Below are 56,124 nucleotides of genomic sequence, written 5' to 3' on the forward strand. Positions count from 1 at the left end.
ATCGTCTGTGTAGCGACGACGGGTAATGCGTTGCATGGGAACCTCCAGGGTGCGATCAAAGTATCGCTTCCTGGCCTCCGCTCTGGCGGGGCAGGTTCAGGTTGACCCCTCCCCAACCCTCCCCTGCAAGCAGGGGAGGGAGCTAAAAGCAGGGCCCTGTGCGCAGGAGGAGGCATGTCGCGGGCCTTGCCCCTCCCCCTGCTTGCAGGGGGAGGCTGGGAGGGGGTAAGCCCTACAGCCAACGCGCCCGTTTCAATCCCATGTAGATCCCACCCACCACGCAGCCCACCACCACGATGATCGCGGGGTACGCCCACGGCCGGCTCAGTTCCGGCATGTGGGTGAAGTTCATGCCGTACCAGCTGGTGATCAGGGTGGGGGCGGCGAGCATGGCGGCCCAGCCGGCGAGCTTCTTCATCACCTCGTTCTGGCCGAAGGTGACCAGCGACAGGTTCACGTTGATCGCGGCGGTGAGCATCTCGCGCATCGCGCTGATCGACTCGTTGACGCGGAACACGTGGTCGTACACGTCGCGGAAATACGCGCGCAGTTCTTCCGGGATCAGCTGCGGGTGCAGGCGTACCAGCTGGTTGATGATGTCCTGCATCGGCGCCACCGCCAGGCGCAGGGTCATCAGGTCGCGCTGCATGTCGTACAGGCGGCGCACGGTGCTGCGGTTGAAGGTGGCGGCGAAGATGTCCTGCTCCAGCTCCTGCAGCTCCTCGCGGTAGTCGCGCACGATCGGCAGCAGGTTGTCCACCACGAAGTCGAGCACGCCGTACAGGCCATAGCTGGGGCCGAGCGCCAGCAGCTCGGGGGCGTGCTCGCAGGTGCGCCGCGCCGGCGAATAGGACAGCGAGGCGCCGTGGCGCACCGTTACCAGGTAGCGCGGGCCGAGGAAGATGTGCGTCTCGCCGAAGGCGATGTGGCCGTCGGTGAGCTGGGCGGTCTGCACCACGATGAACAGCGAATCGCCGTAGGCCTCGATCTTGGTGCGCTGGTGCGCGCTCTGCGCGTCCTCGATGGCCAGGTCGTGCAGGTCGAACTCCTCCTGCAGCTTCAGCAGCAGCGGCTCGTCCGGTTCGTGCAGGCCTACCCACACGAAGGTGCCCGGCTCCTTCAGCACCTCGCTGATCGCGTCGATGTCGATGTTGCCGATGCGCGTGCCGTCGCTGCGATAGGCGACGCAGTTGACGACCATCGCGTCGGCGGCTTTCGGTGCGGGCGGGGCGGGCGTGTCCATGCGCGCATGATGCCGCGCGGGCAGTAGGTGGGCAATGCGACAACCTTCTCCTTCCTGCGTGGAGGAGGGCTGGCGGATTCGTCGCGAGGTTGGTGATCTTCTCCCGGCCTCCGTGCATGCAGGGGAGGGAATCAGGTGACGGGCTGGCGGAGAGTCCACGCCAGCGCCAGCCACACCGGCATGGCGAACAGGATCCACGGCTGGTTCTGCTGCACGGTGCCGGGCAGCAGGTGCAGCAGCACGGCGGCGAGCAGGGCCAGCAACTGCAGCGCGAGCAGCGTGTCGGCGACGCGGCCGGGTCGGGCGCGTCGTCGCCACAGGGCCGGCAGCAGCGCGAAGGCGAGCGGGTTGAACAGCAGCAGGTTGGCGTTGGCCCAGGCCGAGTGGTGGGTGGTGAGGGTCCACAGCGCCAGCAGCAGCAGGCCGACCAGGCCGGCGGCGACCAGGTAGAGCGAGCCGAGCAGGGCGAAGCCGACGCGCAGGCGGCGGCCGGCGGCCAGCAGCACGGTGGCCAGCAGCAGGCCGGCGATCGCCAGCGGCAGGCGCAGGTCCGGCGCCCGCGTGGGCGGCGCGTCGAGGCGGCTGGGTGACAGTTCGCGCTCGTCCAGCACCAGCGGGCGGGTGCCGCCGCGGCCGTCGTCCACGCGGATGCCGCGCAGGCTGGCCTGGAGTTCGGCGGGCAGGAAGCTTTCGTGCCAGGCGTCCAGCGGCTGGTCGGCGTAGGGCCCCAGGCCCAGGTCAAGCACCAGCATCAGCCAGGGCTGCGCGCTCATCAGGCGATCGGTCTGCTGGCGGTAGGTCATGCCGCCCGGGCGGTTGGCCAGCGCGGCGTGGATCGCGCCGCCCAGCGCCTTGTCCAGGGCGTCGCGCACCCGGGTGGTGCAGTTGTCGACGTAGTAGTCGTAGTCGTAGCCGGCGTTTTCCGGGCGCAGGTTCCAGAACAGGAAGTCGCGCAGCGCGGCGGCCTGCTCTGGGGTGAGGTCGAGGCGCTGGCGCGCGATCGAGCGGCCTTCCTGCACGTAGAACGCTTCCTCCGGAGCGGACGGCTCGGCGTCCATCAGGTAGTGCATGTGGCCGCGCGCGAAGTTGAGGAAGAAGTTCGCTTCGTTGAAGTCGAACACGCCGTAGTTGAAGTTGATCGACTCGCCGCTGGCGATGTCGCGCAACTGCAGCGCGTCGTGGCCGAAGCGTTCCCAGTAGGTGGCGCCGGGGCTGTAGGTGACCAGCGAGACTTCCAGGTTCGCGCCCGGCGCGTTGGCCACGTCGGCGCGGGCTGGGGCGATGGCCAGCAGGAGCAGGGCGAACAGGGGGAGCAACAGTTTGGCGTTGAGCGACATGGCTTTGGGTTTTGGCTCCTCCCCCTGCTTGCAGGGGGAGGCTGGGAGGGGGTGAAGGCTTGCCGCGAGTTTGCCGACCCCTCCCAACCCTCCCCTGCAAGCAGGGGAGGGTGCGTGGAGTCAGTCGCCGGCGCGGCGGGTCACGCGGAACTGCTGCACGCGGCGGTCGTCGGCCTCGGTGACGAGGAACAGGAAGTCGCCCGCGACCGTTTCCTCGCCTGCTTCGGGCAGGTGGCCGAAGCAGGCGGTGATCAGGCCGCCGATGGTGTCGAATTCCTCGTCGGAGAAGGCGGCGCCCACGTCCTCGTTGAAGTCCTCGATCGGGGTGAGCGCGCTGACCAGCCACGAGCCGTCGGCCTGGGCATGGATCAGCGCGGGCTCTTCCTCGTCGTCGTGCTCGTCGTCGATCTCGCCGACGATCTGCTCCAGCACGTCCTCGATGGTGATGAGGCCGGCCACGCCGCCGTATTCGTCCACCACCAGCGCCATGTGGTTGCGGCTGCGGCGGAACTCGGCCAGCAGCACGTTGAGGCGCATCGATTCGGGGATCAGCACCGCCGGACGCAGGATCGAGCGGATGTCGAACGGCTCGTCGTTGCCGAAGAACTTGAGCAGGTCCTTGGCCAGCAGGATGCCGACGACGTCGTCCTTGTCCTCGCCGTGCACGGGGAAGCGGGAATGGCCGGATTCGACCACGGCGGCGAGGATGTCGGGCAGCGGCGCGTCGGCGGCGATCATCACGATCTGCACGCGCGGCACCATCACGTCGTCCACGGAAAGCTCGGTGACCTTGAGCGCGCCCTCCAGCATGGGCAGGGTGTCGGCGCCGAGCAGGCCGTTGGCGTGCGCCGCGCGCAACTCCTCGATCAGCTCCTCGCGGTTGCGCGGCTCGCCGGAAAACAGGTGGCCCAGTCGATCCCACCAAGTGCGGTGGGCCGGGCCGCTGGTACTGCCAGGGTCGTCGTTCATCAATCCGTTTGCGTTCGGCCCAGGAAGGGCGGAAGCCTGAGTCTAGCGGAAATGATGGGGCGGTTCAGGACGCAAGAACACCCCTCCCCGGCCTTCCCCTGCAAGCAGGGGAGGGGGAAGAGCATGGCTGATGCGGGATTTGGCTCCTCCCCTGCCTGCAGGGGGAGGTCGGGAGGGGGTCAGTCGGCGGCGTAGGGATCGGCGATGCCCAGGCCGGCCAGGATGCGCGCCTCCAGCGCCTCCATCGCCTCGGCCTCGGCCTCTTCGATGTGGTCGTAGCCGAGCAGGTGCAGGGTGCCGTGCACGGTGAGGTGGGCCCAGTGGTCACGCGGGCGCTTGTGCTGTTCGGCCGCCTCGCGGACCACCACCGGGGCGCAGATCGCCAGGTCGCCGATCAACGGCAGGTTCACGCCGGGCGGCAGTTCGGCGGGGAAGGAGAGCACGTTGGTGGCGTAGTCCCTGCCGCGGTAGTCGCGGTTGAGCGCGCGGCCTTCATCGGCGTCGACGATGCGGATGGCGACTTCGGCCGGCTTGCGGCGCCGGGCTCCGCGCAGCGCCGCCGACACCCACAGGCGGAAGCTGGCGGGCGCGGGCACGCCAGCGCGCGGCACGGCGTAGTTCACGCAAAGCCGGGGAACGGGGAAGGGGGAACGGGGAACGTGCAGGCCTGCAGAGGCCCGGGGCCAGCCCGCCGAACCGGGACGCCGGGGCGTGGGCCGAGCGCTCACGTCGCGCCGCCCTTCGCGTTCCCCGTTCCCCCTTCCCCGTTCCCCGCCTCCTCGAATGCCTCGTAGGCGCGCACGATCTTCGCCACCAGCGGGTGGCGCACCACGTCGCGCGAGGTGAAGAAGGTGAAGCTGATGCCATCCACGCCGCGCAGCACTTCCACCGCGTGGCGCAGGCCGGAGCGGACGTGGCGTGGCAGGTCGACCTGGCTGACGTCGCCGGTGATCACCGCCACCGAACCGAAACCGATGCGGGTGAGGAACATCTTCATCTGCTCGACGGTGGTGTTCTGCGCCTCGTCGAGGATCACGTAGGAATCGTTGAGCGTGCGCCCGCGCATGTAGGCCAGCGGCGCGATCTCGATCACGTTGCGCTCGATCAGCTTGGCCACCTTCTCGAAGCCGAGCATCTCGTACAGCGCGTCGTACAGCGGGCGCAGGTAGGGATCGACCTTCTGGGTGAGGTCACCGGGCAGGAAGCCCAGCTTCTCGCCGGCCTCCACCGCGGGGCGCACCAGCAGCACGCGCTGCACCCGGTTGGCCTCCAGCGCCTCCACCGCGCTGGCCACGGCGAGGTAGGTCTTGCCGGTGCCGGCGGGGCCGACGCCGAAGTTGATGTCGTGGCGCGAGATGGCGTGCAGGTAGCGCGCCTGGTTGGGGCCGCGGCCCTTGATCACGCCGCGCTTCACCTTGATCACGACTTCCTGCGCGCCCTCGGCCGCGTCCGCGGCGATGCCGTCGAGGCCGGACTCGGCCAGGTGCAGGTTGATCTTCGCCCCGGTCAGCGATTCCTCGCCGGTCGCCTGGTACAGCGCGCGCAGCACCTTCTCGGCGGCGCGCGCGGGGGCTTCCTCGCCGATCACCTTGAACAGGTTGCCGCGGTGGTCGATCTCCACGCCCAGGCGCAGCTCGACCTGGCGCAGGTGCTCGTCGAACGGACCGCACAGGTTGGCCAGCCGGGCGTTGTCTTCCGGGTCGAGGGCAAAATCGCGTTCGTTGAGGCCTGGGGTCATGCTTCTTGGCTTCCTCTCCCCTCCGGGGAGAGGATTGAGGTGAGGGGGACAGTCTTGCGAAAAGCTGTGGAGTGCGCGGCCAGATTGGCCTCTCACCCCGGCCCTCTCCCCGGAGGGGAGAGGGAGTAAAGCTCAGGCCGCTTCCTCGGCCAAATGCACGCGCCCGCGCAGCGAGTTGGTCATGGCCTCGGTGACGAGCACGTCGACGAAGCGGCCGATCATGCGCGCGTCGCCGGGGAAGTTCACGAAGCGCATGTTCTCGGTGCGGCCGGTGAGCTCGTTCGGGCTCTTGCGGCTGGGCTTCTCCACCAGCACGCGCTGCACGGTGCCCACCATCGCCTCGTTGATGCGCCGCGCGTTGTCGTTGATCTTCGCCTGCAGCCGCGACAGCCGCGCGTGCTTGACCTCCGCGGGCGTGTCGTCGGCCAGGTTCGCCGCCGGCGTGCCGGGGCGGGCGGAGAAGATGAAGCTGAAGCTCTGGTCGAAGCCGACGTCCTCGATCAGCTTCATGGTCTTCTCGAAATCCTCGTCGGTCTCGCCGGGGAAGCCGACGATGAAGTCGGAGCTGATGCTGATGTCGGGGCGCACCGCGCGCAGCTTGCGGATCTTCTGCTTGAACTCCAGCGTGGTGTAGCCGCGCTTCATCGCCGCCAGGATGCGGTCGGAGCCGGCCTGCACCGGCAGGTGCAGGAAATTGGCGAGCTTGGGGCAGTTGGCGTAGGCCTCGATCAGCGAGTCGGAGAACTCCAGCGGATGCGAGGTGGTGAAGCGGATGCGGCCGATCGACTCGATCTGCGCGATGGCGTGGATCAGCACGGCCAGGTCCGCAGTGCCGCCGTCGTGCATCGGGCCCTGGTAGGCGTTGACGTTCTGGCCCAGCAGGGTGACCTCGCGCACGCCCTGCACGGCGAGCTGCGCCACTTCCACCAGCACGTCGTCGAACGGCCGGCTGATCTCGGTGCCGCGGGTGTAGGGCACCACACAGTAGCTGCAGTACTTCGAGCAGCCTTCCATGATCGAGACGAAGGCCGTCGGGCCTTCGGCGCGCGGCTCGGGCAGCTTGTCGAACTTCTCGATCTCCGGGAAGGACACGTCGACCTGGGCCTTGCCGGTCTCGCGCTTGGCCTCGATCAGCTCGGGCAGGCGATGCAGCGTCTGCGGGCCGAACACCAGGTCCACGAACGGCGCGCGCTTGATGATCGCCTCGCCTTCCTGCGAGGCCACGCAGCCGCCCACGCCGATCAGCACCGGCCTGTCGCCCTGCTTGAATGCCTTCCAGCGGCCGAGCTGGCTGAACACCTTCTCCTGCGCCTTCTCTCGAATCGAGCAGGTATTGATCAGGATCACGTCCGCCTCGGACTCGTCCTGGGTCAGTTCCAGGCCGTGCGAGGCCTCGAGCACGTCGGCCATCTTGGCCGAGTCGTACTCGTTCATCTGGCAGCCGTGGGTCTTGATGAAAAGCTTTTTGAGAGCTGGCTTGCCGCTCATGGCGTGGGTACCGTGGTCGCATCGAACCGGCCGCAGGGCCGAACCAAGCAGTTTACTCGTGCAGGGCGAGGCCCGCCAGCGAAGCGTCTGGCGGATCAAGCACTTGCGACGCCGGGCCCGGCGGGGCCTGCGCGGGCGCAGGCATACGCGTGGCCTGGCGCACGAATCCGGCGTCGCGGGCTTGGCGCCGCGGGGCGCCGGGGGCACACTGCGCCGCATGTCGCCAGCCGCACGCCACCGGGGGAGCGTGGGCCCGTCCGCCGAAGCCTTCCCGTCCTGCAGCACGACCCTTGCCCGGGTCGCGGGCGGCTGCGCGCTGCTGGCCGCGGCCTGGCTGGCCTGGACGCCGGCGCGCGCCGGCACGCTCTACCGCTGCATCGGCACGCACGGCGAGACAGTGTTCAGCAGCAGCCAGGCGGGCTACCGCGCATGCCGCCGGGTGGGCGGCTATGCCGCGCCCGTGCGCCGCGCCGCGCCGGCGGCGAAGGCGTCGCTGGCCGGCGTGCGCGGTTCGGTCCATGCCGGCGTGGCACGGGCGGAGGCGCCGGTGATCTCGCTGGCCTGGGTGAAGGGCTCGGTGGCCACCACGGCGCAGGCCCTGCCGCCGCTGCCGCCGCCGGGCCCCGCGGGGCAATGGGCCTACCGCGATTCGCGCGACGCCGGCGCCCCGGCGATGGCCGCGGCCGACGCCGCAGCCTCGGCGCCCGACAGCCGGGTGCTGCGCGGCGCGGTGTACCGCGTGGTGCACGCCGACGGCAGCGTGGAATACACCAACATCCGTCCCGCCGGCCGCAACGCGCATGCGGCGACCATGCTGTTCACGTACATCGCCACCTGCGTGGCGTGCAACCTGCGTTCCACCATCGACTGGATGCGCGTGCCGCTGCACCTGCGCGACTACGCCGACGCGATCCGCGTGGCCAGCGCGCGCTACGGCGTGGACGAGGCGTTCCTGCGCGCGATCATCCACGCCGAGAGCGCGTTCAACCCGCATGCGCTCTCGGCCAAGGGGGCGGAAGGCCTGATGCAGCTGATGCCCGGCACCGCCAGCGACATGGGCGTGGCCGATGCCTTCGACGCCGACGACAACATCCTCGGCGGCGCGCGCTACCTCGCCCTGCTGCTGCGGACCTTCAACGGCGATGAGCGCCTGGCGGCGGCGGCGTACAACGCCGGGCCGGGCGCGGTGCAGCGCTACCGCGGCGTGCCGCCGTACGCGGAGACCGAGGTGTACGTGAAGCGGGTGGGCGAGCTGCGCCAGCGCTACGGTCGGGTACTGCACGCCACGCTGGCCGAGCGCGCCACGCCTGGCGCCTGACGCCACGTCACCCGGTTCATTGCTGTTCCTGCAGGATGTCCGACGCCGTGTCCGGGGCCTGTTGCGGGCGCGCGGCCAGTGTCACCTCGACGTGGAACGGGCTGCCGTTGCGCAGGCCGGAAACCTCCGTCTGCGTGCCGGGCTTGAGCGCGGCCTCGTGGCGGCGCAGGTCGGCCGGGTCGAGGATGTCGTGGTCGCCGATCTTCAGCAGGATGTCGTGCGGCTGGAGGCCGGCGCGCGCGGCCGGTCCGCCGGGGTAGACGTCGGTGACCTGGACTCCGCGCGCGGCCGCCGGCAGGCCGCCGTTGGCGGCCACGGTCACGATGGCGTAGTCGGCGCCGAGCCAGCCGCGCACCACGTGGCCGGTGGCGATCAGCTGGCGCAGCACCTCGGTGGCGGTGTTCACCGGGATGGCGAAGCCGATGCCCTCGGCGTTGGCGGCCTTGCCGATCAGCAGGGTATTGATGCCCACCAGCTCGCCGCGGGTATTCACCAGCGCGCCGCCGGAGTTGCCGAGGTTGATCGCCGCGTCGGTCTGGATGAAGTCCTCCGGGCTGCCGCTGATCAGCTGGCGGCCGATCGCGCTGACGATGCCCATCGTCACGGTCTGACCGATACCCAGCGGGTTGCCGATCGCCAGCACCACGTCACCCACGCGCAGCTTCTTCGAATCGGCCATGCGGATCACCGGCAGGTTGCCGGCGTCGATCTTCAGCACCGCCAGGTCGGTCTCCGGGTCGGCGCCGACCAGGTGTGCCTTGGCCACGCGGCCGTCGTAGAGCAGCACCTGGATGTCGTCGGCGCCGGCGATGACGTGGTTGTTGGTCAGCACGTAGCCCTGCGCGCTGACGATCACGCCCGAACCGAGGCTGCGCTCGCGGCGCTGGTAGGTGCCCACCGGCACGCCGCCGAAGATGCGCTGCAGGATCGGATCGGCGTACATGCGCACCGCCTGCTCGGTCACTGTCTTGTTGACGTAGATGTTGACCACCGACGGCACCGCCCGGTCCGCCGCGTCGGCGTACGAGGCCGGCGCGGGCGGGGCGGCTGCGGGCACCGCGGCGCCGGCGGCAGAGGCGGCGGGCGCCGGCGCGCCGGCGAGCCCGAAGCGGTCGCGCAGCCGATGCCCCACGCCGGGCCAGAACAGGCCGATCACGAACGCCAGCGCCAACCCCAGCACCACGAAGCGGGCGATGAAGGCGAGCAGGCCGGCGGCATGTTTCATGTCGGGGGACGGTCCGTGACAAAGGCGGGCAGACTAGGGTAGCGTCGACAGCGGGGGCGCTGGTGACCGCCGGGGGGTTCGATTGTACGTGTCAACCCCTGAGGCTACACTAACGCGATTTTTGCAGGTGCCGAAAAAACCTGCGTCTCAATGGCGTGCAAGTATCCGGAGAGCCTGATGGCGAACGAAGTCGTCGATCATGGTCGCCGCCGTTTCCTTACCGCGACCACGGCTGTGGTCGGCGGCGTGGGAGTGGTTGCGGCAGCCGTACCTTTCATCAAGTCATGGGAACCCAGCGCACGCGCCAAGGCCGCCGGCGCTCCGGTAACGCAGTCATTGAAGAAGATCGAGGCCGGCCAGCAGCTCATCGTCGCCTGGCGCAGCCTGCCGGTATTCATCGTCCATCGCTCCCCCGAACAACTCGCCGCGCTGCCCAAGCAGGACCCGCGCCTGGTCGACCCCAAGTCCAACGGCAGCTCCGCCGGCCAGCAGCCCGCCTACGCACAGAACGAAACCCGCTCGATCAAGCCGGAATGGCTGGTGATGGTCGGCATCTGCACCCACCTGGGCTGCGTGCCCAACTACGTCGGCGAGATGAAGCCCGAGCCGTTCGATCCGAACTGGCAGGGCGGCTACTACTGCCCCTGCCACCATTCGCGCTACGACATGGCCGGCCGCGTGTACCAGGGCGTGCCCGCGCCGATGAACATGCAGATCCCGCCGTACCACTTCGTCGACGAGAACACCGTCCAGATTGGCGTTGATCCGAAGGGGGCTGCGTAATGGCCAATGCATTCACTCGCTGGTTCGACGAGCGCGCGCCCGGCCTGGCGCCGACGTACCGCAAGCACATGACGGAGTACTACGCGCCGAAGAACTTCAACCTCTGGTACTACTTCGGCTCGCTCGCCCTGCTGGTGCTGGTCAACCAGATCCTCACCGGCATCTTCCTCACGATGAACTACGACCCGAGCGCGACCGGCGCGTTCGATTCGGTGCAGTACATCATGCGCGACGTGGAGTGGGGCTGGCTGATCCGCTACATGCACACCACCGGCGCCTCGCTGTTCTTCGTGGTGGTGTTCCTGCACATGTTCCGCGGCTTGCTGTACGGCTCGTACAAGAAGCCGCGCGAGCTGGTGTGGGTGCTGGGCATGCTGATCTTCCTGGTGCTGATGGCCGAGGCCTTCATGGGCTACGTGCTGCCGTGGGGCAACATGTCGTTCTGGGGCGCCAAGGTGATCACCAGCCTGTTCGGCACCATCCCGGTGATCGGCAAGGACCTGGTGGAGTGGATCGTGGGCGACTACCTGCCCGCCGACGCCACCCTCAACCGCTTCTTCGCGCTGCACGTGATCGCGCTGCCACTGGTGCTGCTGCTGCTGGTGGTGCTGCACCTGGCGGCGCTGCACGAGGTGGGCTCGAACAACCCCGACGGCGTGGACGTCAAGCACGGCCCGAAGGGCAACCGCTGGGACGCGCTGAAGCCCGCCGACGCCATCCCGTTCCACCCGTACTACACGGTGAAGGACCTGGTCGGCGTGGGCGTGTTCCTGATCGTTGCCGCCTTCATCATCTTCTTCGCGCCCACCTTCGGCGGCTGGTTCCTCGAGCACGACAACGCGATCCCGGCCAACAACCTGGTGACGCCCGCGCAGATCAAGCCGGTGTGGTACTTCACCGCGTTCTACGCCATCGTGCGCATGGTGCCTTCATTCGCCGGCACCGCCGTGTGGGGCGTGATCGCCATGTTCGGCTCCATCGCGCTGCTGTTCGCGCTGCCGTGGATCGACGCCGGCAAGGTCAAGTCGGTCCGCTACCGCGGCACCGGCTACAAGGTGGCGCTGGCGGTCTTCGTGGTCTCGTTCCTGTGCCTGGCGATCATCGGCATGGACCTCACCGACGAGTACCTGCCCCGGATCTTCGGCAGCGATATCGACCTCACCACCTGGGACAACGTGATCGGCCGCATCATGACGCTGGCCTACTTCGGGTTCTTCGTGTTCCTGTGGCTGTACACGCATCTCGGCTGGGAGAAGACCAAGCCGGTTCCGGAACGGGTGACGACGCATGACTAAGCGGCTTATCTCCACCATCCTGCTGTCGCTGGGCCTGCTGCTGGGCAGCGCGTCGTCCTGGGCCGAAGAGGGGCCCGAACTGCCGGCCGCCGGCAACAACCTGCGCGACCAGGCCTCGCTGCAGCGCGGCGCCCACCTGTTCTTCAACTACTGCGTGGGCTGCCACTCGCTGAAGTACCTGCGCTACTCGCGCATGGCCGAGGACCTGCACCTGTCCGAGCAGGACGTGATGCAGAACCTCAACTTCACCGGCGCCAAGTTCGACGATCCCGTCGTGTCGCACATGCCGGCGGAGCTGGCCACCAAGGCCTTCGGCAAGGACCCGCCGGACCTCTCGCTGGAAGTGAGCGCGAAGGGCGCCGACTGGGTCTACGGCTACCTCAACGCCTTCTACCTCGACCCGAAGAGCCCGATCGGCTGGAACAACACCGTGCTGCCGAACGCCGCCATGCCGTTCCCGCTGTGGAAGCTGCAGGGCGAGCAGACCGCCGTGATGAGCAAGGACGGCAAGCAGGTGGAGAAGCTGGAACTGTCGCACCCGGGCGAGCTGACCCCGGCGCAGTACCAGCAGGCCACGCGCGACCTGGTCAATTTCCTGGACTACGCCTCCGAGCCGGCCGCGTTGCAGCGGCACGCGTACGGCGTCTGGGTGGTGCTGTTCCTGGTCCTGTTCACCTTCCTGGCCTTCCTGCTCAAGAAGGAATACTGGAAGGACGTCCACTGAAGGCATCGGCGGCCCGGCGGCGCGGCGTGAACCGTGCCGCCGGAAGCGCCGGCAGGGGAGACCACGCATGGTCCAGAGCGCCCGTACACGCACCATCCTTACCCTCTACACCACGGCGGACGACATCCAGTGCCACCGCGTCAGGCTGGTCCTGGCCGCCAAGGGCGTGAGCTACGACCGGGTGCTGGTGGACCCGGCCAAGCCGCCGGAGGACCTGCTCGACCTCAACCCCTACGGCACCACGCCTACCCTGGTCGACCGCGACCTCACCCTGTACGACACCTCGGTGGTGTGCGAATACCTCGACGAACGCTATCCGCATCCGCCGCTGATGCCGATCGATCCGCTTTCCCGGGCGCGGCTGCGCCTGGCCGCGGTGCGCATCGAGCGCGACTGGCTGCCGGAGGTGGACACCATCCGCGCGGGCGGCCGCGCCGCGGACGGCGCGCGCAAGCGCCTGCGCGAGCACCTGCTGGCGTCGCTGCCGCTGTTCAAGGCGGCCAAGTTCTTCCTCAACCCGGAGATGAGCCTGGCCGACTGCCTGGTGGCTCCGGTGGTGTGGCGCCTGCCGTGGCTGGGCGTGGAGCTGGGCCGCGAGGGCAAGTCCATCGTCGACTACGGCGAACGCCTGTTCCACAGCCAGGGCTACACGCGCAGCCTCACCTCCGAAGAAAAGGCGATGCGGTGAGCGAATCCACGCCCGTGCCGATGACTTCGAACCGTCCGTACCTGCTGCGGGCGGTCTACGATTGGATCACCGACAACGACCTCACCCCCTACGTGCTGATCGACGCCACCCGCGAGGGCGTCAAGGTGCCGCCGCAGGTGGTGAAGAACGGCCAGGTGGTGCTGAACCTGGCCATGCGCGCGGTGGCCAACCTGGACCTGGGCAACGACTGGATCAGCTTCCAGGCGCGCTTCTCCGGCGTCAGCCATCACATCCACATCCCGGTGCAGGCCGTGCTGGCGCTGTACGCGCAGGAGAACGGCCAGGGCATGATGTTCCCCGCCGACGAGAACGGCGGCGACACGCCGCCGCCGGATGCCCCACCGCCCGGTTCGCCGTCCGAGCCCACCGACGAGGACAAGCCGCGCCGCGGCGGCGCGCACCTGCGCGTGGTGAAGTAGGCCGTCGAGCGGTTGGCCGGCGCATGTGCCGGCCGCGTCCCGGCGTGCCCGCGACACAGGCGGCCGGCTCAGTGCAGTCGACGCTGGTCGTCGCGTGGTCGCAGCGGAACCACATTGCTCCGGTCGCCGCGCGTCGCCGGGGGCGAGGCGGGGGCCGGAACCGGCGACGCCTCGGGCAGGCGCGTCTCGATGGTAGGCAGGCTGAGCCCGGTGAAGGCGTCGCCCACCATCCACAGCCGGCCCGGCTCGCGATCGTTGCCGTCGATGCTCACCTCGAAGCCGTAGCACCGCTCGATCCGCCGCTGCCCGTGCAGGCGGCGCAGGCGCAGGCCGCTCAGGCCCACCGTCTCGTCCAGCAGCTGCAGGCCGTGGCGCTCGCACTGCCGGCGCGCCTCGGCCACCGCCAGCTCGCGGGCACGGCTCAGCTTCAGCCACGCCCCGACCAGGGCGAGCAGGACCAGCAGCGGCAGCAGTTCGAAGAGGGTGTCCATGACCGGAGGGTGGGGGCGGCCGTGGCCGGCGCAAGCCGGCGGGGGAGGTGATAGTGCGCGACGCGGGGAGGGCGGACAAGCCTCCCGGTACGGCCGGCTCTCAGTCCAGCTGCAGGCGCAGCGACAGGTCCACTGCCCGCACGTGCTTGGTCAGCGCGCCTACCGAGATGAAATCCACGCCGGTGCGCGCGTACTCGCCGATGGTGGCGAGGTCCACGTTGCCGGAGACTTCCAGCGGGACGCGGCCGCCGGCCAGCGCCACCGCCTCGCGCATCAGCGGCACGGTGAAGTTGTCCAGCATGATGCGGTCCACGCCCGCGGCCAGCGCCTCGGCCAGCTCGTCGAGGTTTTCCACCTCCACCTCCAGCAGCAGGCCGGGATGGCGGCGGCGGGCCGCCGCCACCGCGGCGCCGAGGCCGCCGGCGGCGATGATGTGGTTTTCCTTGATCAGGATGGCGTCGTACAGGCCGATGCGATGGTTGTGACCACCGCCGCAGCGCACCGCGTACTTCTGCGCGAGGCGCAGGCCGGGCAGGGTCTTGCGCGTGTCCAGCACGCGCACGCCGGTGCCGGCCACGGCCTCGACGTAGTACGCGGTGGCGGTGGCGGTGGCGGAGAGCAGCTGCAGGAAGTTCAGCGCCGAGCGTTCGGCGCTGACCAGGGCGCGCGCGTTGCCGCGCAGGTGGCAGATCACCGCGCCGGGCGCGGCGCGCTGGCCGTCGTGCAGCTGCCAGTGGATCCCCACGGCAGGATCGAGCCGGCGGAAGCAGGCGTCGAACCAGGGAGTGCCGGCGATCACCGCGCTCTCGCGGCAGGTGAGCCGGGCGCTGGCGGTGGCGTCGGCGGGCAGCAGGTCCGCAGTGGCGTCGCCCGCGCCGAGGTCCTCGGCGAAGGCGCGTTCGATGTCGGCGGCGATCAGGGTGGCGTCGGGTGGCGCGGGAAGGGCGTCGGGCGTCATTCGGTATCCGTGGGTCGGCCGTCGGCGGGCTGGCTGAGGCGGTCGACGATGGCGTCCATCGCGCGGTCGAACAGCGCGTTGGAGTCGAGCACGCGCACGCGCTTTTCGGCCAGCGCGCGGGCCAGCTCGTGTGGCGAGTGGTCGGCGACCTTCAGGCCGCGCCGGTTGACGAACAGGTAGCGCCCGCTCATCGGGCTGATCCAGGACAGCTTGGCGCGCTCGGGCGTGGCGTCGTCGCGCCCGGCGAATTCCAGCCAGGTGCCGGGCTTGAGCTCGCGTACCTGCTGCAGCTCGGCGCTGGCCTCGGGCGTCATCCCGGCCGTGGCCTCGTCCTCGTCGTCCTGCTCCAGTTCCTCGGCGCTCTCGGCCAGCGGCTGGATGCTGTCGGGAATCGGCAGGCTGGCGGTCTCGACGGCGGGCTCCGGCGCGGCGGCCGCGGGCGCGGCCTCGCCGAGCTGCTGGCGGTAGTAGGCGTGCAGCTGGGCCAGCAGGCGCTCCACGTCGCTGTCCTGGAAGGCCACGCTGGTCAGCCCGCGGCGCAGCGCGCGCTCGATGCCCGGCAGGATCTGCTTCAGCTGCTGGCGGGCGGCGGCGTCGCGCGCGGGACGGGTGCTGGCGATGAAGTCATTGACGAAGCGCAGCGCATCGCGGTACTCGGGCGATGCCTCGCCCTGGCGCAGCAGGGTCAGCACGAGGTAGTTCGCCCACGCGCGGGTCAGCACGCCGTGCACCAGCGGGGGCAGGGTGTGGCCGTCGATGCGGGAGAGGATCTCGCGCGCGGCGCGGCGGCGCGCCTGCTCCAGCTTCTCGCGCCCGCGGGTGGATTCGGCCACGCGCTGCTCGGCCAGCTCGGCGCGGCGGCTGGCGGTTTCCTGGAAGCTCTGCAGCTCGGCGGACAGGCGCTCGAAGATGCCGAGGTCGTCGTCGAACTCCTGCAGCAGCCGGTCGACGATGGACCTGACCATGTCGAGCAGGCGGCCGTCGCGGTCGGCCTCGGCCGACCAGCCCTTGGCGGCGTCGGCCAGTCCGTCCAGCAGGCGCCGCGCCGGGTGCTGGCGGTGCGCGAACAGCTTGCGGTCGAGGATCGCCGCCTTGAGGTAGGGAATCTGCAGCCGGGCCAGCAGCACCTGCATCTGCGCGGGCAGGTTGCGGTCCTCGAGGATGAACTCGAACAGCATGCCGACCAGGTCGATGGTGTCCTCGTCGATGGTGGACACCTGGCCGGGACGCTCGCCGCGCAGCGCGCCGAGCTGGGACAGCAGCTGTTCCTTGAGCTGCAGCACCTCCTGGGTGAGGTCGAGCGTGCCCTGACCGGCCACGACCGGGACCAGCGGCAGCGCCGCGGCCTGGTTCTGCAGCACGCTCAGCGCGCCGATCAGCTCGTTGGCGGTGGGCAGCGGTCCCTGGCTCATCGCCGACAGCGGCACGGTGGGATGGGCGCGGCGGGCCTGGAACAGGCTGCGCAGGGTGTTCAGCAACTCGGCCGCGGTCTCGCCGTCGGCCGCCTCGGCTTCCGTCCCGGCCGCGGGTGGTGCCCCGGCGGCGGTGGCCGGCGCGCCCTGGGCGCCACCGCGCTGCACCTCGTGGCGCAGCTGCGGCAGCACGCCGGCGCGCACCAGTTCGGCGTTGACCTCCTGGTACAGCTCGTCCAGCGTGGCCAGCACGTAGCGGTCGAACAGCTTGTAGATGATCAGCTTGACGCGCATGTCCGCGCTCAGCTCGCGCACCGACTGGCGGAACGCCTGGGCCAGCGCGGCCGGGCCGAGCGGATTGCCGGCGTCGTCGATCTTCATGCCGCCGCAGATCACCGACAGGCGCTGGTTCACCGCGAACAGCTCGCGCGACAGCCGGGCCTCGTTCTTGCCGATCATGCTGGTGATCGCCAGCGATTCCTCCAGCTCGTTGTCGGCCACCAGCGACAGCTCGAGCGCGCCGCCGGACGCGGGCGCCGCCGCGGGGGCGGCCTGCGCGTGCCCCTTGCCGGCGACCTCGTCGATGTTGCGCGCGACCTGGGCCAGGAAGCTGCGTTCCACCATCGGGCGACGCTTGCGCACCTCGCGCATGCCGTCGAAGTAGTGCATCTGGGCGGCGTTGTTCTCGGCCTTCTCGGCCAGGTCGAACAGGGCGTCGTCGACCTGCTCGAACAGGTTGCCCAGGCTCAGCTGCAGGCGCCGCCCGGCGATGCCGCGAACCGCGTTCAGCAACTCGCCGCCGCGCGGGCTGGACGGGTCCAGGCGCTGGCTCAGGTTGACGACGTTGGATGGCTCACTGGCGTTCTGCATCGCCACACCCCTGTGTGTTGCCGGCATGCCGCGGCATCAAGGCAAGTACGCAAAGGTGGACGATACGGCATAAGCGCCGCACTTGTCATGCGCGGCCGGCCAGGGCCTTGAACGGGCCTTCAGGCCGCGGCGGGGAAATCCGCCAGCTGGGCCGTGCCGATGCCTTCCTCGGGCAGCATCACCGGGATGCCGTCGTCGACCCGGTAGACCACCTTGCGGTCGACCGTGACCAGGCCTTCGTCCAGCCGCGTCTTCACCGCGACACCGGCCACGGTATCGACCCGGCCCGCCTCGATGGCGCGGTTGAGGGCATCCAGCTCGGCCGCGGCCAGCGGGCGCACCGGGGTCTTGCTGACCGGGCAGCACAGAATGTCGAGCAGGCGCTTGTCCATGGCGTTTCGATGCGGGGCGCGAAAGCCCGTACAATAACCCCTTTTGGACGGCCGGACCATGACTGGAACTGCTGCAGCGCCGAAGGTCGGCGTGGTGATGGGCTCGCGTTCGGACTGGGAGACCATGACGCACGCGGCGGAGGTGCTCGTCGAGCTGGGCGTGCCGCACGAGGTGCGCGTGGTGTCCGCCCACCGCACGCCGGACCTGCTGTTCCGCTACGCGGAGGAGGCCGCCACGCGCGGCATCCAGGTGATCGTGGCCGGCGCTGGCGGCGCCGCCCACCTGCCGGGCATGCTGGCGGCCAAGACGCGGTTGCCGGTGTTCGGCGTGCCGGTGCAGTCGAAGGCGCTGAACGGCATGGATTCACTGCTCTCCATCGCGCAGATGCCGGCCGGGATCCCGGTGGGCACGCTGGCGATCGGCCGCGCCGGCGCGGTCAACGCGGGCCTGCTGGCCGCCGCCGTGCTGGCGTTGCACGATCCCGCGCTGGCCGCGGCGCTGGAGGCCTGGCGCGCGAAGCAGACCCAGGCCGTGCTCGACCAGCCGGACCCGCGCGCATGAACGGCTACCGCCAGCCCGTGCTGGGCATCCTCGGCGGCGGCCAGCTGGCCCGCATGCTGGCGCTGGCCGCGGCGCCGCTGGGCGTGAAGACGCTGGTGGTCGACAGCGCCGCCGACGCCTGCGCCGGCCAAGTGGCGCCGCTGCTGCGCGCGGACTGGAACGACCACGCCGCGCTGGCCGGGTTCGCCGCCCAGGTGGACGTGGTCACCTTCGACTTCGAGAACGTACCGGCCGAGACGGCTCGCCGGCTGGCCGCGCAGGTGCCGGTGTTCCCCAACCCGGACGCGCTGGCGGTGGCGCAGGACCGGCTCGCCGAGAAGACCCTGTTCAACGACTGCGGCCTGGCCACGCCGTCCTTCATGGCGGTGGACACCCGCGCCGACCTCGACCGCGCCCTGGCCGGCATCGGCGCGCCGGCGATCCTGAAGACGCGCCGGCTGGGCTACGACGGCAAGGGCCAGTTCCGCCTGAAGTCGGCGGCCGACGCCGACGCCGCCTGGGCCGCGCTGGGCGCGCAGGCGGCGGCGCACGGGCTGATCCTGGAAGCCTTCGTGCCGTTCGAGCGCGAGCTGTCGGTGCTGGCCGTGCGCGGCCGCGATGGCGAGCTGCGCACCTGGCCGCTGACCGGCAACTGGCATACCGACGGCGTGCTCTCGCTGAGCCTGGCGCCGGCGCCGGGCATCGACACCCTGCAGGCGCGCGCCACCGCGCTGGCGCGAACCCTGGCCGAGCGGCTGGACTACGTGGGCGTGTTCGCGCTGGAACTGTTCGTGAAGGACGGCGAGCTGCTCGGCAACGAGATGGCGCCGCGCGTGCACAACTCCGGCCACTGGACCATCGAGGGCGCGCTGACCAGCCAGTTCGAGAACCACGTGCGCGCGGTGCTGGGCCTGCCGCTGGGCGATACCGCGGCGCGCGGCGCCTCGGCCATGTTCAACTGGATCGGCGAGCTGCCCGACGCGGCGCCGGTGCTCGGCGCCAGCGACGCGCACTGGCACGACTACGGCAAGCAGCCGCGGCCGGGCCGCAAGGTGGGCCACGCCACGCTGTGCGCGCCGGACGCCGCGGCGCTGGCCACGCGGCTGCGCACGGTGGCCCGGGCGCTGGGACGCGACGAGCAGGCCTTGCCCGCCCTGCGCGCGCTGGGCGCGGCGTAACCCGTCCGGGTGCCCACGAAAAAGCCCGGGTCGATGCCCGGGCTTTTTCGTGGGCGGAACGCGGGATTCAGGCGAGGTTCTTCGCCGCGAAGTCCCAGTTCACCAGGCTCCAGAACGCCTCCAGGTACTTCGGGCGGGCGTTGCGGTAGTCGATGTAGTAGGCGTGTTCCCACACGTCGCAGGTGAACAGCGGCTTGTCGCTGCCGGTGATCGGCGTGGCCGCGTTGGAGGTGTTGACGATGCCCAGCGCGCCGTCCGGGCGCTGCACCAGCCAGGTCCAGCCCGAGCCGAAGTTGCCGGCGGCGGACTTGGCGAACTCCTCCTTGAATTTCTCGAACGAGCCGAACGCCTTGTTGATCGCGTCGGCCAGCTTGCCGGAGGGCTCGCCGCCGCCGTTGGGCTTCATCGAGTTCCAGTAGAAGGTGTGGTTCCAGGTCTGCGCGGCGTTGTTGAACATGCCGCCGGAGGACTTCCTGACGATCTCCTCGAGCGGGGCGTTCTCGAACTCCGTGCCCTTGATCAGGTTGTTGAGGTTGGTCACGTACGCCTGGTGGTGCTTGCCGTAGTGGTACTCCAGCGTCTCGGCGGAGATGTGCGGCTCGAGGGCGTTCTTCTCGTAGGGCAGCGGGGGCAGTTCGATCGCCATGAGGGACTCCTGGGCGTTGGCTGAGGAAGGGGCATCGCACCGGCGGCGGCCAGGGCGCGACTGATACACTAGTGTTCTCCGTGCATTGTAATGATGAAACTCCGAGCTATGGACGTTAACGAGCGAATCAAGGCGGTGCTGTCCGGGCACCCCATCGTGCTCTTCATGAAAGGCACGCCGCAGTTCCCGATGTGCGGATTCTCCAGCCGCGCGGCGCAGGCGCTGAAGGACGTCGGCGCCACGTTCCACGCGGTGAACGTGCTGGCCGACCCGGAAGTGCGCGCGGCGCTGCCGCATTTCGCCAACTGGCCCACCTTCCCGCAGCTGTTCATCCAGGGCGAGCTGATCGGCGGCTGCGACATCGTGGAGGACCTGAAGGCCTCCGGCGAGCTGGCGCGGATGGCGCGCGACGTCGACGGGACCGATCCGGCATGAGCCTGCCCACGCAGCGGCTGCCCGCCGGCTGGGCCGGCCCCGCCGCCGACGCGCTGGCCGGGCGCGTGGTGCTGGTGGCGGGCGCCTGCGGCGGCCTCGGCGCCGCCACCGCGCGCGCCGCCGCGCGCGCCGGCGCCACCGTGGTCGTCTGCGGCAAGCGCAAGCGCCAGCTGGAGCAGCTCTACGACGCGATGCTGGCCGAGGACCTGCCCGAGCCGGTGATCCACCCGCTGGACCTGGAGGCGGCCACGCCGCGCGACTACGAGGCGCTGGCCGACGGCCTGCAGCGCGACCTCGGCCGGCTCGACGGCATCGTGCACGCCGCGGCCAGCTTCGCCGGGCTCACGCCGCTGTCGATGCACAAGCCGGACGCGTGGCTGCGCACGCTGCACGTCAACGTGTCCGCCCCGTTCGCGCTGACCCAGGCCTGCCTGCCGCTGCTCGCCGCCGCGCCGGACAGCGCCGTGGTGTTCGTGCTGGACGACCCGGCGCGGGTGAGCCGCGCGCACTGGGGCGCCTACGGCGTGTCGAAGGCGGCGCTGGAGCGCTTCGCGGAGATCCTGCACGAGGAACACGACGAAGGCGCGCTGCGCGTGCACGCGTTGCTGCCTGCGCCGATGCGCACCGCGCTGCGCCGCATGGCCTACTTCGGCGAGGACACCATGCAGCTGCCCGTGCCCGACGCCACGGCGGCGGCGGCGGTGTGGCTGCTCGGCGCGCAGGGCGCGGCCGCGCGCGGCGCCGTGCTCGACCTGCGCGCGGCATGACCGCCGCGCGCGCCACACCGGCAGGGGACTGAGATGGAAACGCAGATGACCACGCTGTCGGCGGCGATCCTGCTGTTCCTGATCATGGACCCGCTCGGCAACATCCCGCTGTTCCTCAGCCTGCTCAAGGACGTGCCGCCGAAGCGCCGGCGCAAGGTGATGGTGCGCGAGCTGCTGATCGCGCTCGGCGTGCTGCTGGCGTTCCTCGTCGGCGGCCGGCACATCCTCGGCCTGCTGCAGCTGAAGACGGACTCGATCAGCATCGCCGGCGGCATCGTGCTGTTCCTGATCGGCATCCGCATGGTGTTCCCGCCGGCCGACGGCGGCGGCATCTTCGGCAAGAGCGGCGAGGGCGAGCCCTTCATCGTACCGATGGCGATCCCCGGCGTGGCCGGGCCGTCGGCGATGGCGGCGCTGCTGCTGCTCACCAACAGCCAGCCCGGGCGCACCGCGGACTGGGCGATCGCGCTGTTCGGCGCCTGGTTCGCCACCGCGGTGATCCTGCTGTGCTCCACCTACCTGTTCCGCTGGCTGGGCGAGAGCGTGCTGACCGCGCTGGAACGGGTGATGGGCATGCTGCTGATCGCGCTGTCGGTGCAGATGTTCCTGGGCGGCGTGGCCGCCTACCTGCATCTGGCCGTATGAGCTTGTCGGGTCGATGCCCGGGCGTACGGGAAACGTGAAGTTGTTAGCAAACTGTCATACAATGCCGTTAAAGTTCGTTTAACAAATGATTGGCAGGCGGGGCGGCCCCGCCGCTACATCGCAGCACGAACCAAGACAGCACACCGGGGAAGTTTCCGAGGCAGCGCACCTGGCCCAAAGCCGGGCAGCGTCGCATTCGGCTTTCCGCCGCAAGAATTTCCGTTGCGAAATCCATAGGGCCCAAAAGAATGAACAGCCGAATTCGAGCCAAGCTTCTTCCGTTCGCGATCGCCTCGCTGCTGACCGCAGCCACCCTTCCCGCGATGGCGCAGGACACCTCGTCCTCGATCAGCGGCCGCGTGCTGGACGCCAGCGGCCAGCCGGTGGCCGGCGCCACCGTGACCATCGTGCACGAGCCTTCGGGCACCACCAAGACCACCGTCACCGATGCCAACGGCCGCTACGTGGCGCAAGGCCTGCGCGTGGGCGGTCCGTTCGACGTCACCGTGTCCAAGGATGGGATGACCTCCGCGGCGAAGCACGACGTGTACCTGCAGCTGGCGCAGGAGTCCTCGGTCAACCTGAGCATGTCCGGCGCCCAGGCCGAGAACGCCAAGAACCTGGCCGCGGTCACCGTGTCGGCCAACGCGCTGTCGCAGACCTTCAGCCCCGACAACAAGGGCATGTCCACCAACGTGTCCCAGCGCGAGCTGGAGGCGGCGCCCTCGCCGGGCCGCTCGATCGCCGACATCGCCCGCCTCGACCCGCGCGTGACCATCTCCGACCGCGGCGAAGGCGCGATCTCCACGATGGGCATGAACAACCGCTACAACTCGATCACCGTGGACGGCGTCGGCGTGGGCGACCCGTTCGGCCTGAACTCCAACGGCATGCCCTACATCGGCTCGCCGATCTCGGCCGACACGATCGAGGAGTACAACATCTCCACGGCGAACTATGACGTCACTTCCGACACCGTCGGCGCCAACATCAACGCCGTCACCAAGAGCGGCACCAACGACTTCCACGGCTCGGTCTACTACGCCTACCGCAACGCCAGCAAGCTCGTCGGCAACGCCGGCTGGGTGAACAAGGACGACCCGGGCTACAAGTACAACGGCTACAACCACGACTGGACCGCGGGCGCCACCCTGGGCGGCCCGATCGTCAAGGACAAGCTGTTCTTCTTCGTCAACTACGAGAAGGAGAAGACCGTGGGCCTGGGCGCCGACTCGGCGAACGGCCTCGATTCCAGCCTGGGCAACGGCCCCTCCACCTCCGGCAAGGTGTCGCCGGGCGACCTGCAGCGCATCATCAACGCAGCCAACGCGCTCGGCCTGAAGCCGGGCACCTTCAGCGGCGGCAACGTCGACCTGGAAGACAAGCGCTACCTGGCCAAGCTGGACTGGAACATCAGCAACAACCACCGCGCCAGCTTCAGCTACCAGCGCACCAAGGAAACCCAGCCCATCGTCCAGGGCAACAAGAGCAACTCGATCGGCCTGACCAGCTACTGGTACACCAAGAACAGCGACACCAAGAACTCCGTGCTGCAGCTGTTCGACGACTGGACCGACAGCTTCTCCACCGAGACCAAGCTCGGCTACCGCCAGTTCAAGCAGGTGCGCACCGTGGCCGACCAGCAGCCGCAGGTGTTCGTGGACGTGGGCGTCAGCACCGATTCCAAGGGCAAGCAGCACGGCGCCGCGCCGTACGTGGACCTGGGCGAGGACCAGTACAGCCACTACAACGTGCTGAACATCAAGACCTGGAACCTGTTCGAGGCGGCCACCTGGTACCTGGGCGACCACACCCTGAAGGGCGGCATCGACTTCCAGCAGAACAAGATCTACAACCTGTTCGGCCGCACCCAGTTCGGCGCCTATACCTTCTTCGGCATCGACAACTTCGAGAAGGGCATCTACGACTCGTACAACATCTACCAGCCGTCGCAGGGCTATAACCTCGACGACGTGGCCGCGCAGTGGACGCTGCGCCAGTACGGCCTGTTCCTGCAGGACACCTGGCAGGTGAACAACAACCTGTCGGTGCAGTACGGCGTGCGCGTGGACCTGGCCAAGACCGGCGACCGCCCGGTGTACAACCCGGCGGTGGACCAGACCTTCGGCATCGACGCCAACAACCAGGTCGTCGTCAACTACAAGCCGGGCTCGAACGTCACGCCGCTGCGCAACGACAACACCATCGACGGCCTGCGCATCGTCGAGCCGCGCCTGTCGTTCAACTATGCCTTCGATACCGAGCGCATGACCCAGCTGCGCGGCGGCTTCGGCCTGTTCCAGTCGAACCCGCCGACGGTGTGGATGACCAACCCGTTCCAGAACAACGGCATCACCACCACCGTGTACCAGGTGTACAACGACTACGGCGACCAGCCGGGCCAGGGCAACGACCTGCCGGTGTTCAGCCCCGACCCGCACGGCCAGAATCTGCCGCCGCCGGCGAGCAGCCAGATGGGCGTGGACACCATCGACCCGAACTTCAAGCTGCCTTCCGTGTGGAAGTACAGCCTGGCGTTCGACCGCGAGCTGCCGTGGTGGGGCACCGTGTTCTCGGCCGAGTACCAGTACATCAAGGTGCGTGACGGCATCTGGTACCAGATGCTGAACCTGGGCGCGCCCACTGGCGTGATGCCGGACGGTCGCTACCAGTACTGGAAGCACCCGAATGAAGCCGGCTCCAGCAGCGACGCGCGCGGCAACGCGGATAAGGACTTCACGGGCAGCTCCACCTACCTCACCAATACCCACAAGGGCCATGCGGACGCCCTGACCCTGTCGCTGAAGAAGCCGTTCTCCGACAGCTGGTTCGGCAGCGTGGGCGTGACCTTCGGCAATTCCACCGAGGTCAACCCGGGCACCTCCAGCCAGGCCAGCTCGAACCTGTCCAACAGCGCGTGGGTGAATCCGAACGACGAGCTGGAAGCGCGTTCCAACCGTGCGGTGCGTCGCCGCATCAGCGCGTCCATCACCTGGCAGCACCACTTCTTCGGCGACTACGTCACCAGCGTCAGCGCGTTCTACGACGGCCACACCGGCCAGCCCTACAGCTGGACCTTCGGCAACGACGCCAACGGCGACAGCTTCGGCCAGGGCACCGACCTGGTCTACATCCCGCGCCAGGGCGACGTGACCCTGGTGCAGCCGAACGGCCAGCCGGCGACCGCCCAGCAGATCCAGCAGTTCTACAGCTTCATCCAGCACGACCCCTACCTGAGCAAGCACCAGGGCCAGATCGCCAACCGCAACGCGGCGCATGCCGCGTGGGTCAACGACCTGGACCTGAGCTTCCGCCAGGAGATCCCGGGCATCTTCAAGGGCAACAAGGGCGAGATCCGGCTGGACGTCTACAACGTGCTGAACCTGGTCAACAAGCGCTGGGGCCAGGAGCACGACATGGGCTTCTACCAGACGCGCAACCTCGCCGACTACGGCGGCGTGGGCGCCGACGGCAAGTACATCTACAAGCTCTACACGGACAAGAGCGGCAACTACCAGCCGGAGCAGATGACGGTGTACGACGCCGGCACCTACACCAAGACCAACGTGGTCTCGCGCTGGTCGGCGATGCTCACCGTCCGCTACACGTTCTGATCGGGCGCGCCCCGGCGCGTCTCCCGAGGCCGGCGCCCGCGAGGGCGCCGGTTTTTTTTCGGCTTGACCATGCGCCGCGCCAGGCGGGAAGCTAGGCAGTCCGCCACGACCCTGCATGAGGCAGCGGCCCGTCAGCGGCAGGAGATCCACCCGAATGAACGCCATTCCCGCCGGTGCGTCCGGCAAGCCAGCCACCGTCAGCGCGCGCATCTCGCCCGCCGGTGGGCTGGACATCCTTTCCCGCAACGAGGTGGCGCGGCTGCGCGACGCCAGCGGCGCGGGCCTGCACGGCCTGCTGCGACGCTGCGCGCTGGCGGTGCTCACCTCGGGCAGCATGAGCGACGACCCGGGCTCGATGTTCGAGCAGTTCCCCGACTTCGACATCCAGGTGCTGCAGCAGGACCGCGGCATCAAGGTCGAGCTGACCCACGCGCCCGCCCAGGCCTTCGTGGACGGCCAGATCATCCGCGGCATCAACGAGCTGCTGATGGCGGTGATGCGCGACATCGTCTACATATCGACCCAGCTCGAGCAGGGCGGTTTCGACCTCGACGACTCGGTGGGCATCACCCACGCGGTGTTCGAGATCCTGCGCAACGCGCGCACGCTCAAGCCGCACGTGGACCCGAACCTGGTGGTGTGCTGGGGCGGCCACTCGATCTCGCGCGAGGAGTACGACTACACCAAGGCGGTGGGCTACCAGCTCGGCCTGCGCGGCATGGACATCTGCACCGGCTGCGGCCCCGGCGCGATGAAGGGGCCGATGAAGGGCGCCACCATCGCCCACGCCAAGCAGCGCCGTCGCAACAACCGCTACATCGGCATCACCGAGCCGGGCATCATCGCGGCCGAGTCGCCGAACCCGATCGTCAACCAGCTGGTCATCATGCCGGACATCGAGAAGCGCCTGGAGGCCTTCGTGCGCATGGGCCACGGCATCATCGTGTTCCCCGGCGGCGTGGGCACGGCAGAGGAGATCCTCTACCTGCTCGGCATCCTGCTGCACCCGGACAACGCGGGCATCCCGTTCCCGCTGATCTTCACCGGGCCACGGCAGTCAGCGGCCTACTTCGAGCAGATCGACCGCTTCCTCCGGCTCACCCTGGGCGACGGGGTGGCGCAGCACTACCAGATCGTGATCGACGACCCGGCGACCGTGGCGCGCGCGATGGTGCGCGGCATCGACAAGGTGCGCAACCACCGCCTGGACAACAAGGACGCGTTCTTCTTCAACTGGGCGCTGAACATTCCGCTGCCGTTCCAGCAACCGTTCCGCCCCACCCACGAGGCGATGCGCGGCCTGGCGATCCGCCACGGCCGCCCGCGCCACGAGCTCGCCGCCGACCTGCGCCGGGCCTTCTCCGGCATCGTGGCCGGCAACGTGAAGGAGGAGGGCGTGCGCGCCATCCAGCAGGGCGGCCCGTTCGACATCGACGGCGACGCCGACATCATGCAGGCGCTGGACGCCCTGCTGCAGGCCTTCGTGGTCCAGCACCGCATGAAGTTGCCCGGCGGCAGCGCCTACGTGCCGTGCTATCGCGTGCGCGCCGGCTGAGCGCCACCGCCGCATCGCGGCATGAAAAAGGCCTGGCATCGCTGCCAGGCCTTTTTCGCAGATGGCGCCCGAAGTTGGACTCGAACCAACGACCCCCTGATTAACAGTCAAGTGCTCTAACCAGCTGAGCTATTCGGGCGGGGTGAGCTGCGTAGTTTGCTCAATACGCTGGGGGCTGTCAAGCAAGGACGCGGCCATGAAAAAGGGCGGGCCTTGCGGCCCGCCCTCCCTGAAGTCCGGCCCGGAGAGGCTTAGAACTTCTGGTTGTACGACACGTAGAAGTAACGGTCGATGTCGAACGTCGACAGGTACGGGGCGCTGCCCGAGCCATAGGACGTGACGTCGTAGTAGAACGGACCCTTCTTGTTGAAGATGTTGTTCACGCCGACGCTGAACGACGCATTCCACGGCAGCTTGTAGCGGAACTGCGCGTCGTTGAACGCCACCGAGCCCTTGCTGCTGGCGCCGGTGGTGCCGATCCACGGGTTGGTGTAGTTCGGCTGGTTGCACTCCGTGGTCGCGTCCCAGCAGCTGTCACGCAGGCCCGAGAAGTAACGCACGGTCCAGGTGGCGCCGAAGTTGCCATAGCTCCAGTCCAGCGAGGCGTTGGCGCGCACGCGGAACAGGCCGCCGGTGGCGGACACGAAGCCGGCCTGGCCCTGCGTGGGCTGGCCCGGGCCGTTGGTGACGTCGTACTTGGTCAGGTAGGTGCTTTCCAGCGACACCGCGAACTGGCCGACCGGCAGCTGCGGCAGGCGGTAATGAGCCGCGAAGTCGTAGCCTTCGGTGTCGAGACGGCCCAGGTTGGCCATGCTCTCGTTCAGATTGGTGATGGTGCCGCTGCTGTCGCGGGTGAAGCGTCCGCAGAAGCTCGGATCGTTCTGGATGTAGCAGTAGTTCAGAATGTCCGCGGCCACCACCGACTGGATGGTGTTCTTCACGTTGATCTTGTAGTAGTCCAGCGTGAAGTCCAGGCCCTGCACGAAGTGCGGGCTGTATACCAGGCCCAGCGTGCGGGTGGTCGAGGTCTCGGGCTGCAGCTTCGGGTTGGAGCCGGACAGGAACGGAGTCGGCGTCTGGCCGCCGGCGTTGCTGCTGATCGGCTTGCCGGAGGCGTCGATCTGACGGTAGTTGGCGGGCACGCCCGCCGCCGCGCAGGCCGCAGCCACGCTTGCATTGGTCGAGGCCGCGCCGTAGGCGCTGTCGCACGGATCCAGGAAGGTCTCGAAGCTCTGGCCGGTGCCGCCGTACAGATCGCTCAGCGTCGGCGCGCGGAAGCCCTCGGCGTAGGTGCCGCGGACCAGCAGGTCGTCGATCGGCTTCCAGCGGAAGCTGTACTTGTTGTTGGTGGTGCTGCCGAAGTTGCTGTAGTGCGAGTAGCGGCTGGCCACGTTGACGGCCAGTTCCTGCACGCCCGGCAGGCCCTGCAGGATCGGCACGTCGAGCTCGGCGTAGGCCTCGTTGACGATGTACTTGCCGCTGGTCGGCGCGCTGGCCAGGTCGCTGGAATAGCCCGAGGAGGCGAACTGGTCCGGAGTGAACGAACCGGCCAGGCGGCGGTGTTCCACGCCCAGCGCCAGGTTCACGGTGCCGGCCGGCAGGTCGAACAGGCCGCCGCTGACGTTGGCGGTGAAGTCGCGCGTGGTGTTCTGGGCGGAAGCCTGCTCCACCGCGTTGACGTACTTCAGGACTTCGGGCGAGCTGCCGCCGGGACCGGCCAGGATGTTCCACGGCAGGCAGCCGTTGGCGCGGTCGTTGGCGTCGGCGCAGACGACCTGGCCATCGACCACGGCGGTCGGGCCCAGCGCCTTCTGCGCGTTCAGCAGGTTGAGGTTGCCGGTGGTGCGCTGGTTGATGTCGGCCTTGGAGTAGCTGTAGTTCGCATCCCAGCTCCATTCCTGGTCGCCCAGGTTGAAGAAGCCGTCGGCGCCCAGGTCGAAGTGGGCCAGCTTGGCGTTGCTGTCGGTGACGCGGGGCAGCTCCACCGTGCGGCGATAGAAGGTCAGGTCATGGCCGGGGAACGGGTTGTAGGCGTTCTGGCCGGAGATGTAGACCTCCTGGTTGCCGTCGGTGCGGAACGGGTAGCCCGCCAGCTGCGACGAGGAGTCGCGCTCGCTGTAGCTGCCGGTCGCATGCAGCGTGATGCTGTCGGTAAGGCTGTAGCGTTCCTGGGCGAACAGGTTCTTCAGGCGCGTGGGCGCGCGGAAGGTCATGTCGGCCTGGGTGTTGTACTTGTCCGCGTTGCTGTTCGGGTCGTACAGGTGATAGTTGCCGATGTCGGCGGTATTGGTGGCGCCGTGGTTGATCACCCAGCTCTGGTCGGGGTTGTTCGGGTCGACGATGCGCCCCCACGGACCCTGGCCCCAGCCGTCCTGCGAATGGCGCGGGCCGTAGGCGTAGGTGGTCAGGTCGCGCTTGCGGTTCCAGATCGCATCGGTGTTCTGGTAGCTGGCCGTGAAGATCGTGTTCGACTTGTCGGTGCTGGTGCCGAACGTGATGTCGTAGGCCTGCTGCTGGCCGTCGCCCTTCTGGTTCTGGCCGTAGTAGACGTTGGCTTCGGCGCCGTTGTAGTGGTCGCGGGTGATGATGTTCACCACGCCGCCGATCGCGTCGGAGCCGTAGATCGAGGAGGCGCCGTCCTTCAGGATCTCGATGCGCTCGATGATCGAGGACGGGATCGTCGACAGGTCGGTCAGGCCGTTGATGTCGGTGCTCCAGCGGCGGCCATTGACCAGCACCAGGGTGCGATCCGAACCCAGGTTGCGCAGGCTGGTGTAGGTGCCGCCCACCGACGAGCCGGAGGACAGCGTGTCCTGCGGGGTGATGTCGGGCGTGCCGGTGGAGACGACGCGCTGCAGCACGTCACTGACGTTGGTCAGGCCGGTGGCCTCGATCTGCTTGCGGCTCAGCGACACGATCGGCTGCGCGGTCTCCACGTCCACGCTGCGGATGCGCGAACCGGTCACGGTGATCGTCTCGAGCTTCTTGGCCTTGGACGGGGTGCTGCTGTCGGTGCCCTGGGCCGGCGCGGGGGACGCATCCTGCGCGGAAACCGCCCACGCCTGCAGCATGAGCGCCGTCGCAATGGCGGTAGCCAGCAAAGTCTTCTGCTTCATTGTTGTGAAAACTCCGAACGAAAAATGACCCGAGCCAACCCTGCGGCCGGCGATCAGGACACGTCTTCATGGGTGGCGCGCAGCGCCCGGGGGAAGGGTGGTGCGCACATGGCATCGTCCAGCTTGGGGGAAAGACGATGTAATGCCGAAGTTAAGACAAAGTGCAGCGGAAATGCAACCGCAGCCAAACCGCGCAGTCTTCTGCGGGGAACTTTGCGGCGACGCGTCTTGACAGGCGCCGAGCGCGCATATGCATGCGCCCGGCGGCAGGATGTTGCTGCTCAGCCGGCCGGGGCGACGCCCTGGCCGATGTACTTGGCGAGGAAGGCCTGGAGGTGCTCGAGGAAGTCCACGTTGTCCTGCTCGCCGTAGAAGCCGTGGCCCTCGCCGGGCTTGACCAGCCATTCGTACGGCTTGTGCGCGGCCTCCAGCGCCGAGCGCATGGCCTTGGCCTGGGCGAACGGCGCGCGCTGGTCGTCTTCGCCGTGCACCAGCAGCACCGGCACGTCGATCCGGTCGGCGAGTTTGTCGGGCGAATTGGCGGCGAGGTCGGCGTCGCTCTTGCCGATCACCGTGCCCAGGTAGCTGCGACCGAACTGGCTCTCGCGAATGTCGCCCTTCTTGTACATCATCGCCAGATCGTAGATGCCGGCGTAGCCCACCGCGCACTTGAACAGGCCGGGCGCGCGGATCGTCGTCATCATGGCGGAATAGCCGCCGAAGCTGGCGCCGTACACGCAGACGCGCTTCGGATCGGCATAGTGCTGCGCCTCGGCCCACTTCACGCCATCGATCAGGTCCTGCTGGATGCGCGTGCCCCATTTCAGGTAACCCGCCTGCTCGAAGGCGTGGCCGCGGCCCCCGGAGCCGCGGTAGTTCACCTGCAGCACCAGGTAGCCGCGGCTGGCGAGGAACTGCGCGTCCCAGTCGAAGAACCAGTTGTCGCTGACGCCGTGTGGACCACCGTGCGGCAGCAGCACCATCGGCAGGTTTTCCATCGAGGCGCCGCGGGGCACGGTGAGGATGGCTTCCAGCTCGAGGCCATCGCTGGCCTTGAAGCGCCTGGGTATGCGTTCGGCCATCTGCGACGGGTCGATCCACGGCGCCGCGGCGAACAGCTTGCGCACCTTGTAGTGCTGCGTGTCGATCAGGAAATAGCCGCCGGGGTCGCGGTCGCTGCGGACCGAGAACAGCAGTTCGCGGCCGTCCTCGCTGAAGTCGATGAAATCCACGAACTCGCCGGGGAATTTCTGGCTCAGCGCCTGGTGCAGCTTGCTCACCAGCATGTCCGGTTGCAGGTAGGTGACCTGGGGAACGCCGGTGCCGCCCACCGCCGCGAAGGGCTGCCGGGGCGGGGGCGTCCACATCAGGTCGTCGAAGTTGCCGAAGCCGGCCTTGGCCAGCACCTTGCGGCCGCTGCCGTCCTCGTTCTGCTCGACGAGGTCGGCCGGGGCGCCGTGGTCGCTGTCCAGCGCATAGAGGCGGAGATGATCGGGCGCGTAGCCGATCGGCGTGAAGCGGTGTCCCGCTTGCGCGCCGGTGTAGGCCTGCCAGCGACCGGCCTGGCGACGGTAGACCACGTAGTCGAACTGGTTGTCGGTGCCGTAGGCGAAGCTGGCCTGGCCACCGGGCGTCACGATGAAGTCGAGGCCGCCCACGCCGATGTCGCCGACCAGGTGGCGGGTGTTCTTCACCGCGTCCACGTCGTACAGCCAGCTGTGGTCGTCGCTGTTCCAGAGCTGCGCGCCCATGTAGAAGTGGTTGTTGGCGAGATCGGGCAGGCCGTCCACCGTGCCCCAGCCGCGATCGGCCTGGCGGGTCGCGGCTCGGCTGCCGTAATCCTGATAACCGAACAGGTAATCCTGGTGTTTGCCGTTCACGTCGGTAGCGAGCAGCTCGCCGGTATATTCGGGTTTGCCGATCGAGCCGAATTCCTTGCCCTGGGCCACCACCAGCCGGGTCGGCCCGACCCAGACGATGTTCGCCGGCAGTTCATACTTGGGCATGCGCAGCATGCTGGCCGGGTGGCTGAGGTCGTCGACGCGATAGACCACCAACGCGTGCTGGCCGCCATCGTCCATGCGCAGCGCGAGATATTTTCCGTCCGGCGACAGCCGCGGCATGGAGATGCTGGCGTGCCGCGCGAAATCCTTGACCGGAATCGTGCCCGAGGCGGCGGCGATGGCAGGAAGCGAAAGGCAACAGGCGGCCAGGAGGGCGCGCGCGATCCGTGTAGGCATGAGTTTTCCCCTGAAGAAATGGCAGCCCGACGTCGCCGGCATCCACCCCCGCGGATGCCGGGCCGCCGGCTCCCCAGCCGGCGGCCGCCCGGCCGACGGCCAGTGTAGCCGCAGGCGGGCCGTGCGGTTGCCTCCCGCGGCACTGCGCTAGACTGCACGCTTTGCCTGCCGAGCCGAGCCATGTCGCAGCCCTACGTCGTCCACTTGAACCCAGTGGCCTTCCAGCTCGGCCCGGTGCAGGTGCACTGGTACGGGCTGATGTACCTGCTGGGCTTCTTCGGCGCGATCGTGCTGGGCGAGTACCGTCGCCGGCGCGGTCGCCTGCCGGTGAGCCGCGAGGCGCTGAGCGACCTGTTCTTCTACGGCATGATGGGCGTGATCGTGGGCGGTCGCGTGTGGTACATGCTGTTCTACTACGCCGGCGGCCCGCGCTGGATCTGGACCGACCCGCTGGCGCTGTTCAAGGTGTGGGACGGCGGCATGAGCTTCCACGGCGGCCTGCTCGGCGTGTTGGCCGCCTCGCTGTGGTGGTCGCGCCGGCACAAGCTGCATTTCTTCGACACGGTGGATTTCGTGGCGCCGCTGATCCCGCTGGGCCTGGGCCTGGGGCGGCTGGGCAACTTCATCAATGGCGAGCTGTGGGGCAAGCCGGGCACGGTGCCGTGGGCGATGGTCTTCCCGCAGGCGCACGGCGAGGACGTGCAATACGTCGCTGGCCATCCGGCCTGGGCAGAGGCCCTGCAGCGCTACGGCGGCCTGCCGCGCCATCCGTCCGAGCTGTACGAGCTGGCGCTGGAAGGCGTGGTGATGTTCGCGGTGTTGTGGCTGGTGTCGATGAAGCCGCGGCCGCGCTACCTGGTGTCCGGCCTGTTCGCGCTGATGTACGGCTGCTTCCGCTTCGCGGTGGAGTTCGTGCGCGTGCCCGACCCGCAGCTGGGCTACCTGTTCGGCACGTCCTGGGTGACGATGGGGCAGATGCAGTCGCTGCCGTTGGTCGTGGTGGGGCTGCTGTTGCTGTGGATGTCGCGGCGGGCGCCAGTCCTGCCGTTGGCTGAGGGTGGTGCGAAGGGTTGAGGGTCTGCCTCCTCTCCCTGCGGGGGAGAGCACTGCCCTGAGCTGGTCGAAGGAGATCGAGGTGAGGGGCGGGTGCTCGCGGGGTGTTGCGGGCGGAGCGGCGCTACGTAGCTGCGTGGGTGCGAGGTTGGCCCCTCACCCCAACCCTCTCCCCGGAGGGGAGAGGGAGAAGAAGCGGAGAAGGTGCGCGGCTAGAAGTTGCGATCGCCGCCGATCAGGTCGCCCAGGCCGCCGAGGATCGAGCCCTCGCCATGCCGCTGGCCGCCGCCCTGCGGCGCCGCCGCCAGCATGCGACCGGCCAGGCGCGAGAACGGCAGTGATTGCAGCCACACCTTGCCCGGCCCGGTAAGCGTGGCGAGGAACACGCCCTCGCCGCCGAACAGCATGCTCTTGATGCCGCCGACGGGGCGCACGTCCATGTTCACCGTGTCGTGGAAGGCGACCACGCAGCCGGTGTCCACGTCCAGCCGCTCGCCGGGCGCCAGCTCGCGCTCCACCATGGTGCCGCCGGCGTGCACGAACACCCAGCCGTCGCCTTCCAGCTTCTGCATGACGAAGCCCTCGCCGCCGAACAGGCCAGTGAGGATCTTGCGCTGGAAGAAGATGCCCAGCCGCACGCCGCGCGCGCCGGCGAGGAAGGAATCCTTCTGGCAGATCAGCCGGCCGCCGTGCTCGCTCAGCTTCATCGCCATCACCGTGCCGGGGAAGGGCGCGGCGAACGCCACCCTGGCCTTGCCGCTGCCGGTATGGGTGAACACGGTGGTGAACAGGCTCTCGCCGGTGATCACGCGCTTGCCGGCGGAGAGCAGCTTGTCCATCAGTCCGCTGCCGCCGGGGCCGCTGCTGGAACCGTCGCCGAACACGGTGTCCATCTGCACCGTCGCCTCCTTGTACATCAGTGCGCCGGCCTCGGCGACCGCGCTTTCGCCGGGGTCCAGCTCGATCTCGACGAACTGCATGTCGTGGCCGACGATGCGGTAGTCGATCTCGTCGGACGCGCCGCCACGCAGCGAGGCAGGCACCGGCGGGGGCGTCGACATCGGGCCGCCGCCGAGTTCGGTGGCGTCGCGGACCGGGATCCACTCGGCGAAACCTTCGCGCCAGCAATAGCCATCGGGCCGGCTGCGCGCCTGCGCCCGGGCGGCCGCGTCGTCGAGCGGGCCGATGCGTTGGTCCTTGCCGTAGCTGAAAAACCATTGCGCCATGACGTGCGTCCTTGGGTGTGGAAAGCCCGAGTCTAGGCCGGCGCCCGCGACGGGGCGAGTGACCGATGTCATGCCGCCGGCGTATCCTTGCGCGATGCGCGCCTACCTCGACCTGCTACGCCACGTGCTGGAACACGGCACGGAAAAATCCGATCGCACCGGCACCGGCACGAAGAGCGTGTTCGGCTGGCAGATGCGCTTCGACCTCAACGAAGGCTTTCCGCTGGTCACCACCAAGAAGCTGCACCTGAAGTCGATCGTGCACGAGCTGATCTGGTTCCTGCAGGGCGACACCAACATCGCCTACCTGAAGGAAAACGGCGTCAGCATCTGGGACGAGTGGGCCGACGAGCACGGCGACCTCGGCCCGGTCTACGGCGCGCAGTGGCGCGCCTGGCCCACCGCCGACGGCGGGGTGGTGGACCAGATCCGCTGGGTGGTCGGGGAGATCCTCCGCAACCCCGACTCGCGCCGGCTGATCGTCAGCGCCTGGAACGTGGGCGAGCTGCCGAAGATGGCGCTGATGCCCTGCCACACGCTGTTCCAGTTCTACGTGGCCGACGGCAAGCTGAGCTGCCAACTCTACCAGCGCTCGGGCGACATCTTCCTCGGCGTACCGTTCAACATCGCCAGCTATGCGTTGCTCACCCACATGGTGGCGCAGGTGTGCGGGCTGGGGGTGGGCGATTTCGTGCACACGCTGGGCGACGCGCATCTGTACAGCAACCACGTGGAACAGGCGCGGCTGCAGCTGGCCCGCGAACCGCGCCCGCTGCCCCGGCTGGTGCTGAACCCGGCGGTGCGGGCGCTGGAGGACTTCCGCTACGGGGACGTCGCGATTGAAGGCTACGCCCCGCATCCGGCGATCAAGGCGCCGGTGGCGGTGTAGCGGCCGTGCAGCCCGTCACGCAGCGGAAGTAGGCCGTCTCGCGCGGGTAGTCCAGCGTCATCGAGAAGTGCCGGAACACATTGCCGCCCACGGTGCCCTCGGTGGGCTTGTCCATCCATTGCGCCATGAACGTGTGATAGGCGGCATCGGGCTGCTCGGTGAACCAGACCGGCCCCACCGACCAGCCGGCGATCTCGACCCTGGGCACCTCGATCAGGCGCGACGGGCGCGCGGGACGGAGGTCGTCGCCGTTCTCCACCACGCGCCAATCCGGGTGCGCCTTGTGCCAGCGTTCCAGCATGCCGGTGGTGATGTAGCTGGTGACGCCATAGCCCTGCGCGGTCACCGGCGTGCCGCTGGCCTTCTCGCCCGCGGCGGTGGGGTGCGCGGTGGCACCGGTGTCCAGCAGCATGTCCAGCGGCTGCCCGTCGACGTGGATGACGATGCGGGCGAACCCCGTGGCCTGCCGGCCCCTGGCGTCGTGCAGGAAGCCGAGCGGGGTCGCGTGCGCGGCATGGTCGGGATGCCAGCCCCGGCCTTCGAGGGTGAGGCGGCGGGCGGGGTAGTCGAAGGTCCACGTGCGACCGGGCAGGTAGCCGGCTCCGAGCTGGCCATCGCCGGAGATCCCGTCGGAAGGCACGTCCTGCACCATCACCACGGCGCCGCAGACGCCATGGTCCGGTGGCGGCAGCGCGTGGCCGGCGCGATAGCCGGGCAGCGGGGCCACCGTCATGTGGCCGCCGCCTTTCGCGCAGTCGGTGACGGGCAGGTGCAGCCGGTTCGCCGCGGCCTTGCTGATCCAGTACATGCCGCCGCCACCGCCGCCGCCGGTATCGACCAACAGCTTGAGCCGCTGGCCGTCGCGGGTCTCCGGCACCGTATAGAAGTGGCCCGCCTCGTAGACCGTCGGCAGCACCTGCGCGGCGGTGGCCGACGTGGCAGCCGCGCCGCCGGCGGCCAACGCCGCCGCGGCAAGGAATCCCGCTACGATGGTCATGACCGCTCGTCCTCCCGACTGGCTACAATAGGCGGTCAGGATGAGGCGGCTGCGTCGCCGTCACATGTGCCGTTCGACCCATACTTTCGGAGCCCCAATGGCCATTTCGTTGATCGCCGCGCTGGATGAGAACATGGCCATCGGCCGCAAGGGCGAGCTGCCCTGGCACCTGCCCGACGACCTGCGCTGGTTCAAGCAGCTCACCGTGGGCAAGTACGTGCTGATGGGCTACAACACGGCAGTGTCGATCGGCAAGGCGCTGCCCGAGCGCACGAACCTGGTGCTGTCGCGCAAGCACGAGGCGCCGTTCCCGGGACAGATCACCGTGCGTTCCATCGACGAGGCGCAGGCCCGTTGCGGCGGCACCGGCCTGATGGTGATCGGCGGTGGCCAGGTGTTCCGCGAGGCGCTGCCGTTCGCGCGGCGCATGTACCTCACCTGGGTCAATGCGGCGATCGCCGGCGCCGATACCTTCTTCCCGGGCGTGCACTTCAGCGAGTGGACGGAAGTCTCGCGCACGCACCACAAGAAGGACGCCGAGCACGCCTATGACTTCGACATGGTCGAGTACATCCACGGCACCTGATCCCGCGCGATGACCGACCGCGCGCCGGCGCCGATGCACGTGATGGCCGGCGCGCTGCTCGATGCGCGCGGCCGCGTGCTGCTGGCGCAACGACCGCCCGGCAAGCACCTGGCCGGGTGCTGGGAATTTCCCGGCGGCAAGCTGGAGCCGGGCGAGGCGCCGCTCGACGCGCTGGCGCGCGAGCTGCACGAGGAGCTCGGCATCGAGGCGGATCCCGCCGATGCCATGCCCTTGATCCGCGTGCCGTGGGCCTACGGCGCGCGCGGCCTGCTGCTCGATGCCTGGCGGATCGACCGCTGGCGCGGCACGCCGGCTCCGCTGGACGGCCAGGCCCTGCGCTGGTGCGCGCCCATGCAGGTCGATCCCGCCGAACTGGCACCGGCCGACCGCGCCATCCTGCAGGCCCTGCGCCTGCCGTCGCGCTACCTCATCACGCCGGCCGAGGCGGAGCCGGCGGACGCCGGGGCCTGCTTCGAGCGCCTGCGCCGCGCCATCAAGGGCGGCGAGCGCCTGCTGCAGTTGCGCCTGCCCAACTGGCCGGTGGACGACGTGCGTGCGCTGGCCGCGCGCCTGCTGCCGCTGGCGCGGGCATACGACGCGCAATTGCTGCTGAACGCCGACGTCGAAGGCGCCCGCGCGCTGGGCGCGAACGTCGGCGTGCACCTGAAGGCGACGCAATTCGCCGCGCTGGCCGAGCGTCCGCTGCCGTGGCGGCAGCCGGTCGGCGCCAGCTGCCACGACGCGGCGCAACTGGCGCAGGCGACGCGCGTCGGCGTCGACTTCGCCACGCTGTCGCCGCTGGCGGCCACCGCCAGCCATCCCGGCGCGACGCCGCTGGGCTGGGACCGTTTCGGCGCGCTGGCGGCGCAGTCCGCGTTGCCGGTGTATGCGCTGGGCGGCGTGGGGCCGGCCGACGCGGCGGCGGTCCGCCGGGCCGGCGGCCAGGGCGTGGCCGGCATCCGTGCGTTCTGGTGAGCGCGGGAGGGCGGCCGACGCCTCCCTTGCGGCCCCCGCGCGGCAGGGGTAGCGTGCCGGCATGCGCATCGCCTACCGAGCCGAAAACCTGTTCGACGCCCATCTGGTGAAGGATGCGCTGGAGCGCGGCGGCATTCCCGCCTTCATCGGCGGCGAATACCTGATCGGCGCGGTGGGCCAGTTGCCGGCGCGCGACTACATGACCGTGCTGGTGCCGGAGGCGAGCCTGCCGGAAGCCGAGGGCATCGTGCGCGAGGTCGAGGCGACCCTGGCCGAGGCGCGCCTGGCGCTGCGCGAGGCCGGCGACGACGACTCCGGCGACCTGCTGCCCGCCACCTGCTGACGCCGCCGTGGCGATTCCGACCCCAGACGTGCCCGCGCACGCCGACCCGCCGCTGTCCGCGCGCGGGGCGGCCGTGCGCATGGCGCTGGGCGCGGCGCTGCTGTCCACCACCAGCATCTTCGTGGCCTGGACGCGGGTGGCGCCCACGGTGTCGGCGTTCTACCGCATGCTGTTCGGCGGCGCGATGCTGCTGGCCTGGGTGGCCCTGCGCGGGCAGTGGCGGCGGGTCGGCCCGCGCGACCTGGGGCTGGCCCTGCTGCCGGCGCTGGGCTTCGCCGCGGACCTGGCGCAATGGCACCGCAGCATCGTCTGGGTGGGACCGGGCGTGGCCACCCTGCTCACCAACGTGCAGGTGTTCCTGCTGGCGCTGGTGGGGGTGGCGTTCTACCGCGAACGGCTGGCGCGCGGCTTCGTGCCCGGCATGCTGCTGGCGGTGGCGGGGCTGTGGCTGCTGGTGGGCGCGCACTGGTCGCTGTTCGACGGGCGCCACCGGCTCGGCGTGTGGCTGGGCCTGGGCAGCGCGCTGGCCTACACGGCGTACCTGCTGAGCTTCCGGCACGCGCTGTCAGGACTGACGCGGCTGTCGGCGGCGCAGTTCCTCGGCCTGATGAGCCTGCTCAGCGCGGCCCTGCTGGGACTGTGCGGCCTGGCCGAGGGCGACGCCTTTGGCCTCGGGAACCTGCGCGACTGGAGCGCGCTGCTGGGCCTGGGCTTCTTCGGCCAGGTGCTGGCCTGGCTGCTGATGGTGCGCGCGATGCCGCGCCTGCCGGCCTCGATGGTGGGCCTGCTGCTGTTGCTGCAGCCGGCGCTGGCCTTCGTGCTGGACGTGCTGCTGTTCCACCGCGCCACCTCGGCGGGCGACTGGCTGGGCCTGGTGCTGGCGCTGGCGGGTATCCTGCTCGGTGCGCTGCGGCCGCGCCGGCGCGGCCCGACCCTGGAGAAAGCATGACCGCCTTCGAACCGCTGATCCGCGAGGTACCGGATTTCCCGCGCCCGGGCGTGCTGTTCCGCGACGTGTCGCCAATGCTGGCCGACGCCGCAGCCTTGCGTCGATGCATCGAAGCGCTGGCCGCGCCATGGCGCGCGGACGGCGTGCAGGCGGTATGCGGGATCGAATCGCGCGGCTTCATCTTCGGCGCCGCGCTGGCGCGCGAGCTGGACGCCGGCTTCGTGCCGCTGCGCAAGCCGGGCAAGCTGCCGCCGCCGGTGCTGGGCGTGGACTACCAGCTCGAATACGGCAGCGACCGGCTGGAAGCGGGCGCGGGCACGCTGCGCGCCGGCGAACGCGCGCTGCTGGTGGACGACGTGCTGGCCACCGGTGGCACGCTGGCGGCGGCGCAGGCGCTGGTGGAACAGCTGGGCGTCACGCTGCTGGGCGCCGCGGTGGTGATCGAGCTGGACGCGCTGGGTGGCCGCTCGCGCTGGCGTGGCGATGCGCCGCTGCGGGCGCTGCTGCATTACTGACCGGCCGTGAAGTCCGCGGCCAGCGCGCAACGCTGTTCCGGCGTGAGCGTGGCCTGCACCGGCATCGCCGCGAGCGTCGAGGCCAGCGTCACCGGCCCACCCGCCTGCCAGGCGGTGATCATCGCGTCGTCCAGCTCGAAGCGCAGGAAGTGCACGGCGGCGGTCTTCGCCTCGTTGCTGCGCTCCATGTCCTCGTCGGCGATGGCGACGGAGGGCGCGTGGCCCTGCACGGTCAGCGCGACGGCGTGCTCGATGCCGCGCAGGCGCACCAGCTCGCGCCTGCGTTCTTCCGCGTCGTCGTACTCGATCAGCAGCGTGGCCTTGAGGTTGCGGCCGTCGGGGACCAGCGGGTTGTAGGCGTCCAGTTCGTCCTGGATACCTTCCGGCTCGAAGATGCGCTCGATGCGCAGCATCTCCTGCACCTGGTACTGGATGCTGAGGCGGTCCTCGAAGACCAGGGTGAGGTGTCCGCCCACGTGCACGGTGCGCTGCTTCTTGTGCGCCAGCACGCGCGCGCGGAAACCGGCGCGCTGCGCGGCGTAGGTTTCGAGGGAGAGCAGGTCGGCGCGGGTGAGCTTGTCCATGGGTGCCTGGCGGTTGCGGTGGATGCAGTGCGTTTCATCGGGCCGTCATCGCCGCAGGGCGGTCATTCCCGCGGGATCGCGGAAATGACCGCCCGGGAGGAGGGCGGCCAGAATGAAGCGGTGGGCGGTTCAAATGCCATACGCCTTGCGCAACAGGCTGAGCGGATGCTCCGCCGCCGGCCGGTCGCCCAGGCCGTGCGCGATGTGGCCGCCGGCCATCGGGCAGTCGCTGGTGAAGTGCGCGGGCCCGGCCTGCTGCACGCGGCTTTCCACCGGCCTGGCGAGCTTGCGCGACAGCGCATAGGTCGCGTGCTTCACGCCGTAGGTGCCGTCGTGGCCGGAGCAGCGCTCGATGACGACCACCTCGGTGCCCGGCACCAGCTGCAGGATGTCGCGCGTCTTCGGGCCGATCTTCTGCACGCGCTGGTGGCAGGGCACCTGCCAGGCGACCTTGCCCAGCGGTGTCTTGAAATCGGTTTGCAGGAGGCCCGCCCTGTGGCGTTCGGCAAGGTATTCGAACGGGTCGAAGAAGCGCTCGCGGACCAGCGCCACGTCGGCGTCGCCGGGGAACATCAGCGGCAGCTCCTGCTTGAACATCAGCACGCAGGAGGGGATCGCCGCGGTGAAGTCCCAGCCTTCGCGCGCCATCTTCGCCAATACCGGGATGTTGCGTTCCTTGTACTTCTTCACCGTGTCCAGGTCGCCCAGTTCCAGCTTGGGCATGCCGCAGCAGCTTTCCCGTTCGACCAGCCGGTTCGGGATGGCGTTGTGCGCGAGCACCGCGGCGAGATCCTCCACCACGCCGGGCTCGGAGTGGTCGCAGTAGCAGGTGGCGAAGATGGCGAGCTTGCCGCGCGTGCGGCCGGCGGCCCGCGCCTCGCCCGCGCCGTCGAGCTTCTGCAGGCGCTTGCGCGCGGTGGGCGCGTGGTACTCGGGCACGCGGGCTTCCGCATCCACGCCCAGGGTCTTCTCGAGCAGCTTGCGCGCGGTCTTGCTGTGGTTGGCGGCGTTGACCGCCTGCGCCACCACCGGGATCGAGGCCAGCTTGCCGACGGCGCGCGTGTTGGAAAGGATCCTGGCCGACAGCGGCGCGCCGCGCTCGCCGAACTCGACCGCCTTGGCGCGCAGCATCAGGTGCGGGAAGTCCACGTTCCACGGGTGCGGCGGCGTGTACGGACACTTGGTCTGGTAGCACAGGTCGCACAGGTAGCATTGCTCGACGACCCTGGGGTAGTCGGCCTTGTCGACCCCGTCGATCTCCATCGTCTTCGACGCGTCGATCAGGTCGAACAGGGTGGGGAAGGCATGGCACAGGCTCACGCAGCGGCGGCAGCCGTGGCAGATGTTGAAGACGCGCTCCAGCTCGGCGTCGAGCGCGGCGCGGTCCCGGAACGCGGGATCGTCCTGGCCCAGCGGGTGCCGGGTGGGGGCTTCGAGGTTGCCTTCGCGGGTGCTGTCGAGCGGTTCTGACATGCGCGTCTCCTGCGGGCCCGTTGGGGTTCCGCCGCACGTTCGCTGTGCAGGTCCGTTCGCGCCGAGCGTGGCTTGCGACGGCAAGCGGGAGTCGAAGGGCCTGCGCAGCGGGGGCCCTTCGACTCCGGCGCTTCGCGCCTACGCTCAGTGTGAGCGGAGGCGCGAAGATCAGCCCAGCTCGCCCAGCGCCTTGCTGAAGCGGTTGGCGTGCGAGCGCTCGGCCTTGGCCAGGGTCTCGAACCAGTCGGCGATTTCCTCGAAGCCTTCCTCGCGCGCGGCCTTGGCCATGCCCGGGTACATGTCGGTGTATTCGTGGGTCTCGCCGGCGATGGCGCTTTTCAGGTTCAGGTGCGTCTCGCCGAACGGCAGGCCGGTGGCGGGGTCGCCCACGTTCTCCAGGTATTCCAGGTGGCCGTGGGCGTGGCCGGTCTCGCCTTCGGCGGTGGAGCGGAATACCGCGGAGACGTCGTTGTAGCCTTCCACGTCGGCCTTGGCGGCAAAGTACAGGTAGCGGCGGTTGGCCATCGACTCGCCGGCGAATGCGTCCTTCAGGTTCTGCTCGGTCTTCGAGCCTTTCAGGTTGCTCATGACATCACCTCGTGGCATCGGGCTGGGAGGGCAATGCTCGAGAGGGCGTCCGTGTCCTGACCGACCGAGCGTAGTGCGCCTGCCACCGGCAATGAAATTGATTGTCTCGATCAGGGCGATCGATGGCGGCTATGGCGGATGGACGGCCCCGCCGCCTGCGCGGAGGCGGCGCTGTGCGCGTCCAGCAGTTCCTTGGGCAGCTGCCTGAACACCTCGGCGAGCTGCATGAGGAAGCCGGCCATCGCCGAACTCTTGCGCCACAGCATGGCGATGCGCCGGCTGGGCGGATGGCTGCCGCGGAACTCGACCAGGTGCACGTTCGGCGCCTGCGCCACCGGCGGCTTCACCGCCAGCGTGGGCAGCAGGGTGATGCCCACGTTGGCCGCCACCATCTGCCGCAGCGTCTCCAGGCTGGTGGCGCGGAAGCCGGCCTTCTCGCCGGCGCCGGCCAGGTGGCACACCTCCAGCGCCTGGTCGCGCAGGCAGTGGCCGTCCTCCAGCAGCAGCAGGCTCTGCGCGTTGAGGTCGGACAGCTTCAGCGAAGGCTGCCTCGCCAGCGGGTGCGACTGCGGCACGGCCAGCAGGAACGGTTCCTCGAACAGGAACTCGGCGTGCAGGCTGTCCTCGTGCACCGGCAGCGCGACGATGCCCGCGTCCAGCCGGCCCTCGTGCAGGCGATGCAGCACTTCCTCGGTCTTCTCCTCGACCAGCAGCAGCTCCAGCCGGGGGAAGCGCTTGCGCACCAGCGGCACCACGTGCGGCAGCAGGTAGGGCGCCAGGGTGGGGAAGATGCCCAGCCGCACCGTGCCCGATTCAGGGTCGAGCGTGCGCCGCGCGATGCCCTTGATCTGCTCCACCTCGTTGAGCACGTCGCGCGCGCGCGCGGCGATCTCGCGACCGACGTCGGTGAGCAGCACCTTGCGCGGCGTGCGCTCGACCAGCGCCACGCCCAGCTCGTCCTCCAGCTTGCGGATCTGGGTGGACAGAGTGGGCTGGCTGACGAAGCAGGCCTCGGCCGCGCGGCCGAAGTGGCGGTGCTCGGCCAGGGCCACCAGGTAGTGCAGGTCGCGCAGGTTCATCGCCGTCTCCGGCTGCGAAGGTTATAGATGCTATCTATGACTTTCGAAGGAAAGAATCAACGGGAATGATGACCTTCATGCACACAGCGCGTCTCGTGCCGGACGCGGCATGCCTTCTGGCACTGTGTCCAAAGTCATGCCCGGTCTAGCGTGAAAGCTTCCTCATGATCCGGAACAGCCCCATGCGTCGCCTCGTCCGCCCCCTGTTGCTCACCGCGCTGGCCGCCTGCTGCGGCTCCGCGCTCGCCGCCACCGCCGACCAGGCGCCGCAGGGCCGGCTGCCGCGCTGGGCGGTACCGCAGTCCTACAGCATCGCCTTCAAGGTCGATCCGGCGCAGCAGGATTTCTCCGGCACCACCACCATCCGGCTGGACCTGAAGAAGGCCTCGGACCACGTGTGGCTGGATGGCGCCGACCTCCGCGTGAGCAAGGTCACCGTCACCGACGCCGCAGGCAAGCTGCACCAGGGCACGTACGTCGCGGTGTCGCCCAAGACCGGCGTGGCACGGGTGGACTTCGGCACCACGCTGAAGCCGCAGCAGCTCACCCTGACGTTCGACTACACCGCGCCGCTCAACCAGCAGCTGCAGGGCCTGTACAAGGTCGTCTACGCCGGCCATCCGTACGCGATGACGCAGATGGAGCCGATCAGCGCGCGCTTCGCCTTCCCCGGCTTCGACGAGCCCACCTTCAAGACGCCGTACGACATCAGCCTCACGATTCCCGACGACCTGGTCGGCGTGGCCAATACCAGGCAGGTGAAGGAAGCCCCGGCCGGCAAGGGCTGGAAGACGCTGACCTTCGCGCAGACCAAGCCATTGCCGACCTACCTGGTGGCGTTCGCGGTCGGCCCGTGGGACGTGGTGAAGGGCCCGGACATCTCGCCCGACGCCTTCCGCAGCGGACCGCTGCAGCTGCGCGGCATCGCCGCCAAGGGCGAGGGCCATCGCATGCAGCACGTGCTGGGCGAGACGCCCAGCATCATCCACGCGCTGGAGAACTACTACGGCTTCGGCTACCCGTGGGACAAGCTGGACCTGCTCGCCGCGCCGGACTTCTCCGCCGGCGCGATGGAGAACGCCGGCCTGGTCACCTTCCGCGACTGGCTGCTGCTGCTCGACCCGGATTCGCCGGCGCGCAACGTGCGCGGCTCGTTCAACGTCACCGCGCACGAGCTGGCCCACCAGTGGACCGGCGACACCGTCACCACCGACTGGTGGAACGACATCTGGCTCAACGAGGCCTTCGCCACCTGGATGCAGCAGAAGGTGACGATGGAAGTGCATCCCGAGTACCGCGCCGACCTCGACCGCGTGCGCGGCGCCGAGGGCGCGATGAACAACGACAGCCTGGTCAGCGCGCGCGAGATCCGCCAGCCGATCACCGGCAACGGCGACATCATGACCGCGTTCGACGGCATCACCTACCAGAAGGGCGCGGCGGTGATCGGCATGTTCGAAGGCTACGTGGGCGAGAAGACCTTCCAGAAGGGCATGCGCGCCTACATCCAGAAGCACAAGTTCGGCACCGCGACGGCCAGCGACCTGGTGGACGCGATCGCGACGGCGGCGGGCAAGGGCGAGGCGTTCAAGCACGCGTTCAAGAGCTTCCTCAACCAGTCCGGCGTGCCGTACGTGCAGACGAAGCTGGAGCAGAAGGACGGCAAGACGGTGCTGGAACTGAAGCAGAGCCGCTACCTGCCACTGGGCAGCACGGGCGACAGCCAGCGCGTCTGGGGCATCCCGGTGTGCGTGCGCTACGGGGTGGCCGGTGGCAGCAAGGTAGCGTGCGACATGCTGGACCAGGCCACCGGCTCGATGGTGCTGGCCGGCGCCAGCCAGCCGACCTGGGTGATGCCGAATGCCGACGGCCGCGGCTACTACCGCTTCAGCCTGGACAAGGACGCGCTGGCGGCGCTCAGCAAGCAGGCGGACATGCTCAGCGACACCGAGCAGTTGGCCTACGCCGACGCGGTGGGCGCCAGCTTCAAGCGCGGCGACCTGGACGCCGGCGACGTGCTGATGGCGCTGAAGCCGCTGACGCATTCGAAGACCAGCGAGGTGGCCACCGCGCCGATCGGCCTGCTCGCGTGGATCTACCGTCACGAGGCGGTCACCGAGGCGCAGCGGGCACGGATCCGTACGTGGATCGAGGAGGCCTACCTGCCGCGGCTGGAGAAATTGGGCTACACGCGCAAGGCGGGCGAGGCGGACGGTGACGCGCTGCTGCGCAGCACGCTGGCGAGCGCGCTGGCGTTCGACTTCGAGGTGCCGCAGGTGCGCGCGGCGCTGCTGAAGCAGGGCGATGCGGCGCTGGCGAAGAAGGCGGACGGCCGCCTCGACCTGGGCGCGGCCGACCCGGACCTGCTCGGCGATGCGCTGGGCGTGGCGGTGCAGGCGCATGGCAAGAACGTCGTCGACGCGCTCATCGCCGAGCTGCCGAAGACCACCGACCCGGCCCTGCGCAACGGCATCCTCGCCGGCCTCAGCGCGGTGCAGGACCCGCAACTGGCCAACGAGGCGCGCGACTTCGCCCTGACCAAGGCGGTGAAGGTGGGCGAGATGGCCTCGATCCTGCGCGGCGGCCGCGACACCCGGGCCCAGCGCGATGCGACGTGGGCCTGGTTCACCGCCCACTACCCGCAGATCCTGGCCCGCACCGGCAGCTTCGCCGGCGGCCGCCTGCCGATGCTGGCCGGTGGCGGCAGCTGTTCGAAGGACGAGGTGGACCGCCTGCAGGCGTTCTTCAAGTCGCGCGTGAACGACGCCGCCGGCGCCGCCCGCGGCCTGGCCCAGACCAGCGAGTCGGGCCTGCTCTGCGCGGCGCTGAAAGCCAGGCAGGATCCGGGCGCGATCCTGCGCTGAAGCGGAGCGAAGCGGGATCGGGCATCGGGCGGCGCAGGCCGCCCGATGCTTTTGTATGGTCCGGATGCGTCCGGTGCGTCGCCGGCGCGCTTCCATCTACACTCCCGGCCATCTGCCAACCAGGGGAAGCGGGCATGCTGCGTCGATGGCTCGGAGTGCTGGCCGGCGGTCTGCTGATCGCCATGACGTCGTGGGCGCAGGACGTGCCGCCGCCGCTGCGCGACTGGCAGGGGTGGGCGCTGCACGACGTGCCCGACCATGCCTGCCCCTTCCTCGCCAACCAGGCGCCGGGCGACGGCAGCTACCAGTGCGCCTGGCCCGGCCGCCTGGCGCTGGACGCCGGCGCCGGCGGCGCACGCTTCGACCTCGACGTGCACGTGGACGCGCCGAGCTGGGTGGCCCTGCCCGGCGGCGACCGGCAATGGCCGCAGGCGGTGACCGCGAACGGCCAGCCCGCCGTGGTGCTGCGGCACGACGACCAGCCGATGCTCCGGCTCGCACCCGGCGACTACCGCGTGCACGGCGAGTTGCCGTGGTCGGCGCGGCCGGCGCGCCTGCGCGTGCCGGCGTCGATCGGCCTGGTCGCCCTGCGCGTGGACGGCCGGCCGGTGGCGCGGATCGAGCGCGACGGCGACCAGCTCACCCTGGGCGAGGCCGCCGCGGCGCAGCGCGCCGCGGATGCGCTGTCGCTGCGCGTCTACCGCCGCCTGCAGGACGGCCTGCCGGCGCTGCTGGAGACGCGCCTGCAGCTCGACGTGGCCGGCAGCGCGCGCGAGCAGGTGCTGGGGCCGGTGCTGCCGGCCGGCTTCGTCGCCGCCGCGCTGTCCGGCGACCTGCCCGCACGGCTGGACGGCGATGGCCGCCTGCGCGTGCAACTGCGTCCCGGCCAGTGGACGCTAACCCTGGACGCGCGCGACGGCGTCCCGCTCGACAAGGTGGCGCTGAAACTGCCCGCGGCGCCCTGGCCGCGGCAGGAAGTCTGGAGCTACGCCGACGCCAACGCGTTGCGCGGCACCCACGCGGAAGGCAAGGGCGTCGATGCCGCGCAGGCCGGCGTGCCGGACGACTGGCGCGAGCTGCCGGCATTCGCGCTGGATGACGCCGATGGCCTGGCCGTCGTGGCGGGCGTGCGCGGCGACGAGGGCGGCAAGGGCGACCAGGTGAGCCTGCAGCGCGAGCTGTGGCTGGATTTCGACGGCCGCGGCCTGCGTGCCGTCGACCATCTCACCGGTGCGCTGCGCCACCGCCAGCGGCTGGACGTGGCCGCGCCATGGCAGCTGCAGCGCGCCAGCCAGGAGGGCCAGCCGTTGCTCGTCAGCGAAGGGGCAGGCGGCCAGCGCGGCGTGGAGCTGCGCACGCGGGAGCTCGACCTCGGCGCCGGCCTGCGCCTGCCCGCGGCGGGCGGCGCGATTCCCGCCACCGGCTGGCAGCTGCCGCTGGAAGGCATCGACGCCACCCTGCACCTGCCCTACGGCTACCGGCTGGTCGCCGCTCCCGGGGCGGATCGCGCGCCCGGCACCTGGGCCGCGCAATGGAGCCTGCTCGACCTGTTCGAGCTGGCGTTGGTGGCGATGCTGGCCGGGCGCCTGCTCGGTTGGCCCTGGGCGCTGCTGGCGGCGCTCTACCTCGCGCTGGGGCACCGCGAGCACGGCGCGCCGCTGTGGACGCTGGCCGCGGTGCTGCTGCTGGCCCTGCTGCAGCGCGTGTTGCCGGAAGGCGGCCGCCTGCGCGCGTCGGTGCGCGCGGGCGCCGCGGCGGTGTTCGTGCTGGCGGTGCTGTGGAGCCTGCCGTTCGCGGCGGGGCAACTGCAGTACGCTCTGCATCCGCAACTGGAGCGCGGGGCGTTGGGGCGTGCCGTGGCGGTCGGGTTCGCCGGATCCGCGGCGGCACCCCCGAAAATCATCCGGCAAGTCACGCCACCTCCTGCCGTGGCGGAGGTGGCCGGGCGGAGGCCGATGTCCGCGCCGAGGGCGGTGCCGCTGCCGGCGCCGCCCGCGCCACCCGCGCCGCCCTCGCAGCTCGATGCCGTTTCAGTCACCGCGGCGGCGGTGCCCAGCGTGGAGAGCAACAGCTTCGACAGCCGCAGCGTGATCCAGGCCGGCGCCGGCACGCCGCAGTGGGACCAGGGCAACGATTACCGGCTCGGCTGGTCCGGCCCGGTGGCGTCGGAGCAGACCGTGCGGTTGCTGGTCGCGCCGCGCTGGCTGGTGCGGCTGTTGCGCGTGCTGCTGGTGGGCCTGCTGGCGGCATTGCTGGCCAGGCTGGCGACGGCGCTGTGGCCAGCCTGGCGCCCGCGCTGGAGCGGCCTGCGCGGCGGCACGGCGGCCGGCGCACTGCTGCTGGCCTTCGCGCTGCTGCCCGCGGCGGCGCATGCGCAAAGCCTGCCCGATCAGCAACTGCTCGACCAGCTGAAGGCCCGCCTCACCGAAGCGCCGAAGTGCGCACCGGCTTGCGCCAGCGTGGCGCAGGCGCAGCTTGCGGCTGGCGGCGACACGCTGGACCTCGCGCTCGAAGTGCACGCCGGTGCCGTGGTCGCGCTGCCCTTGCCGCAACCCGGCGGGACACTGCAGCTCGTCGATGCCCAACTGGACGGCCGTGCCGCCACGCTCGGTCGCCACGACGGGCAGGCGCTGGTGCGGCTCGACCGCGGCGTGCACCGGCTCGACCTGCACTACCGGCTCGGCACAGCCGACAGCGTCGATCTGCGCTTCGTGCTGCGCCCGCAGCGGGTAGTCTTCAGCGGCCAGGGCTGGACGCTGGAGGGCGTGGACGAGGGCCGCCTGCTGGGCGACAGCCTCGCGCTGCAGCGGGTCCGCGCCGCCGGCAGCGTCGCCGGTCCGGCGCCCGCGCAGGAATTCCCGCCCTACGTGCGGCTGACCCGCCGGTTGCTGCTGGGCGTGGACTGGCGGGTGGAGAACACGGTCGAGCGCATCGCCCCGGAAAGCGGCGGCTTCAGCCTCGCCCTGCCGCTGCTGCCCGGCGAGCACCCGCTGGGCGACGGCGTGCCGGTGAAGGACGGCCGCATCGACGTCACCTTCAGCGGCGGCACCCGCGTGGTGCGCTGGACCAGCCGGCTCGACCACGTCGCGAAGCTGGCGCTCACGGCGCCCGCGCTCGGCCAGCGCGCCGAGGTGTGGGAGGTCGATGCGGCGCCGATGTGGCATGTGGACGCCCATGGCGTGCCGACCAGCGTCGGCGGCGAGGGCCTGCGCTTCCAGCCTCTGCCTGGCGAGACCCTGCAACTGGCCTTCACCCAGCCGTCGGCGGTCGCGGGCGGCAGCCTGGCCTTCGACGGCGTCCGGCTCGCCGCCAACGTGGGCGAACGCGCCACCGAAGCCACGCTGCAGCTGCGGGCGCGCAGCACCCGCGGCGGTGAACACGCGATCACCCTGCCGGCCGGCGCCGAGCTGCTGGAAGCCCGCCGCGACGGCGAGCCGGTGAACCTGGCCGTGCGCCACGGCAAGCTCGGCCTGCCGCTGCTGCCCGGCGCGCACGACTACCGGCTGCGCCTGCGCGTGCCCGGTGGCGCGGGCGCGCGCACGGTCGTGCCGGCATTCGCGCTCGACGCGCCGGCGGCCAACATCGCCACCGACCTGCAACTGCCGCAGGACCGCTGGGTGCTGTGGGCCTGGGGACCGACCACCGGCCCGGCGGTGCTGTACTGGTCGCAGCTGGCGGTGCTGCTGCTCGCCGCCTGGCTGCTGGCCCGCCATGCGCCCACCCCGCTGCGCTTCCGGCACTGGCTGCTGCTGGGCCTGGGCTTCTCCGCGTTCGACTGGGGCGCGTATGCGCTGGTGGTGGCGTGGCTGGCCCTGCTCGGCCTGCGTGCGCAGCGCGAACTGCCGGCGCGCCTGGGCGCGACCGGGTTCAACCTCGTGCAGGCCGGGCTGGCCCTGCTGACCGTGCTGGCGCTGGCGGTGCTGGTGGCCGCGGTGCCCAAGGGCCTGCTCGGCGTGCCCGACATGCACGTGGCGGGCAACGGCTCCACCGCGTGGTCGCTGCACTGGTTCGCCGACCAGGGCGACGGGACGCTGCCGCGCGCCGGCGTGTTCAGCGTGTCGCTGTGGTTCTACAAGCTGGCGATGCTGGCGTGGGCGCTGTGGCTGGCATCCGCCCTGGTCGGCTGGCTGCGCTGGGCCTTCGAGGCCTGGTCCCGCGGCGGCTACTGGCGCCGGCGCGAAGCGAAGCCGCAGGCGGCGCCGCCACCGCCGCTGCCGTCGTCATCGCAGGAGCCGCCGCATGGCTGAGGTGCGCCAGGTGCTGGCCGAGGCCGCCGCCCGCCTGGGCGGACGCGTGGATGCCGAGGCGCTGCTGCTGCACGTGCTCGGCCGGCCGCGCGGCTGGTTGTTTGCGCATGCCGACGACCTGCTCGATGCGGACAGGCAGGCCGCGTTCGCCGCACTGGTCGAGCGCCGCGCCGCCGGCGAGCCGGTGGCCTACCTCACCGGCCGCCGCGGCTTCTGGACGCTGGAGCTGGAGGTGACGCCGGCCACGCTGATCCCGCGGCCGGAGACCGAGCTGCTGGTCGAGCTCGCGCTGGAGCGCCTGCCGCCCGATGCCGAAGCGCGCGTGGCCGACCTGGGCACCGGCAGCGGCGCCGTGGCGTTGGCCATCGCCAGCGAGCGGCCGCGGGCGCAGGTCGTCGCCACGGATGCCAGCGCGGCGGCGCTGGCCGTGGCGCGCCGCAACGCCGGACGACTCGGCCTGCGCAAGGTGCGCTTCGTCCAGGGCGACTGGCTGGCGCCGCTGCAGGGCGAACGCTTCGACGTGATCGCCTCCAACCCGCCCTACATCGAGGCCGGCGACCCGCACCTCGCGCAGGGCGACCTGCGCTTCGAGCCGCCGTCGGCCCTGGCCTCCGGCGCCGACGGGCTGGACGACATCCGCCGCATCGTGCGCGACGCGCGCGATGCGCTCGCGCCCGGCGGCTGGCTGCTGTTCGAGCACGGCTGGAACCAGGGCAACGCGACGCGCGCGCTGCTGGACGAAGCGGGCTACGCGCAGGTGTTCACCGCGCAGGATCTGGAGGCGCGCGACCGGGTCAGCGGCGGGCGCCGCTGAGCTTCTTCTTCAGCCCGCGCTGGCGGCGTGGGCCGCGACGAGCTGGGGGAAGCGCGCGCGGATCGCGTTGCGGATGCCGGGCAGGTCGAGGCCGGCCATGCTCAGCACTTCCTCGCGGCTGCCGTGTTCCAGGTAGAGGTCCGGCAGGCCCAGGTGCAGGATCGGCAACGCGATGCCGTGCGCGGCCAGGCATTCGGCCACGGCCGAACCGGCGCCGCCGGCAATGGCGTTGTCCTCCAGCGTGACGAAGGCGTCGTGCGTCCGCGCCAGTTCCAGGACCAGCGCCTCGTCCAGCGGCTTCACGAAGCGCATGTTGGCCAGGGTGGCGTCCAGCTCGGCGGCGATGGTCGCGGCCGGCGCCAGCATCGCGCCGAAGCTGAGCAGCGCGATTCCCCGGCCGCGCCGGCGCAGCTCGGCCTTGCCGATCGGCAGGGTGCCGAGCTCCGGCCGGACCGCGATGCCGGGGCCGGTACCGCGCGGGTAGCGGACCGCGGCGGGTCCGGCGTGGTGGAAGCCGGTGCTGAGCATCTGGCGGCACTCGTTCTCGTCCGCCGGCGCCATGATCACCATGTTCGGCAGGCAGCGCAGGAAGCTGAGGTCGAAGCTGCCCGCGTGGGTGGCGCCGTCGGGGCCGACCACGCCGGCGCGGTCGATGGCGAAGGTGACGTCGAGGTTCTGCAGCGCCACGTCGTGGATCGCCTGGTCGTAGGCGCGCTGCAGGAAGGTGGAATAGATCGCCACCACCGGCTTGGCGCCTTCGCAGGCCATGCCCGCGGCCAGCGTCACCGCGTGCTGCTCGGCGATCGCCACGTCGAAGTAGCGTTCGGGATGCTCCTTCGAGAAGCGCACCAGGCCGGAGCCTTCGCGCATCGCCGGGGTGATGCCCATCAGGCGTTCGTCGGCGGCGGCCATGTCGCACAGCCAGTCGCCGAACACGTCGGTGTAGGTGGGTCGGGCGGGTGCGGCCTTCTTCACCAGGCCGGCCTGCGGGTCGAACGGGCCGACCGCGTGGTATTCGATCTGCGCCTGCTCGGCGGGGGCGTAGCCCTTGCCCTTGGTGGTGATCACGTGCAGCAGCTGCGGACCGGGCAGGTTCTTCACCGTGCGCAGCGCGGCCAGCAGTTGCGGGATGTTGTGGCCGTCGATCGGGCCGGTGTAGTGGAAGCCCAGCTCCTCGAACAGGGTGGAGGGCACGAACATGCCCTTGGCGTGCTCCTCCCAGCGCTTGAAGAAGCGGCCGGCGAAGGACTGCTTGGGGATCGCCCGCTTGGCCCGCTCGCGCACGGCGTTGAGCCGGCGGCTGGCCATCGCGCGGGCCATCATCTTGGTCAGCGCGCCCACGTTCTCGCTGATCGACATGCCGTTGTCGTTGAACACCACCAGCATGTCCGGCTCGACGTCGCCGCCGTGGTTCAGCGCCTCGAAGGCCATGCCGGCGGTCATCGCACCGTCGCCGATCACCGCCACCACCTTGCGGTGGTCGCCCTTGCGCTGTGCGGCGATCGCCATGCCCAGCGCGGCCGAGATCGAGGTGGAGGAATGGCCGACGCCGAAGGTGTCGTACCCGCTTTCCTCGCGGCGCGGGAACGGCGCCAGGCCGTCCTTCTTCTTGATCGTGGTGATGCGGTCGCGGCGGCCGGTGAGGATCTTGTGCGGATAGCACTGGTGGCCCACGTCCCAGACCAGGCGGTCGGTGGGCGTGTCGAACACGTGGTGCAGCGCCACGGTCAGCTCCACCACGCCCAGGCCGGCGCCGAAATGGCCGCCGGAGCTGGCCACCGACTCGATCAGGTACCGGCGCAGCTCGTCGGCGACGGCGGGCAGTTCCTCGTCGGGCAGGCGACGCAGGTCGGCGGGCGCGTCGATCCGCGCCAGGTGGGGGTAGCGGGAAAGGTCGGTCATCCGCGTATTGTTGGTCCAGCGGGCGGGCGGGGCAAGCGGGGCTCGGTGAAAAACCCCAGGAAGGACGGTCGCTTGCCTCGCCCAGGCCCGATCGCAGGCGGTTTCGGCATGGCCTGCACGCGACGCATACGCGACGCGGACGACGCTTCCGCCGCCCACCGTCGCTTTCGACCTTGCCGGGAGATCGCCATGAGCGCCAAGCCATCGTTGTTCCGCCGCTTCGCCGAAGCCACCTCCCGCTACACCGGTCGGCCGGCCGCCTTCCTGCTGGCCGTGGCGGTCGTGGTGGTATGGGCCCTGTCCGGCCCGCTGTTCCATTACGGCGACACCTGGCAACTGGTGATCAACACCGGCACCACCATCGTCACCTTCCTGATGGTATTCCTGATCCAGAACACGCAGAACCGCGACAGCGCTGCGCTGCAGATCAAGCTGGACGAGCTGATCCGCGCCACCGAGGCGCGCAACGGCCTGCTCGACCTGGAGAACGCCGACGAGGAGACGCTGGAACGCCTCCGTGGCGCCTACCGCAAGCTGGCGCACCGGCGCCAGGACGAGGCGGCGAGCGAGCCGGACCGGGGCGTCGGCAGCGGCCACGAGGACCAGGCCGAAGAGGCCTGCGAGGAAGTGGAGGAGATCGACCGCGAGCTGGCGCAGATCGGCAAGTCCGGCCCGTCCGGCGACGGCGGCAAGCGGCCTAGCTGAGCATGGGCCGCCGGTTGCGCGGCAGGTGGCTGACCAGGAACTCCATCTGGTCGGCCAGGATGTTGCGGTTGGACAGGATCAGGTGCTCCACCCAGCTCGGCCGGTACGGCACGGCCAGCAGCGGCATGTGGGCCTGCTGCGGGGTGCGGTTGCTCTTCTTCAGGTTGCAGGCGAGGCAGGCGCTGACCACGTTTTCCCATTCGTCGCGGCCGCCGCGCGAGACCGGCTGCACGTGGTCGCGGGTCAGCTCGCCGCGGTTGAAGTGGCCGCCGCAGTACAGGCACAGGTGGCGGTCGCGCGCGAACAGCGCGGTATTGGTCAGCGCGGGCGCGGGGTCGATGGCATGCTCGCGGCAGTGGCCGGTGCTGGCCACGATCGGGTGCAGGCGCAGCACGCTCTGCTCGCCGCTGTCGCGATTGTGGCCGCCGTGCACTTCCAGGCAGGGTTCGCCGAGGGTCCAGGCCACCGCCTCGCGCACGTACAGGCACACGGCGTCCTGCCAGCTGATCCAGTCGAGGATGCGGCCGGCGGCGTCGAGCGACAGCACGCGGGTCGAGTGCAGGTCGGCCCGGATTGGCACTTCCATCAGCATGTGTTTCGTCCTTCAGCCTGAAGCGAAGAGCGGTCCAGCGATGCCCGGATGCCGGCCAGCATAGAACAAACCTGTTGCAAAACGCATGCAAATCCGTGCCGCGGCAGGCGAAAAGCCTTGCGAAAAGGCCTATTCGCCCGGACGCCCGGGCGCTGATATAGTGGCCGTTCATCTGTGGACCCGACGCCGGGTTTGGGAGGGGACGCCGACGTGGGCGGCCCCGGCACGGCGGGGCAGAGGTAAGTGACGTGGCTGAAGTTCTTTTCTACGAGCGCCCGGTGCCGCTCAACCGTACCCAGCACAAGGACCTGCGCCTGAAGCCGGTGCCGAGCCTGAAGTTCGCGCTCAATGCGCATTCGGTGCCGCTGACCTGCGTGGAGTTTCCCGTCGCGGCGCGCGACATGCCGATCCTGTTCGCCGGCACGGAGATCGCCAGCGCGGGCCCGATGGCCCTGCTCGGCCTGCGCCAGAACGAGAACCTGTTCGTGGACGCCAACGGCCAGTGGGCGCCGAACACCTATATCCCGGCCTTCGTCCGCCGCTATCCCTTCGTGCTGGCCGAGAAGCCCAAGGAGATGGAAGGCGACGACTTCACCGTGTTCCTGGACGAGGCCTACGAGGGCTTCGGCAGCGAGGGCGAGCGCCTGTTCAAGGAGGACGGCAGCGACAGCGAGCTGCTGACCAACGCGGTGAACTTCCTCGGCGAGTTCCAGCAGCACGTGACCCGCACCCAGCAGTTCATGGAACAGCTGCGCAAGCACGACCTGCTGGAGCCGCGCAACATCACGCTGCAGAAGGACGGCAAGTCGATCAACCTCAACGGCCTGTTCGTGGTCAACGAGGAAAAGCTGCGCCAGTTGGACGAGAAGACGGCGCAGGCGTTCCTCGCGGACGGCACGCTTGGCTGGATCTACGCCCATCTGCTGTCGCTGGCGAACATCGACCGCGTGGCGCTGCGCCTGAGCGAGCGCGAGCAGGTCGAGGAAGCCGGCACCCGGAACTGAGCACGGGTCTCGTCGTGACCGGAAGAGGGCGGCGCGCAGGCGTCGCCCTTTTTCGTGCCGGGCGTGCACGACACGCGCGGATGGCACGTGGCGCCCGCGACGATGGGCGGCGGTTGCCGCTCCGTCCGGCTCAGCGCACCGGCTTGGCCAGGCGCAGCAGGTCGGTGCCGTAGCCGGCGGCCTCGTACAGCGCGCGGGCGCGTTCGTTGCCGGGGAACACCGCCAGCGTCACCAACTGGCACTGGTGGTCGCGCGCCCAACCTTCGGCGTGCGCCAGCAGCGCGCGCGCCACGCCACGGCCTTCATGCCGCGGCGCCACCGCCAGGTCGGAGATGTGGCAGTTGGTGCGGCCGGTGAAGAAGTCCTGCGTTTTCTGCAGGTGGATGAAGCCGGCGCGCTCGCCGTCGGCATCTTCGGCCACGAACAGGTAGCTGTTGGCGGGTTGCTCGTCGAGGTGGCGGCCGAGGTCCTTGCGGATGCCCTCGACGCATTCATGCCGCCGCCGCCATGCCGGCAGCGCGAAATCCACGAAGCGCGGCACCAGGCCGAGGATGAACTCGTCGTCGTCTTCGGCGAGGCGGATCAGGTAGTGGCTGTCGGCCATGCTGGTCGGTGCTGGGCTGGAGCGATG

At 69.9% G+C, this 56,124-nt stretch carries 47 protein-coding genes, 1 tRNA gene and 1 pseudogene; 25 read left to right on the forward strand and 24 right to left on the reverse strand.

The annotated features are described in order from the left end of the window. Positions 1-232: 232 nt before the first annotated feature. The 6 genes from QMK61_RS15245 to miaB all read right to left on the reverse strand — a co-directional run bounded on the left by QMK61_RS15245 (position 233) and on the right by miaB (position 6,775). On the reverse strand, positions 233-1,243 hold the full coding sequence (locus QMK61_RS15245; protein ID WP_302073087.1) for a magnesium and cobalt transport protein CorA: 1,011 nt from the start codon (positions 1,241-1,243) through the stop codon (positions 233-235). 131 nt (positions 1,244-1,374) lie between these two features. Further along, positions 1,375-2,580 (reverse strand): DUF4105 domain-containing protein, encoded by a 1,206-nt coding sequence (locus tag QMK61_RS15250; protein WP_302073088.1) that lies wholly within the window; start codon positions 2,578-2,580, stop codon positions 1,375-1,377. A 120-nt stretch (positions 2,581-2,700) separates the two neighbouring features. Beyond that, on the reverse strand, positions 2,701-3,549 hold the full coding sequence (locus QMK61_RS15255) for a transporter associated domain-containing protein (RefSeq protein ID WP_302073089.1): 849 nt from the start codon (positions 3,547-3,549) through the stop codon (positions 2,701-2,703). A 179-nt stretch (positions 3,550-3,728) separates the two neighbouring features. Next, positions 3,729-4,172 carry an rRNA maturation RNase YbeY gene (gene ybeY, locus QMK61_RS15260; protein WP_302073090.1) on the reverse strand — a complete coding sequence of 148 codons (444 nt, stop codon included), beginning with the start codon at positions 4,170-4,172 and terminating at the stop codon, positions 3,729-3,731. 101 nt (positions 4,173-4,273) lie between these two features. After that, positions 4,274-5,287, reverse strand: coding sequence for a PhoH family protein (locus QMK61_RS15265; protein WP_302073091.1), 1,014 nt, complete (start codon positions 5,285-5,287; stop codon positions 4,274-4,276). A 132-nt stretch (positions 5,288-5,419) separates the two neighbouring features. Continuing rightward, positions 5,420-6,775, reverse strand: coding sequence for a tRNA (N6-isopentenyl adenosine(37)-C2)-methylthiotransferase MiaB (miaB, locus tag QMK61_RS15270; RefSeq protein WP_302073092.1), 1,356 nt, complete (start codon positions 6,773-6,775; stop codon positions 5,420-5,422). A 217-nt stretch (positions 6,776-6,992) separates the two neighbouring features. On the opposite strand from miaB, the gene QMK61_RS15275 reads away from it, so the two are divergent. Further along, entirely contained in the window at positions 6,993-8,093 is a 1,101-nt protein-coding gene (locus QMK61_RS15275; RefSeq protein WP_302073093.1) for a lytic transglycosylase domain-containing protein, read from the forward strand. A gap of 16 nt (positions 8,094-8,109) precedes the next feature. Here the strand turns inward: QMK61_RS15275 and QMK61_RS15280 are convergent, their stop codons facing one another. Then, the gene (locus tag QMK61_RS15280) at positions 8,110-9,318 is read right to left on the reverse strand and encodes a trypsin-like peptidase domain-containing protein (protein ID WP_302073094.1); all 1,209 of its coding nucleotides are present in this window, start codon (positions 9,316-9,318) and stop codon (positions 8,110-8,112) included. Between the two features lie 177 nt (positions 9,319-9,495). Between QMK61_RS15280 and petA the strand changes: the two genes are divergently transcribed. The 5 genes from petA to QMK61_RS15305 all read left to right on the forward strand — a co-directional run bounded on the left by petA (position 9,496) and on the right by QMK61_RS15305 (position 13,248). Further along, entirely contained in the window at positions 9,496-10,101 is a 606-nt protein-coding gene (gene petA / locus QMK61_RS15285; protein ID WP_302073095.1) for a ubiquinol-cytochrome c reductase iron-sulfur subunit, read from the forward strand. Next, entirely contained in the window at positions 10,101-11,396 is a 1,296-nt protein-coding gene (locus tag QMK61_RS15290) for a cytochrome bc complex cytochrome b subunit (RefSeq protein ID WP_302073096.1), read from the forward strand. Before petA ends, QMK61_RS15290 begins: the two co-directional genes overlap by 1 nt. Further along, positions 11,389-12,120: a cytochrome c1 gene (locus QMK61_RS15295; protein WP_302073097.1), complete on the forward strand. Its 732-nt coding sequence runs from the start codon at positions 11,389-11,391 to the stop codon at positions 12,118-12,120. The genes QMK61_RS15290 and QMK61_RS15295 overlap by 8 nt, the downstream gene beginning before the upstream one ends. A gap of 67 nt (positions 12,121-12,187) precedes the next feature. After that, a complete protein-coding gene (locus QMK61_RS15300) occupies positions 12,188-12,808 on the forward strand; it encodes a glutathione S-transferase N-terminal domain-containing protein (RefSeq protein WP_302073098.1) in 621 nt (206 codons plus the stop codon). A gap of 20 nt (positions 12,809-12,828) precedes the next feature. Beyond that, a complete protein-coding gene (locus tag QMK61_RS15305) occupies positions 12,829-13,248 on the forward strand; it encodes a ClpXP protease specificity-enhancing factor (RefSeq protein ID WP_302073132.1) in 420 nt (139 codons plus the stop codon). 68 nt (positions 13,249-13,316) lie between these two features. Here QMK61_RS15305 and QMK61_RS15310 read toward each other — a convergent pair whose 3' ends face one another. From QMK61_RS15310 to QMK61_RS15325, 4 genes are all read right to left on the reverse strand, one after another. Beyond that, positions 13,317-13,739: a DUF3301 domain-containing protein gene (locus QMK61_RS15310; protein ID WP_302073099.1), complete on the reverse strand. Its 423-nt coding sequence runs from the start codon at positions 13,737-13,739 to the stop codon at positions 13,317-13,319. Positions 13,740-13,839: 100 nt separating this feature from the next. After that, a complete protein-coding gene (gene nadC / locus QMK61_RS15315) occupies positions 13,840-14,697 on the reverse strand; it encodes a carboxylating nicotinate-nucleotide diphosphorylase (protein WP_302073100.1) in 858 nt (285 codons plus the stop codon). Next, positions 14,694-16,979 (reverse strand): DUF1631 domain-containing protein, encoded by a 2,286-nt coding sequence (locus tag QMK61_RS15320; protein WP_302073101.1) that lies wholly within the window; start codon positions 16,977-16,979, stop codon positions 14,694-14,696. The genes nadC and QMK61_RS15320 overlap by 4 nt, the downstream gene beginning before the upstream one ends. 119 nt (positions 16,980-17,098) lie before the next feature. Beyond that, a complete protein-coding gene (locus QMK61_RS15325) occupies positions 17,099-17,371 on the reverse strand; it encodes a Trm112 family protein (RefSeq protein WP_302073102.1) in 273 nt (90 codons plus the stop codon). 58 nt (positions 17,372-17,429) lie between these two features. Between QMK61_RS15325 and purE the strand changes: the two genes are divergently transcribed. Together purE and QMK61_RS15335 are read left to right on the forward strand one after the other, a co-directional pair. Further along, a complete protein-coding gene (gene purE / locus QMK61_RS15330; protein ID WP_302073103.1) occupies positions 17,430-17,933 on the forward strand; it encodes a 5-(carboxyamino)imidazole ribonucleotide mutase in 504 nt (167 codons plus the stop codon). Further along, complete coding sequence (locus tag QMK61_RS15335; protein ID WP_302073104.1) at positions 17,930-19,090, forward strand: 5-(carboxyamino)imidazole ribonucleotide synthase; 1,161 nt, start codon at positions 17,930-17,932, stop codon at positions 19,088-19,090. Before purE ends, QMK61_RS15335 begins: the two co-directional genes overlap by 4 nt. Positions 19,091-19,157: 67 nt before the next feature. Here QMK61_RS15335 and sodB read toward each other — a convergent pair whose 3' ends face one another. Next, a complete protein-coding gene (gene sodB / locus QMK61_RS15340) occupies positions 19,158-19,736 on the reverse strand; it encodes a superoxide dismutase [Fe] (RefSeq protein ID WP_302073105.1) in 579 nt (192 codons plus the stop codon). Between the two features lie 108 nt (positions 19,737-19,844). On the opposite strand from sodB, the gene grxD reads away from it, so the two are divergent. The 5 genes from grxD to ppnN all read left to right on the forward strand — a co-directional run bounded on the left by grxD (position 19,845) and on the right by ppnN (position 26,752). Continuing rightward, positions 19,845-20,171: a Grx4 family monothiol glutaredoxin gene (gene grxD, locus QMK61_RS15345; protein ID WP_302073106.1), complete on the forward strand. Its 327-nt coding sequence runs from the start codon at positions 19,845-19,847 to the stop codon at positions 20,169-20,171. Beyond that, a complete protein-coding gene (locus QMK61_RS15350) occupies positions 20,168-20,938 on the forward strand; it encodes an SDR family NAD(P)-dependent oxidoreductase (protein WP_302073107.1) in 771 nt (256 codons plus the stop codon). Before grxD ends, QMK61_RS15350 begins: the two co-directional genes overlap by 4 nt. A gap of 45 nt (positions 20,939-20,983) precedes the next feature. Next, entirely contained in the window at positions 20,984-21,583 is a 600-nt protein-coding gene (locus QMK61_RS15355) for a YhgN family NAAT transporter (RefSeq protein ID WP_302073108.1), read from the forward strand. 248 nt (positions 21,584-21,831) lie between these two features. Further along, positions 21,832-25,197, forward strand: coding sequence for a TonB-dependent receptor (locus tag QMK61_RS15360; RefSeq protein WP_302073109.1), 3,366 nt, complete (start codon positions 21,832-21,834; stop codon positions 25,195-25,197). Between the two features lie 154 nt (positions 25,198-25,351). Next, positions 25,352-26,752 carry a nucleotide 5'-monophosphate nucleosidase PpnN gene (gene ppnN, locus QMK61_RS15365; RefSeq protein ID WP_302073110.1) on the forward strand — a complete coding sequence of 467 codons (1,401 nt, stop codon included), beginning with the start codon at positions 25,352-25,354 and terminating at the stop codon, positions 26,750-26,752. Positions 26,753-26,814: 62 nt separating this feature from the next. Here ppnN and QMK61_RS15370 read toward each other — a convergent pair. The 3 genes from QMK61_RS15370 to QMK61_RS15380 form a co-directional block, all read right to left on the reverse strand. Beyond that, positions 26,815-26,891 (reverse strand) — tRNA-Asn (locus tag QMK61_RS15370). 112 nt (positions 26,892-27,003) lie between these two features. Then, positions 27,004-29,868, reverse strand: a complete 2,865-nt coding sequence (locus QMK61_RS15375; protein ID WP_302073111.1) for a TonB-dependent receptor — start codon at positions 29,866-29,868, stop codon at positions 27,004-27,006. A 281-nt stretch (positions 29,869-30,149) separates the two neighbouring features. Then, positions 30,150-32,108 carry a prolyl oligopeptidase family serine peptidase gene (locus QMK61_RS15380; protein WP_302073112.1) on the reverse strand — a complete coding sequence of 653 codons (1,959 nt, stop codon included), beginning with the start codon at positions 32,106-32,108 and terminating at the stop codon, positions 30,150-30,152. 180 nt (positions 32,109-32,288) lie between these two features. On the opposite strand from QMK61_RS15380, the gene lgt reads away from it, so the two are divergent. Continuing rightward, positions 32,289-33,182, forward strand: a complete 894-nt coding sequence (lgt, locus tag QMK61_RS15385) for a prolipoprotein diacylglyceryl transferase (RefSeq protein ID WP_302073113.1) — start codon at positions 32,289-32,291, stop codon at positions 33,180-33,182. 191 nt (positions 33,183-33,373) lie between these two features. On the opposite strand, the gene QMK61_RS15390 is transcribed toward lgt, so the two are convergent. After that, positions 33,374-34,387 carry a TIGR00266 family protein gene (locus tag QMK61_RS15390; protein WP_302073114.1) on the reverse strand — a complete coding sequence of 338 codons (1,014 nt, stop codon included), beginning with the start codon at positions 34,385-34,387 and terminating at the stop codon, positions 33,374-33,376. Between the two features lie 94 nt (positions 34,388-34,481). On the opposite strand from QMK61_RS15390, the gene QMK61_RS15395 reads away from it, so the two are divergent. Beyond that, on the forward strand, positions 34,482-35,276 hold the full coding sequence (locus tag QMK61_RS15395) for a thymidylate synthase (protein ID WP_302073133.1): 795 nt from the start codon (positions 34,482-34,484) through the stop codon (positions 35,274-35,276). On the opposite strand, the gene QMK61_RS15400 is transcribed toward QMK61_RS15395, so the two are convergent. After that, positions 35,254-36,273 (reverse strand): hypothetical protein, encoded by a 1,020-nt coding sequence (locus tag QMK61_RS15400; protein WP_302073115.1) that lies wholly within the window; start codon positions 36,271-36,273, stop codon positions 35,254-35,256. The genes QMK61_RS15395 and QMK61_RS15400 overlap by 23 nt on opposite strands. A 97-nt stretch (positions 36,274-36,370) precedes the next feature. Here QMK61_RS15400 and QMK61_RS15405 point away from each other — a divergent pair, with 97 nt between their 5' ends. The 5 genes from QMK61_RS15405 to QMK61_RS15425 all read left to right on the forward strand — a co-directional run bounded on the left by QMK61_RS15405 (position 36,371) and on the right by QMK61_RS15425 (position 39,641). Beyond that, a complete protein-coding gene (locus QMK61_RS15405) occupies positions 36,371-36,859 on the forward strand; it encodes a dihydrofolate reductase (RefSeq protein WP_302073116.1) in 489 nt (162 codons plus the stop codon). A 9-nt stretch (positions 36,860-36,868) separates the two neighbouring features. Beyond that, positions 36,869-37,834, forward strand: coding sequence for a Nudix family hydrolase (locus tag QMK61_RS15410; RefSeq protein WP_302073117.1), 966 nt, complete (start codon positions 36,869-36,871; stop codon positions 37,832-37,834). 61 nt (positions 37,835-37,895) lie between these two features. Then, the gene (locus tag QMK61_RS15415; RefSeq protein WP_302073118.1) at positions 37,896-38,177 is read left to right on the forward strand and encodes a DUF2007 domain-containing protein; all 282 of its coding nucleotides are present in this window, start codon (positions 37,896-37,898) and stop codon (positions 38,175-38,177) included. 28 nt (positions 38,178-38,205) lie between these two features. After that, the gene (locus tag QMK61_RS15420) at positions 38,206-39,126 is read left to right on the forward strand and encodes a DMT family transporter (protein ID WP_302073119.1); all 921 of its coding nucleotides are present in this window, start codon (positions 38,206-38,208) and stop codon (positions 39,124-39,126) included. Next, complete coding sequence (locus QMK61_RS15425) at positions 39,123-39,641, forward strand: adenine phosphoribosyltransferase (RefSeq protein ID WP_302073120.1); 519 nt, start codon at positions 39,123-39,125, stop codon at positions 39,639-39,641. Before QMK61_RS15420 ends, QMK61_RS15425 begins: the two co-directional genes overlap by 4 nt. Here the strand turns inward: QMK61_RS15425 and QMK61_RS15430 are convergent. The 4 genes from QMK61_RS15430 to oxyR form a co-directional block, all read right to left on the reverse strand. Beyond that, positions 39,635-40,225: a DUF3501 family protein gene (locus tag QMK61_RS15430; RefSeq protein WP_302073121.1), complete on the reverse strand. Its 591-nt coding sequence runs from the start codon at positions 40,223-40,225 to the stop codon at positions 39,635-39,637. The genes QMK61_RS15425 and QMK61_RS15430 overlap by 7 nt on opposite strands. A gap of 129 nt (positions 40,226-40,354) precedes the next feature. Beyond that, on the reverse strand, positions 40,355-41,698 hold the full coding sequence (locus QMK61_RS15435) for a heterodisulfide reductase-related iron-sulfur binding cluster (protein ID WP_302073122.1): 1,344 nt from the start codon (positions 41,696-41,698) through the stop codon (positions 40,355-40,357). Between the two features lie 168 nt (positions 41,699-41,866). After that, on the reverse strand, positions 41,867-42,286 hold the full coding sequence (locus tag QMK61_RS15440; RefSeq protein WP_302073123.1) for a rubrerythrin family protein: 420 nt from the start codon (positions 42,284-42,286) through the stop codon (positions 41,867-41,869). Positions 42,287-42,396: 110 nt separating this feature from the next. Next, positions 42,397-43,365 (reverse strand): DNA-binding transcriptional regulator OxyR, encoded by a 969-nt coding sequence (gene oxyR, locus QMK61_RS15445; RefSeq protein ID WP_302073124.1) that lies wholly within the window; start codon positions 43,363-43,365, stop codon positions 42,397-42,399. A gap of 182 nt (positions 43,366-43,547) precedes the next feature. On the opposite strand from oxyR, the gene QMK61_RS15450 reads away from it, so the two are divergent. The 3 genes from QMK61_RS15450 (at position 43,548) to prmC (ending at position 51,290) form a co-directional block, all read left to right on the forward strand. Continuing rightward, positions 43,548-46,229 carry a M1 family metallopeptidase gene (locus QMK61_RS15450; RefSeq protein ID WP_302073125.1) on the forward strand — a complete coding sequence of 894 codons (2,682 nt, stop codon included), beginning with the start codon at positions 43,548-43,550 and terminating at the stop codon, positions 46,227-46,229. A 134-nt stretch (positions 46,230-46,363) separates the two neighbouring features. Further along, positions 46,364-50,476 (forward strand): hypothetical protein, encoded by a 4,113-nt coding sequence (locus QMK61_RS15455; protein WP_302073126.1) that lies wholly within the window; start codon positions 46,364-46,366, stop codon positions 50,474-50,476. Next, positions 50,469-51,290 carry a peptide chain release factor N(5)-glutamine methyltransferase gene (prmC, locus tag QMK61_RS15460; RefSeq protein ID WP_302073127.1) on the forward strand — a complete coding sequence of 274 codons (822 nt, stop codon included), beginning with the start codon at positions 50,469-50,471 and terminating at the stop codon, positions 51,288-51,290. The genes QMK61_RS15455 and prmC overlap by 8 nt, the downstream gene beginning before the upstream one ends. Before the next feature lie 9 nt (positions 51,291-51,299). On the opposite strand, the gene dxs is transcribed toward prmC, so the two are convergent. Beyond that, positions 51,300-53,192, reverse strand: coding sequence for a 1-deoxy-D-xylulose-5-phosphate synthase (gene dxs, locus QMK61_RS15465; protein ID WP_302073128.1), 1,893 nt, complete (start codon positions 53,190-53,192; stop codon positions 51,300-51,302). A gap of 189 nt (positions 53,193-53,381) precedes the next feature. On the opposite strand from dxs, the pseudogene QMK61_RS15470 reads away from it, so the two are divergent. Beyond that, a pseudogene (locus QMK61_RS15470) lies at positions 53,382-53,750 on the forward strand (low affinity iron permease family protein); the annotation flags it as partial. Positions 53,751-53,889: 139 nt separating this feature from the next. On the opposite strand, the gene QMK61_RS15475 reads toward QMK61_RS15470, so the two are convergent. Then, positions 53,890-54,489, reverse strand: a complete 600-nt coding sequence (locus tag QMK61_RS15475) for an HNH endonuclease (RefSeq protein ID WP_302073129.1) — start codon at positions 54,487-54,489, stop codon at positions 53,890-53,892. A 248-nt stretch (positions 54,490-54,737) separates the two neighbouring features. On the opposite strand from QMK61_RS15475, the gene QMK61_RS15480 reads away from it, so the two are divergent. After that, positions 54,738-55,493 (forward strand): SapC family protein, encoded by a 756-nt coding sequence (locus QMK61_RS15480; protein WP_302073130.1) that lies wholly within the window; start codon positions 54,738-54,740, stop codon positions 55,491-55,493. 130 nt (positions 55,494-55,623) lie between these two features. On the opposite strand, the gene QMK61_RS15485 is transcribed toward QMK61_RS15480, so the two are convergent. After that, positions 55,624-56,097, reverse strand: a complete 474-nt coding sequence (locus QMK61_RS15485; protein ID WP_302073131.1) for a GNAT family N-acetyltransferase — start codon at positions 56,095-56,097, stop codon at positions 55,624-55,626. Between the last annotated feature and the right edge of the window lie 27 nt (positions 56,098-56,124).

Source organism: Fulvimonas sp. R45 (genome assembly GCF_030504985.1).
Classification (GTDB): Bacteria; Pseudomonadota; Gammaproteobacteria; order Xanthomonadales; family Rhodanobacteraceae; genus Rhodanobacter_A.

Bases quoted from the DNA above. Each gene is read 5' to 3' on its own strand.
- QMK61_RS15250 (WP_302073088.1), bottom strand. From the start codon at position 2,580: ATGTCGCTCAACGCCAAACTGTTGCTCCCCCTGTTCGCCCTGCTCCTG.
- QMK61_RS15415 (WP_302073118.1), top strand. From the start codon at position 37,896: ATGCGCATCGCCTACCGAGCCGAAAACCTGTTCGACGCCCATCTGGTG.
- QMK61_RS15475 (WP_302073129.1), bottom strand. From the start codon at position 54,489: ATGCTGATGGAAGTGCCAATCCGGGCCGACCTGCACTCGACCCGCGTG.
- QMK61_RS15390 (WP_302073114.1), bottom strand. From the start codon at position 34,387: ATGGCGCAATGGTTTTTCAGCTACGGCAAGGACCAACGCATCGGCCCG.
- QMK61_RS15325 (WP_302073102.1), bottom strand. From the start codon at position 17,371: ATGGACAAGCGCCTGCTCGACATTCTGTGCTGCCCGGTCAGCAAGACC.
- QMK61_RS15355 (WP_302073108.1), top strand. From the start codon at position 20,984: ATGACCACGCTGTCGGCGGCGATCCTGCTGTTCCTGATCATGGACCCG.
- QMK61_RS15265 (WP_302073091.1), bottom strand. From the start codon at position 5,287: ATGACCCCAGGCCTCAACGAACGCGATTTTGCCCTCGACCCGGAAGAC.
- ppnN (WP_302073110.1), top strand. From the start codon at position 25,352: ATGAACGCCATTCCCGCCGGTGCGTCCGGCAAGCCAGCCACCGTCAGC.
- prmC (WP_302073127.1), top strand. From the start codon at position 50,469: ATGGCTGAGGTGCGCCAGGTGCTGGCCGAGGCCGCCGCCCGCCTGGGC.
- nadC (WP_302073100.1), bottom strand. From the start codon at position 14,697: ATGACGCCCGACGCCCTTCCCGCGCCACCCGACGCCACCCTGATCGCC.
- QMK61_RS15255 (WP_302073089.1), bottom strand. From the start codon at position 3,549: ATGAACGACGACCCTGGCAGTACCAGCGGCCCGGCCCACCGCACTTGG.
- QMK61_RS15305 (WP_302073132.1), top strand. From the start codon at position 12,829: ATGACTTCGAACCGTCCGTACCTGCTGCGGGCGGTCTACGATTGGATC.
- oxyR (WP_302073124.1), bottom strand. From the start codon at position 43,365: ATGAACCTGCGCGACCTGCACTACCTGGTGGCCCTGGCCGAGCACCGC.
- QMK61_RS15320 (WP_302073101.1), bottom strand. From the start codon at position 16,979: ATGCAGAACGCCAGTGAGCCATCCAACGTCGTCAACCTGAGCCAGCGC.
- QMK61_RS15360 (WP_302073109.1), top strand. From the start codon at position 21,832: ATGAACAGCCGAATTCGAGCCAAGCTTCTTCCGTTCGCGATCGCCTCG.
- sodB (WP_302073105.1), bottom strand. From the start codon at position 19,736: ATGGCGATCGAACTGCCCCCGCTGCCCTACGAGAAGAACGCCCTCGAG.
- QMK61_RS15485 (WP_302073131.1), bottom strand. From the start codon at position 56,097: ATGGCCGACAGCCACTACCTGATCCGCCTCGCCGAAGACGACGACGAG.
- dxs (WP_302073128.1), bottom strand. From the start codon at position 53,192: ATGACCGACCTTTCCCGCTACCCCCACCTGGCGCGGATCGACGCGCCC.
- lgt (WP_302073113.1), top strand. From the start codon at position 32,289: ATGTCGCAGCCCTACGTCGTCCACTTGAACCCAGTGGCCTTCCAGCTC.
- QMK61_RS15410 (WP_302073117.1), top strand. From the start codon at position 36,869: ATGACCGACCGCGCGCCGGCGCCGATGCACGTGATGGCCGGCGCGCTG.
- QMK61_RS15245 (WP_302073087.1), bottom strand. From the start codon at position 1,243: ATGGACACGCCCGCCCCGCCCGCACCGAAAGCCGCCGACGCGATGGTC.
- QMK61_RS15380 (WP_302073112.1), bottom strand. From the start codon at position 32,108: ATGCCTACACGGATCGCGCGCGCCCTCCTGGCCGCCTGTTGCCTTTCG.
- QMK61_RS15395 (WP_302073133.1), top strand. From the start codon at position 34,482: ATGCGCGCCTACCTCGACCTGCTACGCCACGTGCTGGAACACGGCACG.
- QMK61_RS15405 (WP_302073116.1), top strand. From the start codon at position 36,371: ATGGCCATTTCGTTGATCGCCGCGCTGGATGAGAACATGGCCATCGGC.
- grxD (WP_302073106.1), top strand. From the start codon at position 19,845: ATGGACGTTAACGAGCGAATCAAGGCGGTGCTGTCCGGGCACCCCATC.
- miaB (WP_302073092.1), bottom strand. From the start codon at position 6,775: ATGAGCGGCAAGCCAGCTCTCAAAAAGCTTTTCATCAAGACCCACGGC.
- petA (WP_302073095.1), top strand. From the start codon at position 9,496: ATGGCGAACGAAGTCGTCGATCATGGTCGCCGCCGTTTCCTTACCGCG.
- QMK61_RS15455 (WP_302073126.1), top strand. From the start codon at position 46,364: ATGCTGCGTCGATGGCTCGGAGTGCTGGCCGGCGGTCTGCTGATCGCC.
- QMK61_RS15435 (WP_302073122.1), bottom strand. From the start codon at position 41,698: ATGTCAGAACCGCTCGACAGCACCCGCGAAGGCAACCTCGAAGCCCCC.
- purE (WP_302073103.1), top strand. From the start codon at position 17,430: ATGACTGGAACTGCTGCAGCGCCGAAGGTCGGCGTGGTGATGGGCTCG.
- QMK61_RS15350 (WP_302073107.1), top strand. From the start codon at position 20,168: ATGAGCCTGCCCACGCAGCGGCTGCCCGCCGGCTGGGCCGGCCCCGCC.
- QMK61_RS15425 (WP_302073120.1), top strand. From the start codon at position 39,123: ATGACCGCCTTCGAACCGCTGATCCGCGAGGTACCGGATTTCCCGCGC.
- QMK61_RS15440 (WP_302073123.1), bottom strand. From the start codon at position 42,286: ATGAGCAACCTGAAAGGCTCGAAGACCGAGCAGAACCTGAAGGACGCA.
- QMK61_RS15310 (WP_302073099.1), bottom strand. From the start codon at position 13,739: ATGGACACCCTCTTCGAACTGCTGCCGCTGCTGGTCCTGCTCGCCCTG.
- QMK61_RS15300 (WP_302073098.1), top strand. From the start codon at position 12,188: ATGGTCCAGAGCGCCCGTACACGCACCATCCTTACCCTCTACACCACG.
- QMK61_RS15400 (WP_302073115.1), bottom strand. From the start codon at position 36,273: ATGACCATCGTAGCGGGATTCCTTGCCGCGGCGGCGTTGGCCGCCGGC.
- QMK61_RS15275 (WP_302073093.1), top strand. From the start codon at position 6,993: ATGTCGCCAGCCGCACGCCACCGGGGGAGCGTGGGCCCGTCCGCCGAA.
- QMK61_RS15290 (WP_302073096.1), top strand. From the start codon at position 10,101: ATGGCCAATGCATTCACTCGCTGGTTCGACGAGCGCGCGCCCGGCCTG.
- QMK61_RS15375 (WP_302073111.1), bottom strand. From the start codon at position 29,868: ATGAAGCAGAAGACTTTGCTGGCTACCGCCATTGCGACGGCGCTCATG.
- QMK61_RS15450 (WP_302073125.1), top strand. From the start codon at position 43,548: ATGCGTCGCCTCGTCCGCCCCCTGTTGCTCACCGCGCTGGCCGCCTGC.
- QMK61_RS15280 (WP_302073094.1), bottom strand. From the start codon at position 9,318: ATGAAACATGCCGCCGGCCTGCTCGCCTTCATCGCCCGCTTCGTGGTG.
- QMK61_RS15335 (WP_302073104.1), top strand. From the start codon at position 17,930: ATGAACGGCTACCGCCAGCCCGTGCTGGGCATCCTCGGCGGCGGCCAG.
- QMK61_RS15295 (WP_302073097.1), top strand. From the start codon at position 11,389: ATGACTAAGCGGCTTATCTCCACCATCCTGCTGTCGCTGGGCCTGCTG.
- QMK61_RS15430 (WP_302073121.1), bottom strand. From the start codon at position 40,225: ATGGACAAGCTCACCCGCGCCGACCTGCTCTCCCTCGAAACCTACGCC.